53 protein-coding genes and 2 pseudogenes are annotated in these 56,850 nt (G+C 57.0%); 29 read left to right on the forward strand and 26 right to left on the reverse strand.

Going from position 1 to position 56,850, the window contains the following annotated elements; all coding sequences use genetic code 11:
- Positions 1-139: 139 nt before the first annotated feature.
- The 5 genes from JFU37_RS23850 to JFU37_RS23870 all read left to right on the forward strand — a co-directional run bounded on the left by JFU37_RS23850 (position 140) and on the right by JFU37_RS23870 (position 5,406).
- Positions 140-736, forward strand: a complete 597-nt coding sequence (locus JFU37_RS23850; RefSeq protein ID WP_201119517.1) for an eCIS core domain-containing protein — start codon at positions 140-142, stop codon at positions 734-736.
- Positions 737-1,194: 458 nt separating this feature from the next.
- Positions 1,195-2,622 carry an APC family permease gene (locus JFU37_RS23855; RefSeq protein ID WP_201119518.1) on the forward strand — a complete coding sequence of 476 codons (1,428 nt, stop codon included), beginning with the start codon at positions 1,195-1,197 and terminating at the stop codon, positions 2,620-2,622.
- A gap of 94 nt (positions 2,623-2,716) precedes the next feature.
- A complete protein-coding gene (locus tag JFU37_RS23860) occupies positions 2,717-3,451 on the forward strand; it encodes an SDR family NAD(P)-dependent oxidoreductase (protein WP_201119519.1) in 735 nt (244 codons plus the stop codon).
- Positions 3,452-3,541: 90 nt separating this feature from the next.
- The gene (locus JFU37_RS23865; protein WP_201119520.1) at positions 3,542-4,450 is read left to right on the forward strand and encodes an NAD-dependent epimerase/dehydratase family protein; all 909 of its coding nucleotides are present in this window, start codon (positions 3,542-3,544) and stop codon (positions 4,448-4,450) included.
- Positions 4,451-4,512: 62 nt separating this feature from the next.
- The gene (locus JFU37_RS23870; RefSeq protein ID WP_201119521.1) at positions 4,513-5,406 is read left to right on the forward strand and encodes a polysaccharide deacetylase family protein; all 894 of its coding nucleotides are present in this window, start codon (positions 4,513-4,515) and stop codon (positions 5,404-5,406) included.
- Between the two features lie 164 nt (positions 5,407-5,570).
- Here the strand turns inward: JFU37_RS23870 and JFU37_RS23875 are convergent, their stop codons facing one another.
- The 5 genes from JFU37_RS23875 to JFU37_RS23895 all read right to left on the reverse strand — a co-directional run bounded on the left by JFU37_RS23875 (position 5,571) and on the right by JFU37_RS23895 (position 10,971).
- Entirely contained in the window at positions 5,571-5,954 is a 384-nt protein-coding gene (locus tag JFU37_RS23875; RefSeq protein WP_201119522.1) for a hypothetical protein, read from the reverse strand.
- 177 nt (positions 5,955-6,131) lie between these two features.
- On the reverse strand, positions 6,132-7,592 hold the full coding sequence (locus JFU37_RS23880) for an efflux transporter outer membrane subunit (RefSeq protein WP_201119523.1): 1,461 nt from the start codon (positions 7,590-7,592) through the stop codon (positions 6,132-6,134).
- Positions 7,589-9,646, reverse strand: a complete 2,058-nt coding sequence (locus JFU37_RS23885) for an FUSC family protein (protein ID WP_201119524.1) — start codon at positions 9,644-9,646, stop codon at positions 7,589-7,591. The genes JFU37_RS23880 and JFU37_RS23885 overlap by 4 nt, the downstream gene beginning before the upstream one ends.
- A complete protein-coding gene (gene mdtN, locus JFU37_RS23890) occupies positions 9,643-10,695 on the reverse strand; it encodes a multidrug transporter subunit MdtN (RefSeq protein WP_201119525.1) in 1,053 nt (350 codons plus the stop codon). Before mdtN ends, JFU37_RS23885 begins: the two co-directional genes overlap by 4 nt.
- Positions 10,696-10,707: 12 nt before the next feature.
- On the reverse strand, positions 10,708-10,971 hold the full coding sequence (locus tag JFU37_RS23895; protein ID WP_201119526.1) for a YtcA family lipoprotein: 264 nt from the start codon (positions 10,969-10,971) through the stop codon (positions 10,708-10,710).
- A 434-nt stretch (positions 10,972-11,405) separates the two neighbouring features.
- On the opposite strand from JFU37_RS23895, the gene JFU37_RS23900 reads away from it, so the two are divergent.
- The 4 genes from JFU37_RS23900 to JFU37_RS23915 all read left to right on the forward strand — a co-directional run bounded on the left by JFU37_RS23900 (position 11,406) and on the right by JFU37_RS23915 (position 14,173).
- Positions 11,406-11,735: a DHCW motif cupin fold protein gene (locus JFU37_RS23900; protein ID WP_201119527.1), complete on the forward strand. Its 330-nt coding sequence runs from the start codon at positions 11,406-11,408 to the stop codon at positions 11,733-11,735.
- Positions 11,736-12,031: 296 nt separating this feature from the next.
- Positions 12,032-12,244 (forward strand): DUF1059 domain-containing protein, encoded by a 213-nt coding sequence (locus tag JFU37_RS23905; RefSeq protein ID WP_201119528.1) that lies wholly within the window; start codon positions 12,032-12,034, stop codon positions 12,242-12,244.
- Positions 12,245-12,500: 256 nt separating this feature from the next.
- Complete coding sequence (locus tag JFU37_RS23910; protein WP_201119529.1) at positions 12,501-12,899, forward strand: DUF5329 domain-containing protein; 399 nt, start codon at positions 12,501-12,503, stop codon at positions 12,897-12,899.
- Positions 12,900-12,982: 83 nt separating this feature from the next.
- A complete protein-coding gene (locus tag JFU37_RS23915; protein WP_201119530.1) occupies positions 12,983-14,173 on the forward strand; it encodes an MFS transporter in 1,191 nt (396 codons plus the stop codon).
- Between the two features lie 128 nt (positions 14,174-14,301).
- Here the strand turns inward: JFU37_RS23915 and JFU37_RS23920 are convergent, their stop codons facing one another.
- The 4 genes from JFU37_RS23920 to JFU37_RS23935 form a co-directional block, all read right to left on the reverse strand.
- A complete protein-coding gene (locus tag JFU37_RS23920) occupies positions 14,302-15,609 on the reverse strand; it encodes a Xaa-Pro dipeptidase (protein ID WP_242485810.1) in 1,308 nt (435 codons plus the stop codon).
- Positions 15,610-15,646: 37 nt separating this feature from the next.
- The gene (locus JFU37_RS23925; protein WP_201119531.1) at positions 15,647-15,928 is read right to left on the reverse strand and encodes an OprD family outer membrane porin; all 282 of its coding nucleotides are present in this window, start codon (positions 15,926-15,928) and stop codon (positions 15,647-15,649) included.
- 137 nt (positions 15,929-16,065) lie between these two features.
- Positions 16,066-16,449 carry a VOC family protein gene (locus tag JFU37_RS23930; protein WP_201119532.1) on the reverse strand — a complete coding sequence of 128 codons (384 nt, stop codon included), beginning with the start codon at positions 16,447-16,449 and terminating at the stop codon, positions 16,066-16,068.
- 319 nt (positions 16,450-16,768) lie between these two features.
- Positions 16,769-17,686, reverse strand: a complete 918-nt coding sequence (locus JFU37_RS23935; protein WP_201120067.1) for a LysR family transcriptional regulator — start codon at positions 17,684-17,686, stop codon at positions 16,769-16,771.
- A gap of 222 nt (positions 17,687-17,908) precedes the next feature.
- Between JFU37_RS23935 and JFU37_RS23940 the strand changes: the two genes are divergently transcribed.
- The 5 genes and pseudogenes from JFU37_RS23940 to JFU37_RS23960 form a co-directional block, all read left to right on the forward strand.
- Positions 17,909-18,349 carry a DoxX family protein gene (locus JFU37_RS23940; RefSeq protein WP_201119533.1) on the forward strand — a complete coding sequence of 147 codons (441 nt, stop codon included), beginning with the start codon at positions 17,909-17,911 and terminating at the stop codon, positions 18,347-18,349.
- A 75-nt stretch (positions 18,350-18,424) separates the two neighbouring features.
- On the forward strand, positions 18,425-19,348 hold the full coding sequence (locus JFU37_RS23945; RefSeq protein WP_201119534.1) for an NADP-dependent oxidoreductase: 924 nt from the start codon (positions 18,425-18,427) through the stop codon (positions 19,346-19,348).
- Positions 19,349-19,383: 35 nt separating this feature from the next.
- Positions 19,384-20,298 carry a pirin family protein gene (locus JFU37_RS23950; protein WP_201119535.1) on the forward strand — a complete coding sequence of 305 codons (915 nt, stop codon included), beginning with the start codon at positions 19,384-19,386 and terminating at the stop codon, positions 20,296-20,298.
- 339 nt (positions 20,299-20,637) lie between these two features.
- Entirely contained in the window at positions 20,638-20,943 is a 306-nt protein-coding gene (locus JFU37_RS23955) for a panthothenate synthetase (RefSeq protein WP_201119536.1), read from the forward strand.
- 48 nt (positions 20,944-20,991) lie between these two features.
- Positions 20,992-21,177, forward strand: a pseudogene (locus JFU37_RS23960) (DUF6124 family protein); the annotation flags it as partial.
- Between the two features lie 90 nt (positions 21,178-21,267).
- Here JFU37_RS23960 and JFU37_RS23965 read toward each other — a convergent pair.
- The 5 genes from JFU37_RS23965 to JFU37_RS23985 form a co-directional block, all read right to left on the reverse strand.
- The gene (locus tag JFU37_RS23965; protein ID WP_201119537.1) at positions 21,268-22,830 is read right to left on the reverse strand and encodes an amino acid permease; all 1,563 of its coding nucleotides are present in this window, start codon (positions 22,828-22,830) and stop codon (positions 21,268-21,270) included.
- A gap of 166 nt (positions 22,831-22,996) precedes the next feature.
- Positions 22,997-24,157: an iron-containing alcohol dehydrogenase gene (locus JFU37_RS23970; protein ID WP_201119538.1), complete on the reverse strand. Its 1,161-nt coding sequence runs from the start codon at positions 24,155-24,157 to the stop codon at positions 22,997-22,999.
- A gap of 3 nt (positions 24,158-24,160) precedes the next feature.
- A complete protein-coding gene (locus JFU37_RS23975; RefSeq protein ID WP_201119539.1) occupies positions 24,161-25,552 on the reverse strand; it encodes an aldehyde dehydrogenase family protein in 1,392 nt (463 codons plus the stop codon).
- A gap of 22 nt (positions 25,553-25,574) precedes the next feature.
- Positions 25,575-26,948 (reverse strand): glutamine synthetase family protein, encoded by a 1,374-nt coding sequence (locus tag JFU37_RS23980; protein ID WP_201119540.1) that lies wholly within the window; start codon positions 26,946-26,948, stop codon positions 25,575-25,577.
- Between the two features lie 288 nt (positions 26,949-27,236).
- A complete protein-coding gene (locus tag JFU37_RS23985; RefSeq protein ID WP_201119541.1) occupies positions 27,237-28,004 on the reverse strand; it encodes a metallophosphoesterase in 768 nt (255 codons plus the stop codon).
- A 212-nt stretch (positions 28,005-28,216) separates the two neighbouring features.
- Here JFU37_RS23985 and JFU37_RS23990 point away from each other — a divergent pair, with 212 nt between their 5' ends.
- Positions 28,217-29,260, forward strand: coding sequence for a metallophosphoesterase (locus JFU37_RS23990; protein ID WP_242485812.1), 1,044 nt, complete (start codon positions 28,217-28,219; stop codon positions 29,258-29,260).
- Positions 29,261-29,280: 20 nt separating this feature from the next.
- Here the strand turns inward: JFU37_RS23990 and JFU37_RS23995 are convergent, their stop codons facing one another.
- The gene (locus JFU37_RS23995; RefSeq protein ID WP_201119542.1) at positions 29,281-30,888 is read right to left on the reverse strand and encodes an ArnT family glycosyltransferase; all 1,608 of its coding nucleotides are present in this window, start codon (positions 30,886-30,888) and stop codon (positions 29,281-29,283) included.
- 328 nt (positions 30,889-31,216) lie between these two features.
- On the opposite strand from JFU37_RS23995, the gene JFU37_RS24000 reads away from it, so the two are divergent.
- The 6 genes from JFU37_RS24000 (at position 31,217) to JFU37_RS24025 (ending at position 36,932) form a co-directional block, all read left to right on the forward strand.
- Positions 31,217-31,579 (forward strand): metalloregulator ArsR/SmtB family transcription factor, encoded by a 363-nt coding sequence (locus JFU37_RS24000; RefSeq protein WP_201119543.1) that lies wholly within the window; start codon positions 31,217-31,219, stop codon positions 31,577-31,579.
- Between the two features lie 74 nt (positions 31,580-31,653).
- On the forward strand, positions 31,654-32,658 hold the full coding sequence (locus JFU37_RS24005; protein WP_201119544.1) for an ArsJ-associated glyceraldehyde-3-phosphate dehydrogenase: 1,005 nt from the start codon (positions 31,654-31,656) through the stop codon (positions 32,656-32,658).
- A gap of 9 nt (positions 32,659-32,667) precedes the next feature.
- A complete protein-coding gene (gene arsJ, locus JFU37_RS24010; RefSeq protein WP_201119545.1) occupies positions 32,668-33,882 on the forward strand; it encodes an organoarsenical effux MFS transporter ArsJ in 1,215 nt (404 codons plus the stop codon).
- 27 nt (positions 33,883-33,909) lie between these two features.
- Positions 33,910-34,302 carry a GFA family protein gene (locus JFU37_RS24015; RefSeq protein WP_201119546.1) on the forward strand — a complete coding sequence of 131 codons (393 nt, stop codon included), beginning with the start codon at positions 33,910-33,912 and terminating at the stop codon, positions 34,300-34,302.
- A gap of 321 nt (positions 34,303-34,623) precedes the next feature.
- On the forward strand, positions 34,624-36,282 hold the full coding sequence (mhpA, locus tag JFU37_RS24020) for a bifunctional 3-(3-hydroxy-phenyl)propionate/3-hydroxycinnamic acid hydroxylase MhpA (RefSeq protein ID WP_201119547.1): 1,659 nt from the start codon (positions 34,624-34,626) through the stop codon (positions 36,280-36,282).
- A 2-nt stretch (positions 36,283-36,284) separates the two neighbouring features.
- Positions 36,285-36,932, forward strand: coding sequence for a TetR/AcrR family transcriptional regulator (locus tag JFU37_RS24025; RefSeq protein WP_201119548.1), 648 nt, complete (start codon positions 36,285-36,287; stop codon positions 36,930-36,932).
- Between the two features lie 21 nt (positions 36,933-36,953).
- On the opposite strand, the gene JFU37_RS24030 is transcribed toward JFU37_RS24025, so the two are convergent.
- Complete coding sequence (locus JFU37_RS24030; protein ID WP_201119549.1) at positions 36,954-38,189, reverse strand: NADH:flavin oxidoreductase/NADH oxidase family protein; 1,236 nt, start codon at positions 38,187-38,189, stop codon at positions 36,954-36,956.
- A gap of 353 nt (positions 38,190-38,542) precedes the next feature.
- Between JFU37_RS24030 and JFU37_RS24035 the strand changes: the two genes are divergently transcribed.
- The 5 genes from JFU37_RS24035 (at position 38,543) to JFU37_RS24055 (ending at position 44,849) form a co-directional block, all read left to right on the forward strand.
- Positions 38,543-39,157 carry a TetR family transcriptional regulator gene (locus JFU37_RS24035; protein WP_201119550.1) on the forward strand — a complete coding sequence of 205 codons (615 nt, stop codon included), beginning with the start codon at positions 38,543-38,545 and terminating at the stop codon, positions 39,155-39,157.
- An 86-nt stretch (positions 39,158-39,243) separates the two neighbouring features.
- Positions 39,244-40,335, forward strand: coding sequence for a VOC family protein (locus JFU37_RS24040; RefSeq protein WP_201119551.1), 1,092 nt, complete (start codon positions 39,244-39,246; stop codon positions 40,333-40,335).
- 175 nt (positions 40,336-40,510) lie between these two features.
- Complete coding sequence (locus JFU37_RS24045) at positions 40,511-41,467, forward strand: fumarylacetoacetate hydrolase family protein (RefSeq protein WP_201120069.1); 957 nt, start codon at positions 40,511-40,513, stop codon at positions 41,465-41,467.
- On the forward strand, positions 41,467-43,368 hold the full coding sequence (locus tag JFU37_RS24050; RefSeq protein WP_201119552.1) for an acyl-CoA synthetase: 1,902 nt from the start codon (positions 41,467-41,469) through the stop codon (positions 43,366-43,368). Before JFU37_RS24045 ends, JFU37_RS24050 begins: the two co-directional genes overlap by 1 nt.
- A gap of 161 nt (positions 43,369-43,529) precedes the next feature.
- A complete protein-coding gene (locus tag JFU37_RS24055; RefSeq protein WP_201119553.1) occupies positions 43,530-44,849 on the forward strand; it encodes an outer membrane protein transport protein in 1,320 nt (439 codons plus the stop codon).
- Between the two features lie 135 nt (positions 44,850-44,984).
- Here JFU37_RS24055 and JFU37_RS24060 read toward each other — a convergent pair whose 3' ends face one another.
- The 7 genes from JFU37_RS24060 to JFU37_RS24090 all read right to left on the reverse strand — a co-directional run bounded on the left by JFU37_RS24060 (position 44,985) and on the right by JFU37_RS24090 (position 51,048).
- Positions 44,985-46,340, reverse strand: a complete 1,356-nt coding sequence (locus tag JFU37_RS24060; RefSeq protein WP_201119554.1) for an ATP-binding protein — start codon at positions 46,338-46,340, stop codon at positions 44,985-44,987.
- On the reverse strand, positions 46,316-46,981 hold the full coding sequence (locus tag JFU37_RS24065; protein WP_201119555.1) for a response regulator: 666 nt from the start codon (positions 46,979-46,981) through the stop codon (positions 46,316-46,318). Before JFU37_RS24065 ends, JFU37_RS24060 begins: the two co-directional genes overlap by 25 nt.
- Before the next feature lie 99 nt (positions 46,982-47,080).
- On the reverse strand, positions 47,081-47,518 hold the full coding sequence (locus tag JFU37_RS24070; RefSeq protein ID WP_201119556.1) for a hypothetical protein: 438 nt from the start codon (positions 47,516-47,518) through the stop codon (positions 47,081-47,083).
- A gap of 28 nt (positions 47,519-47,546) precedes the next feature.
- Positions 47,547-48,311 carry a COG4705 family protein gene (locus JFU37_RS24075; protein WP_201119557.1) on the reverse strand — a complete coding sequence of 255 codons (765 nt, stop codon included), beginning with the start codon at positions 48,309-48,311 and terminating at the stop codon, positions 47,547-47,549.
- A 149-nt stretch (positions 48,312-48,460) separates the two neighbouring features.
- Entirely contained in the window at positions 48,461-49,132 is a 672-nt protein-coding gene (locus JFU37_RS24080; RefSeq protein WP_201119558.1) for a class I SAM-dependent methyltransferase, read from the reverse strand.
- A 77-nt stretch (positions 49,133-49,209) separates the two neighbouring features.
- Positions 49,210-49,812 carry an NAD(P)H:quinone oxidoreductase gene (gene wrbA, locus JFU37_RS24085; RefSeq protein WP_201119559.1) on the reverse strand — a complete coding sequence of 201 codons (603 nt, stop codon included), beginning with the start codon at positions 49,810-49,812 and terminating at the stop codon, positions 49,210-49,212.
- 309 nt (positions 49,813-50,121) lie between these two features.
- Positions 50,122-51,048: a universal stress protein gene (locus JFU37_RS24090; protein ID WP_201119560.1), complete on the reverse strand. Its 927-nt coding sequence runs from the start codon at positions 51,046-51,048 to the stop codon at positions 50,122-50,124.
- 194 nt (positions 51,049-51,242) lie between these two features.
- On the opposite strand from JFU37_RS24090, the gene JFU37_RS24095 reads away from it, so the two are divergent.
- Positions 51,243-51,587 (forward strand): cupin domain-containing protein, encoded by a 345-nt coding sequence (locus JFU37_RS24095; RefSeq protein WP_201119561.1) that lies wholly within the window; start codon positions 51,243-51,245, stop codon positions 51,585-51,587.
- A 154-nt stretch (positions 51,588-51,741) separates the two neighbouring features.
- On the opposite strand, the gene JFU37_RS31345 is transcribed toward JFU37_RS24095, so the two are convergent.
- From JFU37_RS31345 to JFU37_RS24110, 3 genes and pseudogenes are all read right to left on the reverse strand, one after another.
- Complete coding sequence (locus tag JFU37_RS31345; RefSeq protein WP_446739609.1) at positions 51,742-52,605, reverse strand: methyl-accepting chemotaxis protein; 864 nt, start codon at positions 52,603-52,605, stop codon at positions 51,742-51,744.
- Positions 52,600-53,511 (reverse strand): annotated as a pseudogene (locus tag JFU37_RS31350) (MCP four helix bundle domain-containing protein); the annotation flags it as partial. The pseudogene JFU37_RS31350 and the gene JFU37_RS31345, both read right to left, overlap by 6 nt.
- Before the next feature lie 264 nt (positions 53,512-53,775).
- Positions 53,776-54,672, reverse strand: coding sequence for a LysR family transcriptional regulator (locus JFU37_RS24110; RefSeq protein ID WP_242485813.1), 897 nt, complete (start codon positions 54,670-54,672; stop codon positions 53,776-53,778).
- A 136-nt stretch (positions 54,673-54,808) separates the two neighbouring features.
- On the opposite strand from JFU37_RS24110, the gene JFU37_RS24115 reads away from it, so the two are divergent.
- On the forward strand, positions 54,809-55,648 hold the full coding sequence (locus JFU37_RS24115) for a HalD/BesD family halogenase (RefSeq protein WP_201119564.1): 840 nt from the start codon (positions 54,809-54,811) through the stop codon (positions 55,646-55,648).
- A 150-nt stretch (positions 55,649-55,798) separates the two neighbouring features.
- Positions 55,799-56,767 (forward strand): ABC transporter substrate-binding protein, encoded by a 969-nt coding sequence (locus JFU37_RS24120; protein ID WP_201119565.1) that lies wholly within the window; start codon positions 55,799-55,801, stop codon positions 56,765-56,767.
- Positions 56,768-56,850 lie beyond the last annotated feature (83 nt).

The raw sequence follows: 56,850 nt of genomic DNA on the forward strand, positions 1-56,850 counted from the left end.
AAAAAAACATTCGGAGACTGGGTACGGAGTACCGTATGCACAATCCTGGTGGTGCTGAGTTCGGGTCTACGCTAACGCTATGCGTTTCGTCGATCAATGTGACCCACTGTTTGTGCTGCGTCCGCCCCTGGAGCGCCCAATGTCACCCATCACCACGCGCCTGGTGGCGCTGTTTGTTCTTTGCCTGCCTCTTGAAGTGCCAGCCCAGACCAACGCCTGCCCAGCTGGCGAGAAACAAGTGTGCCTGGACGGCTGCGTCTGCCTGCCAGACGTGGGACAGGTGCTCGGCCCCGTGCCTGAGGGCATCTACCAGATCGCGGCACCGGCCCTGGCGCTGTGGCTGACCCAAGCCCGCGCTGACGCGGCCAGCGCCGGCATCCAACCCATTCCGCCGCACATCCGGGAGCAGTTGCTGCGCTGGTACGACCCCAGCGTCCTCGATACCGCGCGCTACAAAGTTAGCGACAACGGCCAATTCAACGCCGCCACTGCCATGCTGCAAAACCCCGATGTCGGTGCCGTGACGTTGATCGACATCATCGTCTTCCGGGACGCTCAAACTGCAGAACAGAACATCGCGCTCTGGGCTCATGAATTAAAGCATGTGCAGCAGTATCAGGAATGGGGGGTAGAAGGATTTGCTCAGCGCTATACACAAGATTTCAATGCTGTGGAGGCGCCGGCTTATGCCATACAGGCTGAGGTCAGACGGTCGGTCCGGGAAGGGACTGACTGAAGGGTAACGGGCTGCCAGTCATTACAGGCAGAAAGCAGTCGTTTTATTGAATTGTGTCGCTCAAGTTTCAATGGCGGTGGGTGGGTTTACCCCCAGCGACTTACTTCGCTAATTCAGATTCAAATATCGGAAATTTCTGATGGTAGGTATTTTTTGGCTGTTCCTATACTGGCCCCCCCATTCAGAGGTTTAAGCGTCACAACGGGTCACGCACGTAGCTACGCAGTTGAGGTGACTGCTGGCGGCTGAAAAAATCATTCTCGGCTGGAGGGTGTTCCTGGAGGGCGATAAAGAACAAGAAAGCTGTAAGTCAAATCTGAATAGGCTGTTGGTATTTGGCTTGTTCGGGTTTTGAGTATCTGCATTTTGCTTAGTTGAATAATAAGAGCAGCGTTCAAATCAACTCAGATGGTTTGACGCTACAACATCTTCTATAGCTATTAATCAGAGCCTGAAAAATGAACTTCTATGAAATCATCGGTTATGACCGTGACGGAACTGTTCGTGATCTGGATACGGCGCTAAACAAGGGAACTCTAACCACCAGGGATGTGACGTTTTCGGCGCTGGGCTTCAATGCGCCTGGCTGGATTGCGGCCTCTTCGATGTCGATTCTTTACTCAATATCGGGCCACCGCGCTCCGCTGGCCATTTTGATTGCGTACTTCTTTCCGATGTTGGTCATGGCTTTCTGCATGATCTCACTCACTCGCCAAGCACCGTCGGCGGGTGGAGTCTTCACTTTCACCTCGCGATTTCTGCATACCCGTGTAGGGACCATTCTCGGTTGGGCGTACTCCGTTGCCTGCATGGCAGTAATGGCAATGTGCGCAATCATCGGAACCGAATATATACAGGCGCTGTTCCCGGTGTTGGCAGGTCCGCTTAATGCAAAATTGATCGGGACGGGTATGGTTCTGATCTTCCTGGCGATTTCCTGCAACGGCGTCAATGCCACAGCCAAAGTAGCCAGCGTATTTCTGATTTTCGAGATCAGCGTTGTAGCCGGGCTCGGGTTGATGGGAATCATCAATCCTCAGGTTCCAGATTTGTCAGTCATTTCCATGTACACGCTGGAAGGGTCTGGTGGTTGGTCCGCGATCGGGCCGGGGGTGCTGTTCGGTGTATGGATGCTCGCCAACTTCGATTCGGCGATCAACTATATCGAGGAGTCGCGTATTCCGGTTCGGACTGTACAACGCTCCATGCTACTCGTTCTGACTTCGGCATTTGTCATTTACAGTCTCGCGGCGATTGGCTGGCAGTACGCGGTGCCTGTAGAGAAATTGGCGGCAATTATCGAAGACGGCAACGGTGGGCCGATCGCCGCTGTGGCGAATGTCTACTTGCCACCCGCCATGGCCTGGATCGCTTTATTTGTCGTGGTCACTTCGGCATGTGCCGGATTGCAAATTTCTTCGAGTGCGGCTGCGCGTACGCTCTATCGAATGAGTGAGGAAGGGCATCTGCCAACAGCGCTTCGCTCAGTGAACAAATCGAGATCGCCATGGCTGGCCAGCGTTATCGTCTCGACCGTCGCTATTACACTGCTTTGGTGGAAGCCACTGGACAAGATCTCGTGGTACTACGATGTCGTGACCATCACGCTGGTGATGTCCTACATGGCCGCTATCGCAGCATTTATTGTCATGACCTTCCGCCGTCAACGTTTCGGTATGGCATTGACACTGTCGATCCCGGCTGCGCTGGCAATCCTTGTGCTGGGATACATCGGTTACACCGCCGGGGCCAATCCCGTTTCGCCCGAGGATCAATACACCGCCTGGTACCTTGGCGCACTGACCATCCTTTCTGGCGCGATGATTCTGGTATGGCAGTCGCGAGTTTCCAAGCAAGCCGTACTCACTCCAATGCAAGAGTCCTGATTCCGAAGTTAACGCATGCGGTCAATGTTGCAGCCTGCGTAAGCTGGGCATTGGCGCCTGCGTGCTGTGTTCATTTAAAACCATGGGTGAACTTATGAAGCGTGTTGTCGTAATTACAGGAGCAGGAAGGGGCATTGGGCTAGCAATTGCCAAGCGTTTTGCTGCAAGTGGCGATCATTTGGTACTCAACTACTTCGACGTCAAGGATCAACTGGATGCAGTGATACGTATTGCCCAAGACAACGGTGGCGATGGGATTACTGTTCAAGCTGATGTCAGTCATCCCGAAGCGGCAGCCGGAATCATCCGGGAGGCGGAGAACCGCTTTGGGCGGGTCGATATTCTTGTCAACAATGCCGGGAGGCTGGTTTCGGCGACTGTCGCGCAGACGACCTGGGCACAGTGGGAACAGATGATCAGTACCAATCTCGGGGGGACCTGGGCCTGCATGCAGGCCGTGTTGCCGGGCATGCTGGCACGCGGTCAGGGGCGGATTATCAATATCAGTTCCGAGCTGGGGTTGATTGGCTTTCCGACCTACGCCGCGTACTGCGCCTCCAAGGGCGGGGTGATCGCGCTGACAAAAGCGGTTGCGAAAGAAGTTGCCCCACAAGGCGTATTGGTGAATTCGGTGGCACCGGGGCCGATCGAAACAGACATGCTGATCAACGACACCATTGAATACAACGACGAGACACGCGCGACAATTCCATTGAAGCGCTTCGGAACGCCGGACGAGATTGCGGCCATGGTTGAAGCCCTGGCCGGACCCGCGGGAAATTATATGGTTGGACAGGTCGTTAGCCCCAATGGCGGGGCTGCGATCTAGTTGGGTGTCGTGTAATTAAACTTCACTGAGTCATTAATTTCCCAGTCAAATAAGTGGCTCTGATTTTTCTAATAACAAGAAGGATACAAAATGAGCGCTGTGATGATTACCGGTGGTTTGGGCTATGTTGGCAGGTACCTGACTAAAAAGCTCAGCGAGCAGGGCGTTAAGGTGGTTAGTTACAATCGTGACTACTCAGAGGCCAAGTCGGAGTTCATGACCCCTGTACAGGGTGAGTTGTACGATATTCCCAGGATCGTCAGAACCATCCAGGACTTTGGGGTCGATCGTATTATTCATACGGCGGCGATGTCACATCCCGACTTGTCCATAGATCTGCCGATTACGACGGTGGCCGCCAATATCGATGGCACCATTCATTTGCTTGAGGCAATGCGCTTGGCGGGCATTAAAAGGCTGGTCAATTTTTCTTCTGAAACGGTGTACGGTCACTTCGAGGGCGTGATCAATGAAAAAACACCGACTAATCCAACGACACCCTATGGTGTAACCAAAGTCGCCACCGAGCATTTTGGCCGAGTCTACAATGATCTCTATGGTATGGAAGTGACCTCGCTGCGGATTGCGGAAGTGTATGGCCCTGAAAATAAAATGCCGCAGGTTCTCAGGGATATACTTAAAACGGTTCATCGGGGTGAAACATTTATCTTGCCTACCGGCGGCGATCATCGGTTCCATTATATTCATGTGGAAGACGTTGTGCGTGCTGTACTGATGGCGGCTGAAACCAGAGATATGAAGGGCGGTATATTTAATATTGCCGGTGATCGCTCCTGGACGCTGCATGAGGCCGTCGAAATGATCAGGAAAATAATTCCTGATGCCCGCATCGAAATCGGCGATGGCTACTGGCACCTCGATCGGCATGGGGAGTGGGATCTGAGTGCGGCGGAGCGGGAGTTGGGGTATCGAGCGCAATGGTCGCTGGAAAAAGGACTGACGCATTATTCCAATTGGCTGCTCGATCACGAGTATTGATATCGGGATTGCTCGCTGTTCTTGGTGAATCAATGATATTCAGCAGCCATTGGTGATTAAGCATGATTGAAAACCCTATTGTCTGGCCAAATGGCGCACGCTGTGCCGTCTCCTTCACCTTTGATATGGATGCAGACAGCATTCTGCATGTGGCACACCCAAAGGATTCAGCAACGCGAGTTGCCAGTATTTCAATGTTGCACTACGGACCGAAGGTGGCGATTCCAAGGATCCTGGAAACCTATCGACGTTTCGAGATAAAACAAACGTTCTTCATTCCGGCCTGGTGCATCGAGCAATATCCCGAGGCCATTGAGGCAATCGTCGAAAATGGACACGAAATTGCTCATCATGGCTACATACATGAACATCCAAACGAGTTGACCCGAGAAGAAGAAGCTTATTGGCTCGATCGTGGTTGCGACACTATCAAGCGCTTCACGGGCCAGGCACCGCGAGGCTGGCGGGCTCCCCTCTACAACATGTCAGAGCACTCGGCTGACTTGCTGATCGAGCGCGGCTTCAGTTATGACGCCTCATTGATGGGGGATGATGTTCCTTATCTGTTGCGCACAAGTGCTGGAGAGCTGGTGGAGCTTCCCTCCAGCTGGGCGTTGGATGACTGGCCTCAGTACATGCACAGTATCGACATTGATTTTCAGATGCCGATTCAGTCGCCGCAACGCGCCGTAGAAGTTTTCAAGGCCGAGTTTGATGCAGCATGGGAATATGGCGGCCTTTTCATACCTGTCTGGCATCCTTTCCTTTCCGGTCGCTTGGCACGATGGCATGAAGTTTCGAAATTGATCGAATACATGATGGTAAAAGGCGATGTCTGGTTTGCACGTATGGATGAGATCGCGGCGCATGTTCAGCGTAGTGTCAGCACTGGCGTCTATAAACCACGAATTGACAGCCTGCCTTACTATCAGGGACCGGTTAAAGCCAATAAATAGCCGTTCTGATGGGAATGTATCGTGCGTATTGGGTTCTTGTTGTAATTGATGTGGGGAGGCGACCCTCGATGGAGGGTCGCTACTTTGCCTGAATGATGCTTTTTTTTTACTTCATTGAGCGCGGATCAGTGCGCTCAATGAAGCTGCAAGGCAGCGGCTGCTCACTAGCGACGATAGTAGCGGTGATCGTCCTCGTAGCGGTGCTGCATGGCCCGATCATGATGGCGCTCCCAATCATGACGGCGTTCGGCTTCCCGGCGGTCTTGCTCTCTACGCCAGTTTTCTCGGCGCCAATCGTCTCTACGGTCGTGCCAACGGCCGTCATGCCAGTACCGGTCGTCATGGGCAAGCAACGGCCCTGGCTGCTTGCCGGCCATACTGGCCAAGGTCGGCCAAGGGTTGCCGGAAGCCTGGACCGGAGCCTGAACGGCTGTGACTTCAGTTGCGAAAACAGGGTTTGAGGTCTTCATCTGTGTTGCTGATGCCGAGCCCACTGCCGCGAACGCGAACAGGCCGAGGAGCACCATCCGTGGGACATGAAATTTCATGAGCGAGGACAACCTCTGATTGACAATTGGACGTGTGGCCATCTGGCTGCGGCAAACCTTGGGGGCGCGCTTACCGAGCTTTATGTGCTTATCCACATAGACCGATAAAGAGGGAAAAGTTCTAGGAAGCCGCCATATAAATAGTCAACGGCCCTAACGCTTGGACACACTGCGCAGTCAATCTTCCTGCAATGCAGTTGTATTACTGGAGTGATAGCCACCCCCCAGCGCCTTGATCAGGGCTATTTCGCTTTCCAGCCGCTGCCCCTGCAATAGGGCAAGGCCACTATGCTCGGCCAGCAGCGGCAGGTTTGACTCAAGCGCTGTAACCCGGTCTAGCAGACCGCGCTGGTAATGCGCCGTGGCACTGTCGCGATTGAAACGCATATTGCCGATGCGCGATTGTTGCAGTTGTTCCTGCGTTTCCAACCCCTGTTGCTTGCTGCCGGCCACGGCGACATCGCGCACGGCGTCGAGCACAGCCTGGTTGTACTGATACACCAAGCCATTACTCACGCTACGGGCGGTGGCCAACTCGGCATTGAGGTGACCGCCGTCGAAAATCGGCAGGGTCAGCCCCGGGATCAGGTTGATCTGCCGGCTGCCATGGGCCCACAAATCTCCCATGTGCAGGGCGTCGGCGCCGTAAAAGGCTTTGATATCGAAGCTAGGGTAGAAGGCCGCCTTGGCCGCGTCGATGTTCGAATAGGAGGCCTGCACCAGCCATCGCAGGGCTTGCAGGTCAGGTCGCCTTGCCAACAGCTCGTAACCCAGGCTGTCGGGCACCCCATAAACGTGCTCCGGTAACGAACGCGGTGCCAGCGGCAAAGTGACGTCTGCCCCCACGCCGAGCAGCGCGCGCATGGCCTCGCGCAGTTGCCATACCTGGCTGCGCAGGGAGACAACCTGGCGATCGATCAGTGCCTGATTGCTCAACGCCTGCTGTTTCAGCGGCTGTGACTCCAGGCCACGTTCAATGCGTGCCTGGTGCGCGGCCACCACCTCGGTTGTGATAGCCGACATGTGTTGCAAGTCGTCGAGTAGCTGCTGTGCTGTCTGGATCTGGAAATACAGCATGGCCACATTGCTCGAGACCTCCAGCTCGACCCAGGCCGCTTCAGCTTGACGCGCATTGTGAACCCCCAAGGCAGCGTCGACCTGGGCTCGTTGGCGTCCCCAGAGATCCAGTTGGTAGACTCCGCCGAGACCCACCACCCCCTCGGTGTACCAAGGGCCGGTGAGCCCGAGGGCAGGCTCATTTTGGGCGAATGGTCCGAGGAAACCGTTGGCGGAGACGTGCTGGCGGTTGACCAGTGCGATCAACTGGACTTGCACGCCCGTCAAGGATTTCACGGTGTCGGCCTGGGCCCGAGCCTGGTCGATATGGCTGCGAGCGATCGCGATGCCGGGTGCCTGGGCGAAAGCCATTTCAATCAATTGGTTCAGTTGGGGATCTTCGTATCGCCTCCACCAGCTCGCCTCGGGCCAACCCTCACGGGCCAGGTGCAGGTCGTCAGCCAGACGTAGTTCCGCCGGGTCCCGTTGCGGTGCCAGGCTGCCTTCTTCGCGGATCAGTGCACAGCCACCCAGTAACAGGCCCAGGCCGAGCAGCCATGCACAATGAGCGTGTCTGTTCATGGGCTCGGTTCCGAGAGAGCACCTTGCTCATAGCATCGCCAGTCCGGTAGCGAATCCAGCAGGTGGTGCAACGTCTGCAGGTCATGCCGCAGGGTTTCGGCATTCACGCCAACTCCCGCCGTCATAACGTCGAGCGCAGGCAAGGCCTGTAACGCTGTGCCCTGGGTTTGCAGGTGTAGGGCATATTGCTCCAGCCAGTCACTCATTCCCTGTTGCTGCTCGTCCAGCCAGCGCTGCGTTGACGCCGGGAGCTGTGCTTGGAGCACCGCCCGATTGCGCTGCAATTGGTCAGTCAGCAGGAGGACCTCCCGCGCCTTGGCGAGCAGCGTCTGGGTGAACAGTGTCTGCTCCTCATGCTCGCCCTGATGCCAGCCGGGCTCCAGGGCTACCCGCGCAAGCATGGCCTCGCACTCGGCGAGCTGGCGCCAACTGCGCAGGCTCTGCCCCTGCAGGCGCTCAGATGTATCTCCCGGTTCCAATACCGGTGAGCGCAACAGCGCGGCAATCTCGTGCAGGGCATCAGCCAAGCGTCGACGCAGGCTATTGCCTTCGCTTTCCGGCCAGAGCACACCGTGCACCAGGGTGCTGACCAGCACGCCGATCAGGATGCCCACCAACCGGTCGCGGACTTCTGTGAGGTCGATGCTCGGGCCAAACTGTTCGAGCAGGGCCAGAGCGAAGCAAAACATGATCTGCATGCCGGCATAGCTGATGCGCTCGGAGCCCGCGGCCACCCATGCACCGAGGGCGATTACCGGCAGGCTCATCGCCAGCAGGCCGACCAGTGTGTCGATGTGCGGGACAACGAAGACGATACACAGCAGTGCCAGCGCGCTACCCACCAGGCAGCCGCCGATCCGCAGCAAACCCTTCTGGGTCGAGGCGCCGAGGCTGGGCAAGGCAACGATGACGCAGGTCAGCATCACCGTATGGATACCCGGCCAGTCCACGCCGTTGTAGAACACGTAACAGATCAGCGTGGCCAGCCAGGTCTTGAAGGCGAAGCGCAGGTAATTAGGGTTGCTGAAAGCATCTCGCACCAGCAACGGGTCCTTGGGTGTCGGAGCACCGGAGGGCGTGGCATGTTCAGCAGCGGTCAAGGCGCGCAAGGCGTCGCGCATTTCTTCCAGCGCTGGGGGGGCCAGAATCCGTTGCAAGGCTTCACTGCTCAGTACTGGCGGTTGCGACAGGTTATCGGCATCGATGGCTGCGGCCAGGGCCGCGCAATCCTGGCGCAGCGCCAAAAGGGCCTCGGTGTCGTCGCAATGGGACTTCAGTGCAGCCGCCGCCGCGTACAAACGAGAAACACAGGTGATCAACGCCAGTTGTTCGATTTCCCGGGTTTCTTTCCCAGGGGAGCGCATGCTGGCGAACTTCAGGAGTTTGTGCAGGCTAAGCATTCCCTGCTGGACTTCTACCGCGCCGATCCGCGCTGTTTCCAAATGTCCCTCACCCAGCGCCGCCAGGCGCGCATCGACCTGTGCCAGTTGCTTGCGCATCGTCTCGCGCAATTGTCGCTGAGGCTCTTTGGGCAACAACACGGTGTTCACCAGTAAGGTCACCAGGGTGGGGTAGACCACCGCCATCCACACCCATAGGCAGGCACGCAGTAGCAATTCCGGTTGTGCTATGAGGTCCACCAGGCTCTGCACGTAAATGGTGACGATGGCCACCACGAAGAACAGCGGGCCGAGGCGCGTTGCGCGCATGGCGAACACACTGGCGAGAAACACCGCACTCGCGCAGAGGATGCGCAGCAACGGGTAGCCGTAGGTGAACTTGAGCAGGAGGATGGCGATGCCGATGGCGATGGTCGCGCTGACGATGAACAGGATGCCGGCCATGCGCGTCAGCACCACGTTACTTTGGCTGACGAAAAACACCAGGATCAGCGACAGCGCCAGCAACGGCAATTCCAGACTCAAGGAGAGGATGATCACCAGAGCGCAGGCCAGCACGTTGCGCAACAGTGCGTTGCCACGCCCCGGAAAGGGCGAAAGCTCTGCGTCAAGGAAGCGCCAGAAGCGCCGCTCCGATGTTAGCGCAGCGTTCATTGCGGCGAGTCCCCATCCTGACCGGCATGAATCAACGCCACGGCCGATGCGCCGATGCGGAACAGGTTCGGATCGGGTTTATCGACGCGGATGCGTACCGGAAAGCGCTGTGCCACTCGCACCCAGTTGATGGTCCGCGCGACCTTCGGCAGCCCAGCGGCCTGGGCGCCGCCGTCATCAGGGAACACGCCGAAACCAATCGAATCGACTGTGCCGCTGAAGGTGCGGCCACTGTCGCTCATCAGGTAGAGGGTACTGGGGCTGCCAATGTGGATCTTGTCCAGTTCAGTCTCCCGGAAGTTCGCCACCACGTACCAGCGACGTGTATCGATCAGGCTGAAAAGGGGGTGGCCGGCGGCAGCGAACTGACCGTTGGAGGTGGTCAAACCGACAATGAGCCCGTCGAAGGGCGCGCGTACCACGCTGTGCTCCAGGTCCAGTTCGGCGCGGGCTATCTCCGCCTGTATGACCGCGCGTTTGCTCACCAGCGCATCGACCCCGCTGACCGCGGCAGCAGCTTGTTTGACCTGTAGCAGCGCCGCGTTCAATTCGGCACGGGCGCTCTTGGCGGCGGTGCGGGCCTGGTCCACCTGTTCCTCGGAAACATAGCCAGGTGACAGCAAGGGCTCCATGCGCCGCAGTGTGTCGGCGCTCTGCGCAGCGGCAGCTTTGGCACGTTCGACACTGGCTTTCACCGCTTCGGAGTTAAACTGTTGGGCATCAACCTGACGCTGGCTCAGAATGATTTCCTGGTTCAGCGCTTGCATCGAGGCTTGAGCCTGGTCCAGTACGTCCTGATACACCCGCGCGTCGATACGCAGGAGTACGTCTCCCTGTTTCACCTGTTGGTTCTCACGCACGGGCAGTTCTTCGATGCTGCCGCTCACCTCGGGGGTGACGTTTATGGTGTCGGCATACACGTAGGCATCATCGGTACGTGGGTTGGTGTCCAACCGCCATACCACCCACAGCAGCATCACCAGCGTCAACCCGAGCAATATGAGAACGATCAAGCGCCGAGGCAGTTTGTTCACAGCGGATTCGCTCATGCAAGTCCCCGGTCAATTCTGGAAAAACAGCAGCCAAGTGCTCATCGACAACAACGCGGTCAAAACCGGATAGGTCAGAACTGACGGCACCAGCCAGGCTGCGTAGCCTAACCGTGCAAGTAGTACCTGAAGCAGAAAGGCCAGCAGCATGCCGGCGAGGATGCAGAACAGCCAGTCGGGGAAGTAGGCACCCAGAACGGGAATCGAAGGGGCATTGGAGCAGCCCGATAGCGGAACAATCAGCAGTAGCGCCAACACGTTGTGTTTACGGCTCATTTGAGCTTCCACCCCAGTGCAAAACGGCAATTGGCCGATGCTATCTACATTGGCCCCGTGGAAATGTAGCTAATTTTGGACCGTCACATCAGACGGCGCATCGGATGATCCACTCATTCGGGATGGTTGCCTCTATTAGATCTGATATTCGGAATAATCGCGACTTGGTGGTTTTCACCCCTCAATGGGTCCTTTGAGGGAATGAGTCATGAATGCATCCATGGTCCTGGGGCAACAGCAACAGGGTGAGTACGCGCGAAAATTTCCCGAACTCTCTGGGGATGTACTTTTCGGCGATATCTGGGAGCGCACGCCATTGTAGCCTTCGGGTTTTGCACCTGACCCTGTATCCCATAAATGCGGACCATCTGTGTCTATCGGTAGTATCGACGGGTTGATACGGTCCGCAATCACTGTATTTCGATGAGGCAACAATGGATCTCAATGCTATCCCGTTTGGTACTACCGACTGGTCGACTATCGAACCGGTAGAGCATCCCGGACAAACAGGCACAGCCTATTGGCGAACCTGCCAGTTTGGTTCGACGCGTGTGCGGATGGTTGAATACAGTCCCGGATATCTGGCCGATCATTGGTGTTGGAGAGGTCATATCCTGCTGTGCCTGGAAGGTCAGTTGCACACTGAACTGGAGGATGGCCGTCAATTCACGCTGACTGCCGGGATGAGCTATCAGGTGGGCAATAATGCTGAAGGGCACCGGTCGTTCACCACCACCGGCGCGAAGCTGTTCGTTGTGGATTAGCACCGTGGGTCTATCACTACATTCCGCGGCACCTGAACCTTTTTTGCGGCCTCTGCGGCCACCGCTTTGGGGCTTAGGTCAGAGCTACGCGAGTGTCTGCTATTGGGCTGTGGATTCAACCAGCCAATAGCGGACGTTCCGCCCAGTGCCGCAGAGGCATTGCGCCTTGTTGCGGGCCTATACTCTAAAAGTCGGCACACTCGATGCGACATGTAGTCGCGTTTAATGCAGGGGGGCGCGTCGAGTGATCGTTCACGCAGGCTACGGCCTGCCTTCGTCGTAGAGAGGAGAAGATCATGGCGCGTAAATACATCGACTGCCGCGAGTTTCCAAGCGATACCAAATGCTCGGTCGCGCTCTCCGCAGACTCTGAAAACGAATTGCTCGAGGCTGCCGCACAGCATGCGGTCAGTGTTCACAAACACACCGACTCACCGGAACTGCGAGCTCAACTGAAGACGATGTTTCACGAAGGTACCCCACCTGTTGAAACACCGCGCCCCGCTTAGCATAAAAAGGGACAGACCACGATTTAAGGCAAATGCCGACCCATCGTGGTCTGTCCCTGTTTTTCGTCCATTTCCCTGTATCACGCGGCTAGAGGCGTGTTTGTGCTCTACTCAAATTTAACGGTGTTGCGCCTGCGTTTGAGGCTGGGGGTATTTTGCCGGGCTGGCTCTTTTAAGTCCGTGCTTGTCCTGGAACATAGGTGGTATCTGTTGGAGGTAGCTACATTCATTCAACTTTACAGGACGAGGATAAATCATGCGGATGTGGATAGGAGCAGCGGCTCGGCCCATCAGCCAATGGATGATGGCAGCTGGTATTAGCCTTATCGCAATCGTAACCAATGCGCAGGCTCAAGCCACACCTCAAGCCACTCAAGAGATCAGGGGCTTGCTGGACTTTGTCGAACACAGTGAATGCCAGTTTGTGCGTAACGGAAGCGAATACCCAGGTCCCCGGGCTCGGGCGCATCTGGAGACGAAACTGAATTATCTCGAAGGCAAGAACATGGTGAACAGCGCAGAGGACTTCATCGATCTTGCTGCCACTAAAAGCAGTATGAGTGGCCGCGCCTATGAGGTGCGATGTCCAGAGGGCACACAACCGGCAAGCACCTGGCTGAAGAGGGAGCTACAGAGGCAACGGCAGCTTCATTGATTTTGTCTCAATTCGCATAACACTCAGGATGGCGTTGGACTTTCTCAGTCTCTCCTTGATGCCGATGAGTACAGGAAGAAAATATGAGTGGCGAATGTTCAAACACCAAAGCTGAGTCTTTTCGCATTCCGCGCACGATTTGGGCGCTTGGCTTTGTCAGTTTGTTCATGGATCTGTCATCCGAGCTGGTACACAGTTTACTGCCTGTGTTTTTGGTCACGACATTGGGGGCGAGTGCATTGGCCGTCGGAGTGATCGAGGGTATTGCCGAGTCGACCGCGATGCTCGTCAAGATATTCTCTGGTGCTCTCAGCGACTTTATGGGGCGGCGCAAAGGATTGCTGCTGCTTGGATATGGTTTGGCCGCTCTGACCAAACCACTTTTTCCTCTGGCTCACTCGGTTGAAGTGGTCTTTACTGCACGCTTTCTGGATCGAATTGGCAAAGGCATTCGTGGGGCGCCACGAGATGCTCTGATCGCAGATGTGTCGCCACCAGAAATCCGTGGCGCCTGCTTTGGACTGCGGCAGTCGATGGATACTGTAGGGGCTGTTTTTGGCCCTGCGCTGGCCATCGTGCTCATGTTATGGCTCGCCGATATACAGCTTGTCCTGTGGTTTGCAGTTATTCCGGCGGCAGTGGCGGTGGCTCTCATTGTCGCAGGCGTAAAAGAGCCCACACACCTCCCCAGCGAACACACCTTTCGCTCTCCCATTCATTGGAGAGTCCTTCACGATTTCTCCTCTGGGTATTGGTGGGTCGTCATCGTGGGAGGGGTGTTTACGCTTGCCCGTTTCAGCGAGGCGTTTCTGATATTGCGGGCGCAACAGATAGGCCTGTCGATCACCTGGACTCCGCTGGTGATGGTGGTAATGGCACTTTTTTATGCGCTGTCCGCTTATCCTGCCGGCTGGCTATCCGATCGCATCAGTCGCACCAAACTGCTCTGCTCAGGTATGGGGTTGCTCGTCTTGGCGGATCTGGTACTCGCTCAATCCAGTTCTGTCATGACAATGATGTTGGGCGTTGTCTTGTGGGGGCTTCATATGGGATTTAGCCAAGGCATTCTTGCCTCGCTGGTCGCCGATAAAGCGCCCGCGGAACTCAAGGGCACGGCCTTTGGTATTTTCAATGTTGTCAGTGGTCTATGCATGCTGATCGCTAGCGTTCTTGCGGGCTGGCTTTGGCAAAGCATTGGGTCAGACAGCACCTTCCTCACGGGTGCACTGCTTGCCACAACAGCTCTGTTGTTACTGTTATTCAAAAAGCAGTAAGCGCAACTAAAAAGCAAAACAAATGGTCCTGAACCTAAAAAGGGACAGACCACGATTTAAGGCAAATGCCGACCCATCATGGTCTGTCCCTGTTTTTCCCAAGGGCGGTTCAGTGTGACCTGCAACGCTTACAGGCCGGGCAGCACATCAGGAGGCACCATTACTCCGCCCTTCATCACCACGGGGAGAGTCTCAAGAATCGAAATATCAGCCACCGGATCCCCGTCGACCGCGATCATGTCGGCGAAGCGACCCGCACTGATAGCACCTACATCCTGCTGCCAATTGAGCAAGTCCGCGGCGACCACAGTGGCAGACTGGATCGCCTGCATCGGCGTCATTCCGAACTTCACCATGTAGGCGAATTGCCGGGCATTTGTGCCAATTGGATAGACACCCGCGTCGGTACCATAGGCAATCTTCACTCCAGCCTTGACCGCTTTGCGAAATGCCTGGCGCTGTACGTCAGTGGTTTCGGTGTTCTTGCGCAAGTAACTCTCCGGCCAGTTCTCCTTGCGCCCGACTTCATCGATGTAGTCACCGTTGTAGATGTCCATCACCAGGTAGGTGCCATTGTCTTTTGCCAATTTGATGCCTTCGTCATCCAGCAGTGAAGCATGTTCAACCGATTTAACGCCGGCACGGATAGCGGCCTTGATCCCTTCCGCACCATGGGCATGCACGGTGGCATAGCTTTTGTGAACCTTGGCCTCCTGTACCACCGCGCGCATTTCTTCTTCAGTCATTTCCATTTGACCTGGTTCAGTCCCTTCGGCCAGTACTGAGCCAGTTCCCATCATCTTGATGGTGTCTACGCCGTGCTGGAACAGGTAACGGGTCTTCAATTTCGCATCGTTGGCATCACGATAAACCCCGACTCGCATATCCGCCGGGATCTCCACGCCTGGCGCAAATCCCGTCACCTCCCCACCACCGCCCGCAACGGTGATGTACGCGCCCACCACGTTCATTCTTGGCCCCAGCACTCGGTTGGCATTGATCGCATCACGAAGCGCGACATCGGTAAAAGCGCGGTAGGTACCCAGGTCATGCACGGTTGTGAAACCCGCGCGCAAAGTTTGATAGGCGTGTTTAGCGCCCATCAGCGCGACATCCTGGGGTGAATGCAGGAGTGGCTCTGCCACATTGTTGGTCATGTCCCAATCGGAGATGTGCGTGTGCATATCAATAAGGCCGGGGAGGACTGTCTTGGCTGACCAATCGATCACCTTGCTATCGGCCGGTGGAGCACTCCACGGCTCGACGGCAACGATGCGTTCACCTTCGATCTTGACGCGTTGATCGGTCAGCACCTTACCTTTCTCGACATCCACTAAATGACCTGCATGGACATACACCGTTTCTGCGTGCACGGACAACGCCATCGAGGAGAGTGTTACAGCCAAGGCGATACACTTGATCGGACTATTACTCATGTGAAACTTCCTGTTTTTTTGGACTTGGATGTGCACGTCAAAAAAAATCGAACGGGTATTCGGTTATCACTCGGAGTTGCTGAACACTGTCGCCGGTAAATGAATGCTCGGCATAGCGCACGCGTACGGACAGGTTTTTCAGGACGCCACTTTCTACAAGGGTCTTCAGATCAATATCTCGCTCGATCTGTTTGTCTGAGTGGGCGAAGTAGGCGTACAGGCCATCCGGATCGACGTGCTCATTATCGATATCGAATCCATAGACATAACGAAGCCCGAGTGTTGTCCGTAAATAGCCATTGCTACCAAAGTCATACACATAACCCAGTCCTATTGGAGGCCTCTGGACTTTGATTATTATTATTTTATGGGGACGCCTGTACAGCTCAGTGGTCATCAGTAGAAGCGAAAAAAGAGGGGGAGGCCGGCCCGACCAAGGCTGGCCTTGTGCCGGGTTTAAACCGGTTTGAAGCAATAGGCGGCCAGTTTGTTGCCGTCCAGATCACGGGCATACGCGGCGTAGGCGTTCGGTGCCCAGCCACGTGGCCCAGGGAGGCCTTCACAGGTACCGCCAGCGGCCAATGCTGCGGCATGAAAGGCGTCGATTGCGGCGCGCGTCGGGGCCTCGAAACTGACGGTCACCCCATTGCCGACGCTGGCAGGTGCGCCGTCAGCCGGTTTTAGAACGAAGAAAGACGGTGCATCCTCGCCCCAGATAGAACCATTGTCTCCGAGGTCTGCAATACGCTTTTGGCCAAGTTTGCCCAGTACGGTGTCGTAGAAACTGCGGGCTTTGTTCAAGTCATTGGTGCCGACTGTAACGTGAGTAAAGACACTCATTTTTTAGCTCTCGTTGGTAGAAAGGAGGTGGGGTTGGGTGGCCGTTTCGCCTTCGCGATTCATCGCCAGATCTGCTGAAGATGACGCATTGCGCCATCCCGGGTCGGTCTGCAGTTCGGGAATCGCCAAGTTGAAAATGACCCGTGGCACCGCGTCGATGTGTCGACTAAGGATGTGCCCCGATCAGCGGGAATTACAGTGATGTCTCTGCATTAATCCCATGCGAGGAGCGCATAAAAAACATGAACCGTCATTTGCCTTCATTGAGCTGTTGCAGGCATTCCTGACCATTGCGAAGATCACGTCACAAGTAACCCCCTCAAGCGGATGTCTCCTGCGCCGAGCTTTGTTGAACGAAGCGGTCAATCAACCACCTCGCGGCGGGGCCCGGCGGCGAGTCCGTGCGGTAGATGACGTCGAAGGAATATTGTCCGCTTTTGTATTCCGGTATGTTCAGCTGCACGAGTCGACCGCTATGCAGATCTTCCTGGACCATCGGGGCTGGCATGTTCCCCCAACCAATGCCTTCACGCAGCAACATGTGTTTGGCGCCCAGATCCGCCAGCCGCCAGGTGCGGTTACTGAGAACGGCGAAATCCTTGTTCTTGGTCAGGAGTGAGCGATCGGACAGCACCAGTTGCGTGAACTCCCGCCCGGCGCCCGGAACATTCGAGTCGCTTGAAGCCAGCGGATGATTCGGGGCTGCCACCGGAATCAATTCGACACTGCCAACGCCCACTCTTTCGATACCGCTGATGCCCTCATTCATGGGTCCGCTCACACCGACTATCGCCCCGCGGTTGATCACCAACTCAGTGACGGCGCCGAGCGCTTCCATGTGTAGGTGAAGGGCAACCGTAGGAAATTCTTCTCGAAAGGATTTGAGTGCGTCCACGACACGTTCGGCGGGAAGCATCACATCGAGCACGACGTGAACTTCGGCTTCGAGCCCCTGTAGCAGGCCTTTGACCTTGGCGCGCAATCCATGGACGCCATTGGCGATGGTTCTGGCTTCGGCCAAAACGGTGCGGCCCGCATCGGTGAGCTGGGGTTTGCGTGTCGTCTGGCGGTCAAACAGCGATACGCCGAGCTGCATTTCCAGGTTGGCAATCGAGTAGCTGATGACCGAGGTGGCCCGGTGCAGTTTTCTGGCAGCGGCTGCAAAACTGCCGACTTCCACCACCGTCAGGAACACGCGCAGTTGGTCCAGTGTCGGTGTTCCGGGGTCAGAGATCATGCCTATTTCCTCGAACGTAATGGTCAATATTACCCCGGTATGACTAAAAGCCCTGAGGTGAATACCCTGGAGCGTCGAGGAGTGGTGCCTCGGGCGAGCTTGTCTATTTTATCGAATCTAATGATCTAAATTAGCCAGCTATTCAGATTAGCTGGCGAGGCGCAAGATTTCCTCACTGCAGCGATTCATGGCGAATCGCGCAAACTTTGAAGGAAATATCTCATGACCACTTCTGCCAACATCGCTCAAGCAACCACCTCTGAAGAGAGCCGTAATGACGTCACCCAGGCCTCGGCCTCATTGATCGGCCGCGTGCTGCTCAGTGCAATTTTCATCCTGTCCGGTTTTTCCAAACTCGCGGCTCCCGCGATGATGGTCGGCTACATCAGCTCCGTAGGCCTTCCGCTTCCGCAGTTGGCGCTGGCGGTGGCGGTCATCGTCGAAATCGGTGGTGGCCTGGCACTGATCGCCGGTTACCGCACCCGCACTGTCGCCGCAGTCCTGGCGCTGTTCAGCGTGTTTACTGCACTGGCTTTCCATAGCGCACTGGGCGATCAAAACCAGTTCATCCACTTCTTCAAGAACATCGCGATGGCCGGTGGCCTGTTGCAGGTCGTGGCCTTCGGCGCCGGTCGCTTCAGCCTCGATGCTCGCCGTCGTTGATACCCCTGCGCTGCGAACGCCGGTTCCCTCGCAGCGCAGTGTTTGTCTCCCGTTCTTTCAATAGTCGAGGCCTCCATGAAAGCTATTCGCGTGTACGAATACGGCAGCCCTGAAATTTTACGCCTGGAACAAATTGCAGACCCGGTTGCCGGCGAAGGTGAAGTTCTGATCGATGTCGCCGGAGCAGGGGTCAACCCGATTGACTGGAAAATCCTTTCCGGGGCCATGAAAGCGTTCATCCCATTACCGCTGCCTTTTACACCGGGAGTTGAAGTGGCCGGTACCGTCGTCGCGGTGGGGAAGGGCGTCACTGAGTTCAGCATCGGCGATGAAGTGTTCGGCTTCATCAATATCGTCGGTGGTTATGCGACCAAAGCGGTTGCCCAGGTGTCAAAACTGGCCTTGAAGCCGCACTCTCTCAGTGCGCTACAGGCCAGTGCTGTGCCTGCAACCGCTTTGACGGCATGGCAAGCGCTGACTGAACATGCCGGTGTGCAGCGGCGACAGAAGGTATTGATCCACGCCGCCGCCGGTGGCGTGGGCAGCATGGCCGTGCAGATTGCCAAGTACCTGGGCGCTGAAGTCTACGCAACGGCCTCTGCACAGAATCATGCCTACCTGAAAGACCTCGGTGCGGATTACACCATCGACTATACGACTCAGGCCTTCGAGGAGCTGGTGTCCGGCGTCGATGTCGTACTGGATCTAGTGGGCGGCGAAACACAAACCCGTTCGTTTGCGGTACTGAAAAGAAACGGTGTGTTGGTATCGCCTGTGAGCCTGCCGAACATGTCGCTGGCCAACGATTTTGGCGTGACCCCGGCCAACTTTGCCACCCGTTCGGATGGCCGGCAGCTCTCGCTGATTGCCGAACTGTTCGACAAGGGACACCTCACGGTCGATGTTGAGGCGTACCCTTTGAGTGAGGCGAAAGTGGCGATCGAGAAAAGCATGGGCCGTCATTTACGGGGCAGGCTTGTCCTCGATACAGCGAAGTAAGTTAAGCGCTGCCAACTCTCCTGTGAGTAATCATCATGACCCTTCAGCAACAACCACACATCGGTATCGACCTCGGCTATACACGCGAAACCGATACCCATCGCGCAATCGGCTATCGCACCACAGGCAGCGGGCATGGCTCTATTGTCCGACTGATGAGTCCTTCCGATTTTGGCCACCTGATCAAGCCTTTCGTTTTTCTTGACCTGTTTGAAGGCGAGAGTTCATTCATCGGTGGGATGCCAATGCACCCTCACTCGGGAATCGCCACCGTCACCGTCATTACCGAAGGTAATTTGCGCTTCGAGGATGCTGAATCGGGCACGGGGACCCTTGATTATGGTGGTGTTGAATGGATGAGGGCGGGAGGCGGGGTCTGGCACGGGAAGGAGATGTCGGTAGGGACATCGAAGCGGATACAAGGTTTTCAACTGTGGGTTGCACTCCCACCCGCGTTGGAAAACGCGAGTGTCGACAGCCAATACCTGGAGTCGAATGTGATGCCTGAAGTGGGGCCTGCACGTGTGATTCTTGGCACGTACCAGGGTGTCAAAAGCCCGGTCCGCGCTCCCGCTGGAATGAACTACTTATTGGTCACGCTACGTGCCGGGGAATCCTGGACTTATGTTCCACCCAATGGGCATGAGTCATTGTGGTTGAGTGTCAGCCGGGGATCTCTCTTCGCACCCGGCCTGGTCAGTGCGGGAGAAATGGTCATCTTCGAACCCGGTAGCGGTGCGGTTACGCTGAAGGCCATGCAAAAAGACACGGTCTTCGTGATCGGTTCAGCGGCACCTCATCCCTATGAACTTGCGCTGGGAAATTACTCCGTGCACACCAACCCGCAAGCCTTGCGTGCGGGAGAGGCAAAAATTGCAGAGATTGGCGTTCGACTGCGTGAGTACCTGCAAACGCCAAACAGGTCAGCTAGCGTGCCCGTATTCATGTAACCCGGCCGACCCCGCTGTTCATTTAAGCGATGTGATCCACTAATGTAGGAGCGAGCTTGCTCGCGATGGTCGTGAACGATAACGCGTGTTGTCTGGCTAAACGCGGCGCTCTTAAGTCCATCGCGAGCAAGCTCGCTCCTACAACAGCATTACCCATGGTCGGTCATTCCTGGCGCAGGTGGACGGGCTCAGCCGTTCGCCTTCATGACCGCTCGTAACCCTGCACGAGGGTTAGTTCACGCTTGGCTATTCTTGACAACACGAATGTATGGCCGACGCCGGCAGAGCCAGAAGCAAAGGTCTGGCTACAGGGTTACACGTTGAACAGAGGATTGAATGATGAAGATGTTACTTATGGTTGAGTGCCCTAATGAACCCTTCAACTCCCTTGTCAAAGCCGGGAAGGTGGGCGAGGTTATTAAGCGTATCCTGGAAAGCATCAAGCCGGAGGCGGCGTACTTTACTGAGCAAGATGGAATGCGCGGTGGGATTTTTCTGGTCGACGTACAAGACTCAGCCGACATCCCCGCTTATGCGGAACCGTTTTTTCTCAACTTCAACGCTACCTGCAAATTCCGTATTGTGATGAGCGCGCAGGATCTGCAAAAGGCCGGCCTGGAGGCGCTCGGGCAAAAGTGGGCGTGATGAGTTCGTCCGTTTACCCTTCGTCATAAGACGCGTATCGAGGTCCTGGTCACTACCGAAACCTTGATGGTTTACCTGGTCGAAACGCTGGCCTCGGTCGATGTGATGGTCCATCACTTGGTGGATCTTCTAGAGGGTGGGTCGCGCAATGCCCTGCTGGGTATTTCAAACAGCATCATGCTGGCGGAGATCACGGCGAACCGGGTGCTGGATCAAATCGACCCGCCTGAGTAACCGCTGTCTTGTGGCGAGGGAGCAAGCTCCCTCGCCACAGGTTGCTCATCGTTCGTTCTATCTCTTAACTGACGGGCTTGGAGGTGGCAATCATCTACCCGCCGATTTATTCAACGCCGCTTCCGCCGCAGCAATTTCAGCCTGACGCTTGACGATCACGTCGCCCACCGGCGGACCCTGGAAGCGTCGAGCTTCAAAACCGAACCAGACGATGGCCGTCAGCACCAGGAAGCCGATGGTGATGTACAGCGCCCAATCGTTCGGTGGCTGGATGCCGATGACGAAAATGATCACCATCGAGATGACGGAGAGGATGGCGAACACCGAGTACCAAAAGCGTCCCATGTTCCAGGGGCCCATGGTCGGCCATTTCGAGGTCCCGTAGGTAAACAGGCCCAGTACGATGGGAATGATGAAAGAGAAGAACAGGAAGATCACCGTGCAGGAAACCACGATCGTATAGACCGGCGTTGCCCCGACCGATATCACGGACGATCCCCAGTCGAACAATACCGCGAGGGTGGAACCGGTCCAGATCGCCGCCACCGGGCTGCGATAGGTCGGCGAGACCGAGGCCAGCGCTTTGGAGCAGGGCAGGCCACCGTCACGTGAGAACGCGAAGATCATGCGTGAAACCGAGGTCACGGTTGCCAACCCGCAGAGGAACTGCGAGATGAAAATCGCCACGTAAAGCGCGAGCTTCACCGTCGGGTTGACTTGAGTGTTCATCGCCCAGAAGAACACGTTCCATCCTTGCTTCGCCGCCTCATCCATGTTCGGCAGCATCAGGACAAACGAGCACAACATGACCCAGCCGAACAGCAACGACCAGACCACCGACATGACCATGCCGCGGGGCACCGACATGGCCGCATTGCGGGTCTCCTCGGAGGTGTGCGCGGAGGCGTCATAGCCGGTGATGGTGTAGATCGGCAGCAACAACCCGAGTATGAACACCCAGCCGTTCGAGACCTGTGGCCAGACGGCGCCGCCGGCATCGCCGGAATAGTTGCCGAAGGTCCACAACCGGACGAACTCATAGCTGGGGGCCGAGATCAGGCAGACGATGGTCAGCGCGAGCGCGGTGGCGAAGATCAGATAGCCCGAGAAGTCGGTGAGTTTCGCGGTGAGGCCGATCCCCAGGTGGTTACACAAGGCCTGGATACCCGTCAGGATCGCCAGAAAAATCACCCTGACCGTGGTGGTGTCTTCCATGCCCAGGGCAGGTCCGAAGGCACCGAAAAAGAAGTAATAGGTGCCCACATTGATCGCGCCGAGTACGGTCACCAGCCCGAGCAGATTGAACCAGGCGGTCAGCCAGCCGGTGAAGCGGTTACCGAGAATCGAGCCCCAGTGATAGAGCCCGCCAGCGGTCGGGTAGGCCGAGGAGATCTGGGCCATGGCCATGGCGAACACCCCAGAGATCAGGCAACCGATCGGCCAGCCGATGCCGATAGACGCGCCGCCCGCACCCGAGGTGCCCTGGGCCAGCGAGTTGATGCCACCCGAGAGGATGCAGATGATCGAAAAGGAGATGGCAAAGTTGGAGAAAACGCCCATTCGTCGCGAGAGCTGCTGGGCATAGCCCATGCTGTGCAGCACCTTGACGTCATCGTCGTGCGCGTCGGTACCGGGCTGGCTTGCTGGGTTCATTGTGTGTGCCCCTTGTCAGGTTTTGGTACAGGCAGAACTGAGCCGCCGTAGGCTGCGACCTTGGTTTTTTGTAGGAGCCGAGCTTGCTCGCGATGGACTCAAGGGCGACGCGTTTATTCAGAAAGCACGCGTTATCGTTAACGTCCATCGCGAGCAAGCTCGGCTCCTACAGACGGCCGTGGTAAGCCGCTTCGAAAATTTCTGCTGCGCCGGGGCGTGTCAATGGCAGCGGGTTGCCGCCGGCCGAGGGATCGACGATCGCCATGTCCGCGATCAGATCGGCTTGCCGATCATCCACCCCCAGTTCAAACAGCGTATGGGGCACGGCGATGTCCTTGCGCAATTTGAGGACGAAGGCCAGGAAGCTGTCGAAGCCCGGAGAGGGCAGGCGTAAATAGGCTGCCAGGCGTGTGATGCGTTCTTCAATGGCCGGGCGATTGAATTTCAGTACATAGGGCATCAAGGTGGCGTTAGTCATGCCGTGATGGGTGTCGTACAGCGCGCCGATCGGATGGGCGAGGGCGTGCATCCCGCCCAGGCCTTTCTGGAAGGCGGTGGCGCCCATCGCGGCCGCTGCCAGCATTTGCCCTCGCGCATCCAGGTCGGAAGGGGTGTGTACGGCCCGCACCAACGCATTGGCCACCAGGCGCATCCCTTCCACGGCGATGCCATCGGCCATCGGGTGAAAACCCGGCGCGCAGTACGACTCCAGGCAGTGCGCCAACGCATCCATACCCGTGCCCGCGGTGATTTTTGCCGGCATGCCGACGGTAAGGGCCGGGTCGCTGATCACCACGCGCGGCATCATCTTCGGGTGGAAGATGATGCGTTTGGTGTGCGTACGTTCGTCGATGATCACGGCCGCACGGCCGACTTCGGAACCCGTTCCCGCGGTGGTCGGTACCGCAATGATCGGGGCGATACTGCCTTCGTCGGCACGGGTCCAATAATCGCCGATGTCTTCGAAATCCCATACCGGTCGGGTCTGGCCGCTCATGAACGCGATGAGCTTGCCCATGTCCAGGCCGCTGCCGCCACCGAAGGCAATCACGCCATCGTGCTTGCCGGCGCGCCAGGCATCGAGCCCGCCTGCCAGGTTGGCCTCAATCGGATTGGGCTTGAGGTCACAAAACAACGCTACGCCAAGGCCGGCAGCGCGCAAGGCGTCCAGCGCCGCCGTGGTGATCGGGGCACGCGCCAGGCCACTGTCGGTGACCAGCAACGGTCGCTGGATACCCTGGCTGCGACAGACCTCGGCCAGTTCGCTGATGCGACCGACACCGAAACGAATGCTCGTGGGGTAGTTCCAGTTTCCCGTCAGGCTCATGGTCTAAACCTCGTGGCGCAGATGAAAGGATTTGGCTCGGGTCAGGTTCTCGTAACCCAGGCGCGATAGCGTGACGCCGCGCCCGCTGTTCTTCACCCCGGTCCAGGCTAATGCCGGGTCCAGGTAATCACAGCGGTTCATGAACACGGTGCCGGTGTCGATCTCATTGCCCAAGCGTTCGGCAGCGGCGAGGTCTTGCGTCCAAATGGACGCGCTGAGCCCGAACTCACTGTCGTTCATCAGGGCGATGGCTTCATCGTCGCTGGCCACCGGCATGATGCCGACCACCGGACCAAAGCTTTCATCGCGCATGACCGACATTTGATGGGTGACGTCGACTAACACTTGCGGTGCCAAGTACGCGCTGCCCGGCGCGTCAGCGGGAAAGGTCGTTGGGTCGATCAGCGCTTTGGCCCCCTTCGACAGTGCCTCGGCGATCTGCCCGCGAACGAATTCAGCTGCGCTCGGTGAAACCAGCGGGCCCAGCGTGGTGGCTTGGTCCAGCGGGTTGCCCAGCACGTATTGGCGGGTCAGGGCGGCGAAGCGCTCGACAAAGACCGGGTAAATTTTTTCATCGACATAAATGCGTTCGACGGCACAGCAGCTTTGCCCGGAGTTGAAGAAGCTGCCATCCACCAGATTTTCCACCGCATGTTCGAGGTTGGCGTCTGCCCGCACGTAGGCCGGGTCCTTGCCGCCGAGTTCCAGCCCCATGCCGAGGAAGTGTCCCGTGGCAGCGTTTTCCATGGCCCGGCCGGCCTCCACCGAACCGGTGAAGTTCACCTGTTGCACCCGCCCAGAGGTGATGATCGCCGCGGTATAGGTATGACTGAGCAGCAGGTTTTGGAACAACCCTTCCGGCAGCTTGGCGCGGCGAAAAGCCTCGGCGAAACGCTCGCCGACCAGCAATGTTTGCGAGGCGTGTTTGAGGATGACGCTGTTGCCGGCCATCAGCGCCGGAATGATCGTATTCACTGCCGTCAGATAGGGATAATTCCAAGGCGCGACGACCAGCACCGTTCCCAGCGGCTCGCGTTTGATCTGGCGCCGAAAACCCGCGACAGGCGCGGGTTCTATCGCGGCCAACGCTTCAGGCGCAATGGCGATCATATGACGGGCCCGTTCTTCGAAACCGCGCAGCTCGCCGGCGCCAAAGCGTACTGGGCGGCCCATCTGCCAGGCCAGTTCCGGCACGATGTCGTCTTTCATCGCCAGCATCGCGTCCACGGCGGCGCTGCATAAGGCGGCACGTTCGCTCAGCGGGCGGCGTTTCCATAATTCCTGGGCGGTTGCGGCAGCCGTCAGCGCCTGCTCGACCTGCGCAGCGTTGGCACGCTGGCGTTCGACGTAGACCTGGCCATCGACCGGGGAGATGAGTTGAATCATCGCAGTCACGCTCTTCTCGATAATGAAGGTCTCAATAGCGCTCGAAGCCGCGCTGCAGTTCCCAATCGGTGATTCGTCGGTCGTACTCTTTCTGCTCCCATTCGGCGGTGTGCACGTAGTGATCGATCACGTCATCACCGAACGCCTCGCGCAACATGGCCGAGCCCTTGAGTGCGGAGCAGGCATCGCGCAGTGTCTTCGACACTTCAGGCAGATGCTCATCCAGATAGGCATCGCCTTCAAAGGGCGGCGCCAGGCTGAGCTTTTCGTCGATGCCGGCCAGGCCTGCGGCGATCAACGCAGCGAAGGCCAGGTAAGGGTTAAGGTCAGCGCCGCCGATGCGACATTCGATACGGATGGCTTTGCTGCCTTCTGCACACAAACGAAAGCCCGCCGTGCGATTGTCCAGACTCCACACCGCCCGTGTCGGGGCGAAGGTGCCGGCCTGAAAACGCTTGTAGGAGTTGATGTAAGGCGCGAGAAAACAGGTGATGTCGTTCGCGTATTTGAGCTGCCCGGCCACCCAGGAGCGCATCAGCGCCGACATGCCGAATTCTGCTTTTGCGTCAAAGAACAGCGGCTTTTTGGCGTTCTTGTCCCACAGCGAATTATGGATATGGCTGCTGGAACCGGCGGCGTCATAGCGCCACTTGGCCATGAACGTGATTGCCTTGCCCTGCAATTGCGCGATCTCTTTGCAGGCGTGTTTGATGATGACGTGATGGTCGGCCATGGTCAGGGCATCGGCATAACGGATGTTGATTTCTTCCTGGCCCGGCCCCCATTCACCCTTGGAATTTTCCACGGGAATGCCCGAGGCCTGCAAATGCTTGCGAATCGCCCGCAGGACCGGTTCCTCGCGGGTGGTCTGCAGGATGTTGTAGTCCTCGATGTAATGACCGGCCGTTTTCGGTTTGTGGTAGTTGCGCTTGTGGATGGCCTCGTAGCTCTCATCGAACAGATAGAACTCCAGTTCCGAGGCAAACATGCCGGTGTAGCCGCGCGCGCGCAGTCGCTCAATCTGTTTTTTCAGAATCGCCCGCGGGCTGTGCGGCAAATCCTGCCGATGGTGATGGTCGAGCACGTCGCACAGCACCAGCGCCGTGCACTCCAGCCAGGGCACGCGGCGCAGCGTGGACATGTCCGGCTTGAGCACAAAATCGCCATAGCCTTTGCTCCAACTGGCCGCGGCATAACCCGGCACCGGTTCCATGTCGATGTCGTCGGCCAGCAGGTAATTGCAGCAGTGGGTTTCTTCATGACCGCTGTCGATGAAAAATTCGACCTGGAATCGTTTGCCGACCAGTCGCCCCTGCATATCGACCATGCAGACCAACACGGTATCGATTTCGCCAGAGGCAGCGGCGCGCTTGAGTGCTTCGAAACTGAGAAGGGGCTCGGTCATCACGTCAATCCTGCGTGAATGATTTGGGACTGCCTGAAATAGCTGTTGCAGACGCTCTTCAGAAAAACCCAAAACCTGCAGGAGCGAGCATCGTGAGCAATAAGCTGCTCAAAGCTTAGCTTACTGTCGCTTTTCGCAAGTCCCGGTAATAAAAAACTGATCAACCGGGCTGGGCATTGCGCAGGTTCACCGCGTGTAGCCGATCTGCCGTCACACGTTTTTGCGCCACGGGATGACTTCGTCACCTTCAAATCATGGGTGATACGGAGGGATTTGCAGTGTGTCGCCTCAGGTATTCAGGTCAATCACGTAGGCGCCACTAAATTCAGGATTTTCATTAATGCCATTTTTTGCGTACCCCCGGGCGTTGCAAATGACCCGGGTATTGCCCACCCGATAGTCAAAGCTCCCATGCGTATGGCCATGCAGCCACAGTGCCGGTTGCCAGTCTTTGATCCGCTCTTCCAGGTCTGAAACAAAACTCGCGTTAATGGGCGAGCGCTCAAAAAGCGGGCTGATGCTTAACCGTGTCGGTGCGAAATGGGAAATCACCACAGTGGGCGTGGTGCTGTCTTTGGCGAAGCAGTCTTCCAGCCAGGCGACTGTCTGTAAAAAAATATGTTGGGACATGGCCGGACTGAACAGGTCTGGAAAGTCGGGCGCGATTTTTATGTGGGTGAAGTCCCGGATGAGTTGCGTAGCCAGGTCAATACCGTATGCCCGAGCCTCGGCGGCCTCGAAAAGACGATAGTCAGACCACAGGGTACAACCCAGGAATCGCACGCCGTCGTGGACATACTCCGAACGTTCCAATACGTGGATCTGTGTGCCTTGCGACAACCTGTTCAAGTGTTCGTAGGTCGAGATCAAGTCACTGCCATAAAACTCGTGATTCCCTGCCACGTACACGACCGGAGTCGGGCATGATTTCGCCCACTCAATGGCCGCAGCCGGTCGGGAGATGTCTCCAGCGAGGACAACAATATCGGCATCCACATCGGGAAAAGGCAACGCGTCGACCGACAAGTGGATATCCGACAGCAAGGCGATGCGCATAGATCAACTCCAGCCTGTTTTGAAGGACAGCCCATTCAACATAAGCCTGGTTGCTCCCTCTCGTCGCAAGGGTGGCGACGAGAGGGAGCATAACTCGTATGCCACTGATTTTTTAACAAAGCGTGAACAACTAATATGATCTATTGGAAGTGAAACTGACCTTTATGTCCCTGCCTGACCGGCCATCTCCAGTGAGTTCCTGATTGAAGCCCATGACTACCCCATCGCGGTTTGCAAAACGGTTGGTACTCCGAAGGATTGTGCGCGGCTCAGGCATCGCCATCGTTCTTCTGTTGATGTCCGGTGGTTATTGGCTGTACACGCCGCCATCGCCCTTTGTTCCGCTGCGTGGTCTGGACCCTTCCTCGGTGTCGATGATCGCTTTGGGCGATCAAGGCAGCGGCAATATGCAGCAGTGGCGGGTAGGGCAAGCCATGGAACGGGTCGCGGCCAGAGAGGGGCGATTGGACATGGTTGTGTTGTTGGGCGACAACTTCTACGGCAAGCCATTGACCAGTACCCACGACCTGAGCTGGCAAACCAGATTCGAGCGTGTCTATTGGGGCCACTGGCTCAGTCATGTGCCGTTCTACGCGGTGCTGGGCAATAACGATTACCCGGTGTCGCAGAAGATTGAGATCGAGTACGGCCAACAACACACGGGTTCGGGCCGCTGGCAGATGCCGACGAACTTCTACAGCAAGGATTTCGGTAACGTCGATGGGCGTCCATTGGTGCGAATGGTGTTCCTGGACACGTCGGCGCCACGTGAAAGTTTGCAACAGCAAATCGACTTTATCGATCAGGCGTTCCAGGCATCGGGCCCGGCTCCGGTGTGGCGAATCGTTGCGTCCCATCACCCGGTTCGCAATCAGGGTCAGCAGGGTAATGAGTCAGATCTGGTGGTCCGGCTCCTGCCTGTGTTGCAACGCAACAACGTTGACTTGCTCTTGTCGGGACATGAACACAATCAGCAATTGTTGTTGCGTGCCGGGGAGCCCGCGTGGGTCATCTCCGGTGCGGGGGGCCAGAAACTCGACACCCTGGACACCTCCACACCGCAGAGTGTATTCGCCGTATCACGGGCGGGCTTTGCCAAACTCGACCTGAACGCCAATCAGCTACGGCTGGCGTATTACGACGATCAAGGTGATCTGGAAATCGGCTACCGCTGGGTCAGAAGCTGCCAGTGGATGGCCAAAGGGTGTTTGCTGCCCGAGCTCACGCAACACAACGTCGTGCAGTCAGATCGCTGACGGGTGTCCCCTTTTATTGTTCAATACTCCGTTTGCACCGAGGCTTGCGTTGCAGCTTGTCCGGCCACCGGGTTACCTGTCGCTCTTACGTTGGGTATGAACGCCGCACTGCCCGGTTCATGAGCGTGAAACAACCGGGAGCCGTTGTTTGGCTTGGTGGTGATCAGTTGATGGTCGTCAGTCAGATAAGCCAAGGGCAATTGATTGAGGTCTTTGTACTGTTCCACGATGATCGTGCGTTCAGGATTCCAGGCCTCGCCACTTTCTTTTTTCAACCACGCCATGAGTGCTGCACTGTCGCCTTTTTGCGGAATATCCGAATCCGGGCGAACGTAATAGAACGGTGAGCCATGATTTTGCAGGTACATGGGCAGCTTGTTGTCGACGTCCACCAGCACCATGCGCCATTCATTCCACGGCGCAATTTTGATGGCCTCTGCACGCACATCTTTGGTGAACTGTATGACGCCACCCCCACCACCGTTGGTCCAGGGATAGATAATGCCAAGGATCAAAAATAACAGTCCTGCTGTCCCGGCAATACCCTTTGTCCAACCGGGGCCGCTGATTTTACCGGCAGCATGACGCTCGGCCATTCGCCGTGTTACCCACCAGGCTGCCAGCAATTGGGCAAAGGGCACTAGAGGCAATACGTAGTAGCTGCGCCGGCTGCCACTGGCGGTGAAGAACAAGAACAGCAATCCCAGGCCGCTAATCAGCCAGCGAATGTTGGGTTCGGTGTGCTTCCAGTTGCGTACTGCCACCCACAGGCCGAGTATCCAGCAGGGTGCCCAGGGCAGGGTATAGATCGGCAGATAAAGCAGATAGGTATAGATCGGGCCTATGTTGTCGAAAGGCTGGAAGAATCGAACCACGTTTTCCCGAAATACCAGGCCAAGCCCGCTCGACCCATAACTCGGCGCGCCATAGCGGTGCGACAGCATGAACGGCACCATGTAGAACACGCCCCCCACCAGCATCGCCAGGCACAGGCGTGGGTTGAGATGGTTTTTCCAGCGTCCCTCGCCAAGCAGATGCGGCAGCAGCATCAGCCCTGGAAGGATGAATCCGATCAAGCCCTTGAAAAGCGAGGTCAGCGACAGAAGCAGGAAAAATACGAGGTAGCGACTCAGGCGCGTGTCGTCCGGACCGCGCCAATACCACCAGACAGCTGCCAGGACACCGCAAACAGTCAGGATGTCTGCCGTTGCTACCCGAGCCCAGAAAACGAAAAAGAACGTCGTCGCCAGAAACCAGCCGGCAATCAGGCCGGTGCCTTTGTTATATAGCTGCTCTCCGATCAGGTAGACCAGCCAGACACTCAGCCAGGCAGCCATGACCGAGGACAGGCGTAGCGACCAGTGTCCGAGGCCGCCCATCAGGTGGGCAGTGCCAGCAATCAACCAATAGGAAGGCAGAGGCTTGTCGTAATAGGGCGCGCCCTTGAGGTAAGGGTCGAAATAATCACCTGATTGCAACATTTGCAGGGTGATGTTTGCCCAGCGCGTTTCTGCGCCCCAAAGCTCTCTTGCCCCCAACCCGAATAGCAGCAGAATCGCGGATACGCTCAACAAAATTATTAGCGCACCCCGGTCACTTTTCGAAAACCTGACTAACGAATTTTTCATGACTATTTCGCATCTTGCGCTCGCCGTGGTGTCAGGGAAGCGGCTGGAGCATCAAGGCTATCTGGCGAAATGTGATGAGATTGTCAGTAGATTGCGAAGAAACCATTAGTTCTGATTTAAACGTGTTTGCCACATGACTTGACGCTAGAAAGCCTCCCGGGTCGACCTCCGTTCACCTGGTCTTTCGAAATTATTCCGTCGCTGAGTCTTTACCTTACATACGGATAAACATATATTCGCCAAATCGCATATGAGACTGAGGTCTCGCAATGACCAGCAAAGCCCGTGTCCTGTTCGTCTTGGTCAAAAACAAACACTGAGAACCGATATGGCTGACCCTCTGATACCGACCACTGTTTTCAAATGCCTGGCTGACGACACTCGGGTCCGCACGATGATGCTCATCACCCGTGAAGGCGAACTATGTGTTTGCGAGCTGACCTGCGCGCTGAATGAGAGTCAGCCAAAAGTCTCCAGGCACCTCGCGCAGTTGCGCAGTTGCGGTTTGCTGTCGGACCGTCGGCAAGGTCAATGGGTGTATTACCGACTGCACCCGAATCTCCCGGATTGGGTCCATCAACTACTGACCACTGTGCTCGAAAACAACAAGCATTGGTTGAGCCCAGACGCCAAGCGCCTTGATGAAATGGGCGACCGTCCCGAGCGGGCACTCGCCTGTTGTGAACGCTAAATCGCCTGATTCTGCCTTCAACTACGAGATCGCTCGATGAACATCCTCTTTCAGCAGATACAGAGCACAACAACATGACTATCAAAGTGGGTATCAATGGTTTTGGTCGGATCGGTCGCCTCGCTCTGCGAGCAGCCTGGAGCTGGCCAGAGTTCGAATTCGTGCAGATCAACGATCCAGCAGGGGACGCCGCGACTCATGCGCACCTGCTGAACTTCGACTCGGTACATGGCCGTTGGAATGACCAGGCCGATTCTGAGGGCGACAGCATCGTCATCGATGGCAAACGAATCAAGGTAACGGCCAACAAGGCGATTGCCGACACCGATTGGTCAGGCTGCGATCTGGTGATTGAAGCCAGCGGCAAAATGAAGACCGTCGCTGCGCTTCAGGCTTACCTTGACCAAGGCGTGAAGCGCGTAGTGGTCAGCGCCCCCGTGAAGGAAAAAGGCGCGCTGAACATCGTTATGGGCGTCAATCATCAGCTGTTCAATGCGGCGGAACATCGCATCGTCACGGCGGCGTCATGCACCACCAACTGCCTCGCTCCAGTAGTCAAAGTGATTCACGAAAAGCTGGGTATTCGTCACGGCTCGATTACCACTATTCACGACCTGACCAACACCCAAAGCATTCTCGATCAGCCGCACAAGGATCTGCGGCGTGCGCGCGCTTCAGGCATGAGCCTGATTCCAACCAGTACCGGATCGGCCACCGCCATCGCCGAAATCTTCCCGGAATTGCGCGGACGCCTGAATGGGCATGCCGTGCGTGTGCCGCTGGCCAACGCTTCGCTGACTGACTGTGTCTTTGAAGTCGAGCGGGCCACCACTGTCGAGGAGGTGAATCAGTTCCTGAAGGATGCTTCCGAGAACGAGCTGAAAGACATCCTCGGTTTCGAGGAGCGTCCACTGGTGTCCATCGACTATCGCACCGATGCGCGCTCATCGATCATCGATGCGCTGTCGACCATGGTCATCAACGGCACCCAGGTCAAACTCTATGCCTGGTACGACAACGAATGGGGCTATGCCAACCGCACTGTCGAACTGGCCAGAATGGTCGGGCTGGCAGTCTAAGGAGCGGTTATGAAAGCGTTGTCGGCCCTCGCGCCGGAAGTGCGGCAGTACCTGCTCGTCACGGGCAACTACTGGGCTTTCACCCTCACCGATGGCGCCTTGCGCATGTTGGTGGTGTTGCACTTTCACGCGTTGGGCTACAGCCCGCTTCAAATCGCGGCGTTGTTTCTGTTCTACGAACTCTTTGGCGTGATCACCAACCTGGTGGGTGGCTACCTCGGCGCTCGGCTGGGTCTGAACCGAACCATGAACATCGGGCTGGGCCTCCAGGTCGCGGCGCTGCTGATGCTGACGGTTCCTGTCGCCTGGCTAACCATCCCATGGGTGATGGGCGCTCAGGCTCTATCAGGAATTGCCAAAGACCTGAACAAGATGAGTGCCAAAAGCTCTATCAAGCTACTGGTTCCGGATGGGCAACAGGGAAAGCTCTACAAGTGGGTGGCGATCCTCACCGGCTCCAAGAACGCACTCAAGGGTGTCGGCTTCTTTCTGGGTGGAGCCTTGCTGGCGCTCATCGGCTTCAAAGGCGCCTTGCTGGCCATGGCGGGTGTCCTGGCGCTGATCTGGATCAGCAGCTTGATCCTGTTGAGGAAGGACCTGGGCAAGGCCAAAGCCAAGCCCAAGTTTCGCGACATCCTGTCCAAGAGCCGGGCGATCAATATCCTCTCGGCGGCGCGGATGTTCCTGTTCGGTGCCCGCGACGTCTGGTTTGTGGTGGCTTTGCCGGTGTACCTGAGCAGTGTCTTCGGCTGGGATTTCTGGAAGGTTGGCGGCTTTCTTGCGGCCTGGGTGATTGGCTACGGCATCGTGCAGTCCTTCGCGCCCAACATTACCGGAAAGAAACGTGGGCACATACCGGACGGTCGTGCGGCATTTCTGTGGGCACTTGCACTGGCGGGCCTGCCCGCGGCCATCGCACTCGGGCTGAACACTGGGCTGTCGCAACAGGTGGTGCTGCTCGGCGGACTCATGGTCTTTGGTGCGCTGTTTGCGGTGAATTCGTCGCTCCACAGTTACCTTATCGTGTCCTATGCCAAGGAAGACGGTGTGTCGCTGGATGTGGGTTTTTACTACATGTCCAACGCCATGGGCCGCCTGATCGGCACGGTGCTCTCCGGCTGGGTTTATCAGGTGTCTGGGCTGGGGGCGTGCTTATGGATATCGAGCGCCTTCGTGCTGCTCGCAGCCTTGATTTCTATCGGGCTGCCCAGGCATTCGGTGTAGCGAGCATGACTTTAGAGGAGGCACAGCATGGACCGATTCACGGGTGGTTGCCTGTGTGGCAACGTCAGAATTGAGGCGTCGGGACGTCCCTACCGGGTGGGTATTTGTCACTGTCTCGACTGCCGCAAGCATCATGGGGCTCTTTTCCACGCCTCCGCGATTTTCCCTCAGGATGCAGTGACGATCGATGGTGAAACACGCGACTATGCCGGGCGGTTTTTCTGTCCACGCTGCGGCTCGTCCATTTTCGCCCGCACCGCCGATGAAATCGAAGTGAGCCTGGGATCCCTGGATGCCCCTGACCAACTGATGCCAACCTACGAAAGCTGGATCGTCCGTCGTGAGTCCTGGTTGCCGCCGTTTCCGCTCACCCGACGATACGAGCGCGATCGCGAGGCCACGGGTCGCTTTGAGGAGTAGGTCGCAGTCAGCCACACGCTCTCGTCCTGGGGCCATTCTCCAATAACAACGCTGATCGGCGCTGAAGCCAAGCCTCATCGGTCGGAAACTGACGCACGCGTGACTTCACTCCTCGAGCTTGTGGCATTTATCGCTTGGGCCCGGACTCGATTCACAAGCCCCTGACACCTCGGTATTGCGCTGATCGTGGCCTTGCAATGATCCCGAAAAAATAATGACAAAAACATCAATATTGAAATCTGTCTCAATTTTACATATCTTGACCCTGCCTGACGATGAGACCTGAGTGCCTCACGACTTCAATCACAACAAGGGCTCGAGATGAACAACAACAAGAAAGTTTGCGAATTGCCTCCCGCCGCCGTCGACGTGCTGGTCATCGGTAACGGTCCGGTAGGTGCGACAATCGCGGCGCTGCTCGGCCGCTATGGGGTAACGACCCTGGTGCTGGACAAGACCCATGAGGTCCTACTGATGCCTCGTGCCATTGCTCTGGACAATGAGGCGCTGCGCATCCTGCAACTCGCCGGTTTGTCGGAAGACGCTTTCGAGAAGATCGTTATCCCTGAAGTGAAAATGCACTCCCCGGTGCTCGGGCAGTTCGGTCGAGCCAATACTGAGGGGTGCATCGATGGCCATCCGAAACTTGTGACGTTCTATCAACCCGACCTCGAACACGCGATGCGCAGCCAGGTCTCCCGGCTGAAGTCAGTGACCAGTCTTGGTGGCTTCGAGCTTGAGAGTCTGGTCGAGGAGTCGGATTGCGTTGTCGCCTCCGTACGGGATCAGAATGGGCAATCGCATTCCGTTCGCGCCCAGTACCTGATCGGAGCGGATGGCGCTAGCTCCAGGGTCAGAGGGCTGATTGGCGAGGAGTTCGAAGGGCAGACCTATGCGGAGGATTGGCTGATTGTCGATGTCAAGAACCGGCATAAGTCAGCGATTGATCACGTTGAGTTTCTCTGTAATCCGCGCCGCCCGACGCCGCACATGCCTGCACCCGGCGGCAGGGAACGTTGGGAGTTCATGCTGCAACCCGGCGAGTCCCGGGAAGAGCTGGAAAGCCCGGAAAGCATAGCCCGGTTGATCGCGCCGTGGATCAACCCGCAGGAGCTGGAAATCGAGCGCAAGGCGGTGTATCGATTCCACGCGCGGTGCTGCAACAGATTCAGCAAGGGACGCGTCTTTCTCGCCGGCGACGCAGCGCACATCACCCCTCCTTTTGTCGGGCAGGGCCTCGTAGCGGGACTTCGAGATGGCGCCAACCTTGCCTGGAAACTGGCCTGGGTCCTTCGCGGCCATGCCACGCCTGCGATACTCGATAGCTATGATGTAGAGCGCCGCCCCCATGCCCGGGCGATGATCAATCTGGCGAAACTCATGGGCCGCATGGTGATGCCCAAGAACAAGATCGCAGCGTTCTTTATCCACGGCTTGATGCGCACGCTGGCGTTGACTCCCGCCACCAGGAGGTACTTCGAACAGCTGGACATCAAGCCGAAGAACACCTTCAAACACGGCCTGTTCGTGCAGCATCGTCGGGGCGACAAGCTGGTACGTGGCAGCCTGTTTCCCCAGGCCTGGACTCGCAACCTGCAAAAGCAGATCAAACTGAGCGACGATGCTCTGGGAGATAGCCTGACCCTGGTTGGATTCGGTGTGGACCCGTTGTCACTGCTCACCCCTGATCAGATCGTTTCCTGGGAAAAAATGGGAGGCCACTTTTTAGAGATCAGAGCACGCGGCCAACGCTCCGGCGGCAGCTGTGACTTCATCGAAGACATGAACCATGAGATCCTGCCGCTGGCTGCCAAGGGAACGCTCGTCGCGGTTCGCCCCGACCGTATCATCATGCACCACGCCCCTGGCACAGAGGCGGACAGTCTCCTTCGTGCCTGCCAGGGCCTGTTGGCTAGCGAAGATGCCACTCCTGATAGCGTTTCCGTTACCATCAACGAGCCCATTAAATTACGAGCTTGATCATGCATTCCCCCATTCTTCCTTTAGAAGCGACTGCGTCACAACCTCTCACCAGAGGCCACAAGAAGCGTGAGCGCACCCGTCGCGGCCTGGTGGACGCGGCATTGCGTCTCATCGCACGCAAGGAGGTGGGGGAGATTGCACTGCTCGAGGTCGCCGCTGAGGCCGCGGTATCCAACGGCACCATCTACAACTATTTTCGAACGCGTGACGAAGTTCTAGAGGCGGTGGGCATCGCCATGGCCGCCGAGTTTTCTGATGCCATTTCCGTCTTGAGCTCGGACGTGCAGTGTGGTGCGCAGCGGCTTTCGATTGGCGTTCGCATGTTTGTATGTCGGGCCGCCGCCGACCACCAATGGGCGAATGCGCTGCTGCGCATCATCCATTTCGACCAGGCAATGCGCTCGCGCTTGGCGGCCCATATACTTGGCGATCTGCGTGAGGGGCTGCGTGCAGGTACTTTTGCTTACGAGGACGAAGGGGTCGCCCTGGACATCGTCTTATCATGCACAACCGGAGCAATGCGCTCAGTTGTCGAGGGGCGTGCAGTGGCGGAGCACGATCTGCGGGTCGCCGAAATGATTCTCCTGGCTCTGGGCGTAACAGCTGCCAGAGCCAGGAGGATCGCCGGCAAGCCGCTACCGGCCTGATCTGGTGTCATCCTTGATCGGTCAGGCTTGATCAATCCATTGCCGATAGCTCTTCGCCTGGCGACGAGACTTCAGCTGATTGCCGATCAATGCCAAGAGGGGCGACGTCCTGGGTTTTGTCCGTTTCCCTTGGCTCAGCAAGCCAAGCTGCTTCTTGATCACCGACGCCACTGCGAGCGATGCCAGCGCCTTGTTCTTCCAGCGAACGACGATGGGCTCCACTTTGATGTCCCGACCTGCCATCCACTGGCTCGGCAGGGCTGGCTCGATTGCCAGCGCCGTGGCAAGTCCGACCATCGACACCGAGCCGCTCACCACTCGCTCAGCGACCTCCTTTCTACGCACTCCGCCAGTGACCATCAGCGGCATGCGCGCTATTTCTCCTATTTTCTCCGCGAACTCCAGAAAGTAGGCTTCTCGAGCCAAGCGGCTGCCATCGCGGGTCTGCCCCTGCATCGCCGGGCTTTCGTAGCTACCACCCGACAACTCGACCAGGTCGACCGCCTTGGTGTTGAGCATTTCCACTACACGAGCCGCATCCTCGGCATCGAAACCACCCCGCTGAAAGTCTGCGGAATTGAGCTTCACAGCGACGCAAAAGATCGGTGCCACGCGCTGACGTATGGCGTCGATGGTTTGCAGCAGGATTTGCGCACGATTTTCCAGGCTGCCGCCCCAGCGGTCGTCACGTCGGTTGGTCAAGGGCGAAAGGAATTGGCTGAACAGGTAGCCATGCGCTGCGTGAATTTCCACGCCAGTGAATCCGGCTCGCTCTGCCAACACCGCCGCTTGGGTATAGCGCTCAATCAGTTCTTCGATCTCCTGCTCATCCAAGGCCCTGGGCGGCACAAATGCTTTTGAAAGTCCGGGGATATCGACCGCAACGGCGGAGGGGCCCCTTGCCGGTTGCCCCATTGAAGCCAATAGCTGCCGTCCGGGATGATTGATTTGCATCCAGGCCTGGGCCCCACGACTGCGGCAGGCATCGGCCCATAGCCGGAAATCCACCAGGTTCCGATCGTCCTCAAGCACGACGCCAGCCGGTCCGGTCAAGGCGTGGCGATCAACCATGACGTTGCCAGTGATGATCAGGCCGGCCCCACCCTCCGCCCAACGCCGATAGAGCTTAACCAGCGCTTCCCCTGGAGCGTGATCCTCATTGGCAAGGTTCTCCTCCATGGCAGCCTTGGCAATTCGGTTTGGAATCACCGTGCCGTTAGGCAATCGAAGCGGTTTGAAGAGCTTTGAGCCGGTCATGTTCTGTCCTTCAGCTAATGAAAATTCGGCCAGCCATCGCTAAGGGTCATACCGTTTGAGCACCGTCTGCGCAGTGCTTGCTCAGGTTGTTGAGGTCCTGGTTTGCATCGATGGGCCGGCTTAATGGCCTGCCGGGAAGGCGAGCCTCAAATACGATACGTAGCTGAACACGCGTGTTCATTTGTGTCAATGTGCAGAGCCCTCCATCGGTCTTGCCATATCAATCCAGCCATCCGGTTTTTCGGGCATATAACGGTTTTCATTGGGCTTTACGTACTTAATTCAAAAAACGTTGTTGACGTAATCTGAACACAGGTGTTCAATCAGGCCATAAGGTAATCCTGGAGAGAACCGTGGAATCCCTAAATCCAACACAGCGCCGCATTCATCAAGCCGCCTTTCGCCTGTTCGCCGAGAGAGGCACCTCACAAGTGAACATTCTCGACCTCGCACAAGAGGCAGGCGTGGCGCGCGGAACGGTCTATAGCAATATCGACAGCATGGAAAGCCTGTTCGAGGCAGTCGCTGGCCATCTTGCGAGGGAGATGCATGAGCGCGTCAACAAGAGCTTCAACTCCCTCTCCGATCCGGCTCAGCGCCTTGCCAATGGCATTCGATTTTTCATTCGTCGAGCGCACGAGGACTCCCAGTGGGGGGCATTCATCCATAAATTCGCCATGAGCAATTCTTCGTTGCGCGAAATGTTTAGCAGCCAAGCGGCTACGGATCTTCTGAGCGGGCTTTCCACTGGGCGCTACACGTTTGCGCAGGAGCAATTGCTCTCAGTACTGACGATGATTTCGAGCAGTGTCCTGGGCTCAATTTTCCTGGTACTGGAAGGTCACAGAACGTGGCGCGAATCCGGCTCTGACACCGCCGAGCTGGTACTGCGGGCGTTGGGTGTGCCGCCAGAGGAGGCTCGTGCGGTGGCGACCAAAGAGTTGCCGGCACTTCCGTCCCTCGACTGAGCCTGTAACTGACTTAACTAGATAACACCCCTGGTTTTTCAGGGGTTCGGGACAGCTTTGCCCTAAAAACCCGGAAAACAAGAACAATGAACAACAAAATCGAATTGCACCGGTTGGCGACACAACAGCCCGCCCGGCATCCGCAGCCGACGGTGAAGGCCCAGGATCTGACTCACCTGATCTTTCAAAGGCCAGACTTGAATGAGGCGGCGCGTTTCCTGACCGACTTCGGCCTGACGGTCAGTCGGCAGGACGCCGATACGCTCTATCTACGGGCGACCGATGCCACTTCCTATTGTTACCGTGTCCATCGTGCAGAACATGCACGTTTTATCGGGTTCGGACTTGCAGTGCAGTCTCTGGAAGATCTGGAAAAGCTCACTCGAATCCCAGGGGCTTCATCGGTTGAGAAGTCGGAACATCCTGGCAAAGGGTATTACGTCAGGCTGACTGATCCGTCCGGTTTCATTGTGGAAGCCGTTTGCGACCAGACTCCAGGTAAAACTCTTGAACATAGAGCTCCTCTTCCTTGGAATCTGGCGCAGGAGCAACCGCGAATCAACTCCACGCAGCGCCCACCGATTGCTCCGCCTGAAGTGCTCAGGCTTGGCCATATCGTGATTGAAGTGGCCGAATATCAAGCGACCTGTGCCTGGTATACGCAGCATTTCGGGTTTATTCCCAGCGATGTGCAAGTACTCCCCGACGGCACACCTATCGTCGCCTTCATGCGCCTTGATCTCGGTGACATTCCCGCGGCGCACCATACGCTCGCGATAGCGCAAGGGTTCATGGCGACCTATAGCCATAGCGCCTATGAAGTCGTCGATGCAGACGCGGTGGGTATGGGGCAGCGCGTCCTGCGCGAGCGGGGTTGGGAGCACTCATGGGGAATCGGCCGACACATTCTGGGCAGTCAGATCTTCGATTACTGGCAAGACCCATGGGGCGATAAGCACGAGCATTACTGCGACGGGGATATTTTCACGGCCGCTCGGCCGACGGGCATTCATCCGGTAAGCCCCGAGGCAATGGCCCAGTGGGGGCAGCGCATGCCCAAGAGTTTTACAAAACCCAAGATGAGCGTACCCAATCTGCTTTTGCTGATCCGCAACCTGCGACGCAGCCCGGATTTGACCCTCCGCAAGTTGATCACACTCATGCGGATGTTCGGGTAGAGCTGCCGCCATGTCGGGCAACTCAACCCAGTACGGCCGGCGGGACGTGCTTAAAGCCGGCGCCTTGATCGCCGGCGGCTCGTTGGTCTACAGCGTTGCCAGCCCCCCTTCAGAACAACACCACAGTTCCCACGCCACCGAACGCGGGACAAACGCCGCTCCAGGAGTACCTTCAATGTCTGCTGTACACGTAGTCCGCTTTGAATTTCAGAACGGTATCCACTGGGGCGTGCTTCGCCAGGGCCGTATCACGGTCATCCCCGGTGTTTTTGAAACCACCGGTGACTTCATTCGCCAGAACAGTATCGACGACCTCGCTCAACTGAAAGGCTCGGAGTTGGAGGAGGGCGAAGTGAAACTGCTGTCGCCGGTGACCCGTAACCAGCAGTTCGTCTGCCAGGGCGCCAATTACCGTCAGCACATGATCGAATCCGGCATGGACCCGGATGCGAAGAAATTCAACATGATCTTCACCAAGGCGACGAGTTGCCTGGTGGCGGCTGACAGCGACCTGATCAAGCCGCGCCACGTGCGCTTCCTTGACTACGAGATCGAACTGGGCCTTGTGATGAAGCGCTCGATCACCGGCGCCATTGGTGTCACCGACGCCAATCTGCATGAGTTCATTGCAGGCGTCGTCATTGTCAATGACTACTCGGCTCGTGACATTCAGATTCCCCAAATGCAGTTCTACAAGGGCAAGAGCTACCGTACTTTTGGTCCGGTCGGTCCCTACCTCTGTCTTCTGGGTGCCAAGGACATGCATTACCTGAAAGAACTGCAACTGCGCCTGACAGTCAACGACCAGGTGCGACAGAACGACAGCACGGCCAATCTGGTTTACGGCCCCGCTGAAACCCTCACCGAACTCTCCGCCTTGCAAGATCTCGCCGTTGGAGACCTGATCGCGACCGGTACTCCTGCCGGCTGCGCGCTAACGATCCCTTCGCCGGGCAAAATGCGCATTGCAGCGCTGTTGCCAGAAGCCACCAAGTGGAAACTTTTTCTCAAGGCGCAGGAGAGCCGGACGCAGTATCTCAAGCCCGGTGACGTGGTCGAGGCGCGCATTCGCAGCGCCGATGGTGTGATCGACCTCGGTGTGCAACGCAATCGAGTGGTGGGGGAAGCCTGATGGTTGTGCAGACCCTGAACGACATCGAAAGTCTCGAACGAGTCCCCTTGTCGGAGCGTGGCCTGGCTTCCAGCACTTATGAAGCGCTGCGACAGGCGGCCGAGCGCACCCCCCAGGCACCGGCGCTAAGCTTCTTCGCCGATGCCGCCGATTTCAAGCGCACCCACGAGTGGAACTACTCCCAGCTTTTTGCGGATATCACCCGCGCGGCAAACGCCTTCCACGACCTGGGCATCAAACCGGGTGAGGTGCTTGCCTTCATCCTGCCCAACCTGCCGGAAACCCACTTCACCATATGGGGCGGGGAGGCGGCGGGCATCGTCATGGCGATCAATCCTCTGCTCGAGGCCAAGCAGATGGCAGGTTTGCTGAATGCCGCGAAGGCATCCGTGGTGGTAACGCTTGCGCCGACTGCGGGCAGTGATCTGTGGCCCAAACTGGCTTCGCAGCTGGATCAGTTACCCGGGATCAGGTCAGTCGTTTGGGTCAGCATGGAGCCCTATGTCGACGAACCAGTGCGTGGGGCCCTGAAAGCCGTGGCAGTGAAGGAACGAGACTTACACCGCGGTATCGCGATCCACGATTGGCAATCGCTGATGAATACTCAGCCGCACACACACCTGAAAAGCGGTCGGCAAATCCGCCAGGATGAGTGCTCCTCTTATATCTGTACTGGCGGCACCACCGGACTCCCCAAGATCGCCGCGCGTACCCATGGCTCTGAAGTATTCAATGCATGGGCCATCGCCTCTCACATGCAGCCACGCAGTGGCGTCCAGGTTATGTTTTGTGGCCTGCCGCTATTTCATGTCAATGGACAACTGGTGACTGGACTGATGCCTTGGACTCAAGGCGACCATGTAATCCTCGGGACACCTCAAGGGTATCGTGGCGAGGGGGTGATCCCACGATTCTGGGAGATGGTCGAGCACTTCGGTATCAACCTCTTTTCCGGCGTGCCAACTGTCTATGCTGCACTTCTGCAAAATGAATGGCAGGGCCGCGACCTCTCCAGTCTTCGCTATGCAATCTGTGGCGCCGCGCCCATGCCGGCTGAGCTTTTCCGAGAGTTCGAGCGCCGGACCGGCCTAAAAATTCTTGAAGGTTACGGTCTTACTGAGGGCGCCTGCGTCTCCTCAATCAATCCGCCCCATGGCGAGCGCCGTATCGGCTCCATCGGGATACGGATCGCCTACCAGAATATGCGCGCGGTCTTGCTCAATGATTCTGGGGAGTACCTGCGCGATGCCAACGTGGATGAGATCGGCCTCATCACGATCAGTGGACCGAACCTCTTCAATGGCTATCTGGAGGAGCGTCATAACCAGGGGCTTTGGATCGATATCGACGGTCAACGCTGGCTGAATACGGGTGACTTGGGTCGCCAGGACGCACAGGGTTACTTCTGGCTGACCGGACGCAAGAAGGAGTTGATCATTCGAGGCGGCCACAACATCGATCCCAAGCAAATCGAAGAGGCTCTGCTGGCGCATCCCGCCGTCGCCTTGGCTGCTGCAATCGGCAGCCCCGATGCTTACTCGGGCGAGGTGCCGGTCGCCTACGTTCAGCTGCGCCCCGGGCAAGCCTGCAACGCCGAAGAACTTGAGGCATTCGCTCAGCTCAACATCAGCGAGCGGGCAGCCGTTCCCAAGCGCATTGAAATCCTCGAAGCGTTGCCACTGACGGCCGTGGGCAAGATATTCAAGCCCGCCTTGCAGCAGCGGGAGATTGCCAAAGTAGTCCAGCAGGAAGTGGGGCGACTGGGGCTTTCGGGTATTGCTGTTGAGGTCGTGCAGGACAATCGCCGTGGGCATGTCGCCTGCATCAAGGCCGGAGCTGACCAAGAAATCCTGGCGCCGCTCTTGGGGCGCTATAGCTTTCCAATCGAGTGGCTTAATTGAGTTTCTGATTCGCATCTGTAGTACAGCAATGATGCCCTGGTGCTGTTCAGCCAGGGCCTTTTACACAACTTCGATCAACTCCAACCGGCACTGAGAAGTGCACAGGACGGCGAAGCCTTGCCTGCGTGAAATCAACAAAAACAATAAACAAGAGGTGGAAAATGAAACTGAATAGCCGTGTGATCCCGTGTCTCTCTGTTCAGCGAAAGTGTGCTGTCTGGATCAAGTTCACCAGTGCCATGGCACTCCTCAGCGCCTCTACACTGGCAAGCGCCAATGGCATTGCCCTTAACGAACAAAGCGCCAGCAGTGCGGGGACTGCGTATGCGGGAAGGTCGTCATCCGCGCTGGACGCCAGCACCATCTTTGGAAATCCTGCAGGCTTGACCAAGTTGAAGCGTACTGAGATTTCCGGCGGCGCCGGGATCATCTCGGCGAGCGACGACATTAGTGATGCGCAGAGCAGTGTCGCAGGAACGAATAAGGGGGACTCGGTACCATTGGCGGTCGTGCCCTTCGCCTATATGTCGACGCCGCTTGACGATCGTTTTTCGATTGGTCTGGGCGTCTATGCTCCGAGTGGTCTGATCAATGATTACGAGGGCTCTTTTCAGGGCCGCTACCATGGTTCCTATAGCACGACCAAGGAAATAACCCTGCAGCCCACCATTGCCTATCGGATCAATGATTACGTGTCCATTGGTGGCGGACCGACCATAAACCATTTCGATGCAAAGCTTCAGAATTACCTGGCCACCGGCGCCCTGAACAACGGTCAGGACACACTGGTCACCATTAAAGGCGATGACACGGCACTTGGTTACAACGTCGGCGTCTTGTTTGACTTGAGTGATGCGACTAGTTGGGGGATTAACTATCACTCGAAGGTGGACTATGAACTCAAAGGGCATACTGAGGTTAGCGGCTCCCCGAGCGTTGTACCGCTGGACGGAAAGTATGACAACAAGTTAGACCTCACGATGCCCGAATCCGTGGATACGTCCATCACCCATCATTTCAATAGTCGCTGGACGGGATACCTGGGGACCACCTGGAAACGTTGGAGCCGGATCCAGAAGGTCGAGGCAGTCAACAGCGGTCTTTCCCCCGTGGGCCAGGCGGCTGGCCTGGGAACTGTGACCGAAGAAATGAACTGGCGCGACACTTGGTCCACCGCAGTTGGCGCATCCTATCAAGTGAACCAACAATGGCTGCTGCGCGCAGGCTACGCCTATGATCCGTCGCCCATTAGAAATGCCGATCGCAGCGTGCGCGTTCCGGTGGGGAATCGCCAAGTCGTGACCTTGGGTGGCGCTTATTCGCCGAGTTCCGATCTGACGATAGACTTTGCTTATGGTTATCTCTGGGATTCCAAGGTTTCCGTAAATCAATCGAACAACTCCGGTCTTCAACCGGAATACAGTGCCAATTATGAAAACAGTGCGAATGGACTTTCAGTGCAGGCAACTTATCGGTACTAATCGACACGACACCCCTTTTTGCCAATCATCACCGGCTGCTTTGGGCTGAGGCTGTGTGAAAACAATGTTGATCGATGCTTTTGGCCGACATCGCGTTGAGGGCTTTCGGCGTCGCGCTTCGCGACGCCGATCACTTCAAGGCGAGCCTGCTTTCAACCAGACCAAGACACAGAGTCCGCTTTTGTTCAGCTCGTCCGAGAAGCCCAATCGAACCTGTGCTCCCGTGCGATCTGCTATCGCCTTGACGATAGATAGTCCCAACCCGGACCCTGTTTCATCGGTACCCACGCTACGGTAAAACGCATCGAACACGCGCATCTGTTCGTCTTCGCTGACACCGGGTCCCGAGTCCTTGACCTGCAGGATGATGGCCCCCTGTGCCCGCTCAACCGAAAGGTCGATTCGTCCGCCAGGGGGGGTATAACGGATGGCGTTATCCACCAGATTCTTGACCAGGATGAACAGGTCCATTTCGTTGAGGGTGACCTGCGCGTCCTCAAGACTTTCAACGCCCATATCGATGCCTTTACGTTCGGCCAGCGGCAGTAAATCCTCCAATACACGTCGATAGACTTCACGGATTGAAACGGTTGTCTGTGGCCGGTCCGAGTTCGATTGTGCCGCCGCCAGGGTTAACAGTTGATCAATCAGTTTTCTGCCGCGCTCTATTCCCTGGGACAACGGCAGCAGGCGCTCACGGGCGGGCACCGGCATCTCTGTGGCCGTCAGCCGCTCGGCTTGCAGGGACAGGGCAGTCATGGGCGAACGCAGTTCGTGGGCGGCGTCGGCGACGAAGCGACGCTGGTTTTCCATGGACTGCGCGACGCGTGCAAGCAAGCGGTTGATGGCCACGACGAAAGGCCGGATCTCGGTCGGCAGGTGGTGTTCGTCGATCGGGTGCAATGCCAGTTCATCGCGTCGATCAATTTCAGCCGAGAGGGTCGCAATGGGGCGGAACAGTTTGCGCACCAGATCGCTCACCACCAGCAGCAGCACAGGAAACAGAATGAAAAATGGCAGCAGACTGCGCCAGGCGCTTTCGCGGGCCTCCTTGTCGCGTGCGCCGGTTTCCTGGGCGACGACGATGCGTTCGCCACTGGCAGTGGTTCTGACCAGCACACGAAAGTCTTCGCCAGTGACAGTCAAGGTCGATAAGCCATCGGTCAGCGTTGTGGGGAAGGGCAGCGGTATCAGGGCGTCATCGTTACCGATCGCTTTGCTGCCGTCGGCCAGGTATTGCACGATGATCCTGGATTCTTCGTTGTCGCCAGCGACCTCTTTACCGACGGGATAGTGCAGGGTCATCTGCTGTCGATCAAACAGGACGGCCACCCGGCGCAAGGTATCGTCCTGCATTTCGTGGGCCTCATCGAACGCCGAGACGAAAGCAAAAATCCCGGCCACCACTGCAACGATCAGGATGACTAGCGACAGCGTGACGGACAGCCGTAATTGCACCGAGTCCCTCAAACGCTTTTTGAAACCATCCATCCCATACCCCTGACGTTCTTGATGACATGGTTGCCTAACTTGCGCCGTAGGGCGTGAATCAGAAACTCCACCGCATTGCTTTCCACTTCATTGCCCCAACCGTAGATACGATCTTCGAGATCACTGCGCGAGAGAATGGCCCCCGGCCGAATCAACAGCGCCTGCAACAGGGCGAACTCGCGACTGGACAATTGGACGTCGCGATATCCAGCGGTGGTGGCTTGTTTGTATATCAGGTCCAGCGACACCACGCCGTTGTCCAGCACGGACAGGGCGCTGCCACCTTTGCGGCGTAGCACGGCGCGCATACGGGCCAGCAGCTCCGCCATGTTGAAGGGTTTGAGCAAGTAGTCGTCGGCGCCGCCGTCGAGGCCGCGCAGGCGATCATCGAGGTTGTCTCGTGCGGTGATGATCAGCAAGGGCACCGGGTTGTTGCGGCCGCGAATATTGTCGAGTACATCCAGCCCGTCCTTCCCGGGCAAACCGAGATCCAACAGCACCAAATCATAGTGTTGGGTTTCCAGCGTCGCGAGAGCGGTGAGACCGTTTTTTACCCAGTCAGTGGCGTAGCTCGCATCGTTCAGGGCGCCCTGGATGGCATCGCCAATCATCGGGTCGTCTTCGACTAACAATATCCGCATTTCCCGCTCCCAAAAAAAGCGCAACCGGCATGACCGTCGCGCCTGTATTGAAGCACCTGTGCAAGCGTTTGTCCGCCGTGGATCAGCGCTGCTCGGGGATCATGCGTTGCCCTTCATTGAATCGAAGGCCTTCAACAACTCACTCATCATGGCCTTGCAGTCGTTCTGTTGCGGGTTACTGGCGCGCAGGGCATCGAGTGCGCGGTCAATCGCCTTGTCCACCACATGCCAGTCGCTGGCGGCGCGTGGTTTGATGCCGGCTTCGGCGGAGTCCCAGGCGGTCTCCAGATCCTTGATGCGGGTTTTCGCGCCAGGCAGATCATTTTTGTCGACCAGGACGGCAACGTCGGCGGCAATGGTGCGGAACTCGGACAGGTCTCCCAGTTTTGAACCCGACTGGGTTTGAGTGCTCACCGAACCTGAGGTGGCACCTGCATTGGGCTTGTCGGCAGGTTTCGAACAGCCGGCGGCGACGCTAAGCAAAAAAATGGACGAGACGATGGCGACGTGACGAATGATGTTTTGAATCTGGCGCATGACGATTCCTTGAATGGCTTTTGAGCGTTTACTGAGTGACTGTTTTGCGATTGCCGACGCTGATTTGCGCGACCGCAACCAGCAGGACAATGACGCACAGGAAGATGGCACTGGTCCAGGCGGCGCCCATTCCAAGGCCCCCGTAGGTTTTGGCCTGGGTCAGCAAGTCGCCGAGGGAGGCGCCGAACGGACGCGTCAGGATGTAGGCGATCCAGAACGTCAGCACCATGTTGCAGCCCATGCGCCAGGCCACCAGGGTGGCAGCGATCAACGCACCGAAAATCACCGCACCGAGGGTGAAGCCAAGGCCCAGGGCTTCGGTCGCCAGGTCACCGGCCGCGGTGCCAAGGGCAAAGGTGCAGAGCACGGTGGCCCAATAGAACCACTCCCGCCGCGGTGTGACAATTTCGCGGATCGACACGTTGTGTTCCACCCGGTACCAGACCACAAAGTTGATGGCGAGCAGGGCGGAAAAAACGGCGGTGCTGGTGTACAGGCTGACGTCCAGCATGTCAGTGAGAATGTCGGTGATTTGTGTCCCGACGATGCTCACCAGTACGACGGTCAGCCAGTAGATCCAGGGCGTGTAGGCTTTAGTGCGCAGTTGGCAGAACAGTGCGATTGCCAGCAACGTCGCCATGCCGATGCTGGTCCAGCCAGCGCCGAAGCCGACATCGACGGCCAGAAAGTCAGCGCCGGTTTCACCCACGGTCGTGGACAAAATCTTGATTACCCAGAATGACAGCGTCACTTCAGGTACTTTGTTTAGCCAGCCGGCTATTGCGGGTTTCATAGGCGGATAGCCTCTCCTGAGCAGCGCCGAATGTGCGCAGCGGAGAAGGTACGTAACGAAACTTAGCTGGGCCTGAGGAAAGGTTGTTTTCCTTCGGCCAGGCCGCATTCGGCCAGGTGGTTCACCTTGCCCGAACCCATTGACTGAACTTATCCCCGCTGTTCGGCTACCAACAGCAACGACTGCGGCTCAGAACTTTGCGGGTGCTGCGGCTCCTGCAGGCTGGCCAGCCGAAAACCGGCCATGTCCAGCGCATTGAGCCAACTGGACAAGGTGCGGAAGTACCATGGCATGGGCTGCCACGGCCCCTTGAACCCCGCGAAGGTCTCTTCCCGCCAGCCATCCTGATAATCTCCCGCCGCCACGGTCCACGGATGCAACGTCTGGATCACCAGCGCGCCGCCAGGGGCGAGCAGGGCGTTCATGGCGGCTAGCAGAGGGATGATGTCCTGGTGCAGCAGGGCGAAGTTGGCGCAGATCAGATCGTAGCCGCTGCCGATGTCCACCTTCGCCTCCGTCAACGCTTCATAACTCGCCAAATGCACCTGCGAAGAGCCCCCAGCCCGCGCTGCCTCGACCAGCGTCGCATCGCCATCCACACCGACTGCCGTGATGGCCCGTTGAGCCAGCGCACGCAACAACCAGCCCTCGCCACAGCCCAGGTCAAGCACGCGTTCGGGCTGGCGGCCCAGCACCGCCAGCAGGATCGCCTGGTCGGTGACGTTGAGGCGGCTTTCAATGGCGCCGGTGCGAATGGCCTCGATCCAGGAGTGGGCGTTGTGGTGCCAGCTTTGGAGGAGGGTGGTTTCAGGGGTGGGCATTTTGGTGTCCGGGGTGGTGGATGGAAGCGATACCTGCAAATTCAGACTACGTGAACAGCTCGTACTACGTGATTGCGTCAACCGGCGAGCTTGGTTGCAAGTTCAGCGACGTGTTTACCCTGGAAGCGCGCAACGTCCAGTTCATTTTGCGATGGTTGGCGTTTCCCGTCGGCCCCGGCCAGAGTGGTCGCACCATAGGGCGTACCGCCCGTTATTTCGCTCATGTTGCTCAGCCCTGCGCAGGTGTAAGGCACACCCACGATGACCATGCCCTGATGCAGCAGTGTGCTGTGGAACGAGGTAATGGTGGTTTCCTGACCACCGTGCTGAGTGCCTGTCGAAGCGAAGACGCTGCCGATCTTGCCGACCAGCGCTCCGCTGGCCCATAGCCCTCCGGTCTGATCGAGAAAGGTGCGCATCTGGCCGGCCATATTGCCAAAGCGGGTCGGCGTGCCAAAGATGATCGCGTCGTAATCGGCCAACTCGGCAGGTGTCGCCACTGGCGCCTGCTGGTCGAGCTTGACGCCGATGGTGGCGGCCTGCGCAGCCGGAATGGTCTCGGCGACACGCTTGAGCGTTACTTGGGCGCCAGGCACGGCGCGTGCACCCTCGGCTACAGCGTTGGCCATGGTTTCGATGTGGCCGTACATTGAGTAATAGAGAACCAGTACTTTTGCCATGATTGCTTCCTCGATTTTTTGTTCATAACCCGCCGTGTGTTTTTATTGTCAGGAATACGCTAGCTCGATCTGAACACCTGTGCCGGCATTGAACGCGAGCGATCACCCCAAAGGACGTTTACGGCAGACGGGTACACACTCTTATAGCCACCCTAAAAGTAGTTGTGACCTTAGCCACTTGCATCCTTGCGCCCCAAAATATTGACCAGCGGCCCGATTCTGGATACGAGGGAAAGGCAGCTGCCCTGGCAGCGTCCGCGTTCACCGCATTCTCCAGTGGCGACAATTCGCGGAACACTGATATTTCTATCAGTCATCCAGTGTTTCTGGTGAGACCACCCACACACTGCACGGCATTTTATAAAGCAGGTGTTCCACCGTACTGCCGACCAATCGGCCCATGCCACGATGGCTGACCCGGCCCATGACTATGACGTCAATGTCATACGCATCGGCGTAACTGGAAAGTACCTTAGCCGGGTTGCCCATGATCATGTGCTGGCGCTCCGGCGGGATACCGTTGCGCTCGGCCAGCTCGCGGAAGGTATCGCCCTGTGCATCGAACAAGGTCTTGGCTGTGCCTGAAGTGAAAAACGCCGAAGCACTCTCAAAACCGAATTCGTCCGCGCTGATGGATGAAAGGTCATGGGCGTAGATCACATCGAGTTCCGCATTACAGATGCTCGCCAGTTTTGAGGCCTCGCGCAAAATCTTGTCGTTGAAACCTTCGTAGTGGCCATCACGGTGGAAGGGGTCGACGGCGGCGACGATTTTGCGCGGCAAGGCATGCCGCACATGGCTGACAAAATGCAGCGGCACCGGGCATTCGCGAAGGAGATGGATATCGAGGGGCGTGAACATCAAGCGTGACAGCAGCGATTCGTATTCCAGTGCCTTAATCAGAGCTGCCATCGGCTGTTCTTTGAGGTGAATGAGGATTTCCTGCAAGGGGCTTTCCACCCACACCACTTCAGTGGTGACGTGCACCCCGAGGTTGCGTAAGGGCCGGGCCTGTTCTTCGAGCCATTGGCGATGGCGCTCGACATAGCCCAGGCGCATCTCCTCCCGCGCTTGTTCATTGACCATGCCGGCTGTTGCCAGCCCCTCCAGGTAATCGAACGCTACGATGTGCAGTGCCGCACCCGAAGCCTTGGCCAACGCGGCGGCCTGGTCGAACGCGGGGCTGTGTTCCATCAGGGGCGAGACGACCAGCATGAAACGTGATTGCTCAGACATGACAACTCTCCCGTAGGTACGGATTTGATCTCGAGATTCATCTGATCGATGCCAGTCCTACTGGGAGGCTGCTCAGCAGGCGTCGACCCGATCCCTCATGATCTTCGCTCTGACCTACACTGACTTGGTCTGTCACTACAGATTTAGCTCGGCTTCATCAGGGTATGCCCGCTACGTACAACGAGGAAAGCGCGATGAGCAACGAACCGGTGGCACCCGAGACTAAAGGTGTTGCAGTGAAGCTACTTGCAACGGTTGACCTCGGCCCTGAGATCGAGGGCATGGCAGGGCGCCAACTTAGAATGCGGATGGTGACCATCGAGCCTGGGGGCGTCTTCGGGCCGATTCACAACCATATAGACAGACCCGGCACCGTCTACATACTGCAAGGAATGATCACTGACCATCGTAATGGAGTCGCCACGGACTATGGACCGGGAGTGGGCTGGCCCGAGGACAGGAACACCACACACTGGCTTGAGAACAGAGGAACGATTGCGGCGGTGGAGATCTCGGTTGATATTGTCAGGCAAGAGTAAAGTCAGGCCCGACATCTGACACGGACGGGCCTGATACGCGGCTCAACCGGACGATGCAGCACACAAAATACCCTTGTTAAGGAAGCGGTGATTTATTCGGTTTTCAGCCTCTGGAGCTCATCCATGAGCCACTGGATAGAATGCTCTCCCTGACTTAGAGTCTGAACTTGCCCACCAGATTATTGAACGAAATGGCCAGGCGCGACAGCTCCTGGCTCGAAGCGCTGGTCTGGTTCGCACCTGCGGCAGTCTGGGTTGACAGGGCCTGGATGTTCACCAGATTGCGATCAACCTCGCGTGCCACATGGGCCTGTTCCTCGGAAGCGGTGGCAATGACCATGTTGCGGTCATTAATCTGAGCGATGCTCTGCGCGATACGCTCAAGGGACTGACCTGTGGCCTGGACCAGCGACTGAGTACCGGTCGCCAGTGTACGGCTGCTGCCCATCGAGCGCACGGCCTGGTTGGCACTGTTCTGTACCGTACCAATCATCCCCTCGATCTCACCGGTGGAGGCTTGAGTGCGGGCGGCCAACGCTCGCACTTCATCCGCGACTACGGCAAAGCCTCGGCCTTGCTCGCCAGCGCGGGCAGCCTCAATGGCGGCATTCAGTGCCAACAGGTTGGTCTGTTCGGCGATCGCGCGGATGACGTCCAGCACCTTGCCAATGTCTTGCACCCGTCCCGCCAGCTCTTCGACAAAGGCGGTGGACGCGGTGATTTCGGTGCTGACACTGTTAATGGCATTCACCGCTTCAAGCGCCTGGTCTCGGCCGTTGGCAGTTTCTTCGCTGGTGCTTTTCGATGCGTCGGAAGTGGAAATGGCGTTGCGGGCGACTTCTTCCACCGCCGCGGTCATTTGCGTGACGGCGGTCGCGGCTTGCTGGATTTCATCGTTCTGGCGTGTCAGGCCGCGGCTGCTTTCCTCGGTCACTGCATTGAGTTCTTCGGCAGCGCAAGCGAGTTGTTCCGCTGCGCTGGCGATCTGTTGGATCGTAGCCTTGAGACTGCCCTGCATTTCGCCAAGAGCGGTCAGCAGTTGGCCCGTCTCATCACGGCCAGTACTGATGATCGTCTGGCTCAGGTCGCCGGCCGCCACGCGCCGAGCACTGGCAACGGCTGTGGCGATCGGCCGACTGATCACGCGACTGATGAACAAGCCCAACATCAGCGCGGCAATGAATGCGACGGCAATGCCGATGTAGAGAGCAGTATTGGCCGAGAGCGCCTGTTGCGAGGCATTCACGGCGCCTTTGTCAATCTGCCGGTTATTCGACTCCACCATGATCGTCAGTTCGTCCATCACCGTCTGGTAAGCTTTTTGCAGATCAGTCTCCAACAGTGTTCTCGCCCCCTCGATATCCCACTTGGCAATCAAACCGACAGCTCGGTCGACCAGTGCCTGATAGGCTGGCCAGTCCTTCGCCATTTTGTCACCGGCGGCGCGTTCATCGTCTTCCAGAGGGTTGGCACGGTATATGGCAAACGCTTTTTCACTGGCCGCCCGGTTGGCAGTCATACTGGCCAGAATCTCACTCTTCACGCTCTGAGGCCCATTGGCAGCGATCACCGCCATGAGTCGATACAAATCGCGGTTCTGAGAGACAGCGCTGGTCTTGGTTTCTCCGATTTTGGTGACAGACAGCAAGTTATTGGAGAAGACCACCTGGAGGGTGTTCGAAAGGGTGGTGATACCCCGACTTCCCAGTACCCCCACCCCTAAGGTAATGAATGCGCAAAGCGCGAATGAAAAAATGAGTTTGGTCGACAGCTTGGCGTCATGAAACCAGTTCATGCTGAGACATCCTATAGTGGGCAGCGGGGCATTAAATGCGATAGGTCGCAAGAGAAAGCAGGAATGAATCGTTCCCACACAGTGGTTATCGACCGCACTGCAAGGAAGTGAAGGGGTAATCCCTGTCATACAGCATTGCTTCGGTTTCTCCGACGAGGGTGGCCAATCTGATGTTGGCCAAGCGGTATTTGCAACGGGCGGCGGGATAAATCCGTCTGAAAGGCGAGGCTGGCCCGCAAATCAGCAAAATGAGGGCAGAAATCGGCCCCAGAAATGCAGAATAAGGCCGGCGGGTTGAAAAAACGGCTTGGAAATGGAGGGCGGGGCGAACGGGTTAATTGTTCAGCGCCTCCTTAACAGCTATCTGGTCGAGAATAAAACAACGTTTACTCACTAGCTAATTGGATTAGTTGTGTTCGGATTTCCTGCATGTTTAATCCAGTCATTCAGCTCTGTAACCATTTTATTGACCTCACTATCCTCTTGTTCCGAGGGGCGAATTAAAGCGTTCCACGCGATATCCAATCCGTCATTCAGCGCTGCCCACGCAAGCTCCCCGCGCTCAAGGCTGGGGGTTACCAAGTCTCGTTGCAATATGCTTATACCGTACCCTGAACGCACGAGTTCAACGATCGCTTCAATCAATTCAACCGTGATCATACGGCGCGGCAAGATACTGGCGGGAGCGAAAAACCGATCATATTCCCAGCCACTTGCGCGATCCGTTGAATAGGTCACCAGGTTATAAGTTTTGAAGTCTTCGGCGTAAATGTTTTTCCTCCCCGCCAGGGGATGATCGGTTGCCATGATCGCAATTAAATCGTCTCGAAAAAGCGGCAACTTTGCGACCCCGCTAGGCACCATGCCGTCATCAATAATTGATACATCAAGCCTTCCTTGCATCAGGCTCGCGTAAACGTCATTACGAGGCACAGTCACCAGGGTTATTTCGATATCCGGGCGAAGACTTGAGTAATGCTTGATAAATTTTGGAATCCAGCGAAATGGGCCGTAGGAGGTGACACCCATTCGGACGAAGGCTGTGACCCCGCCGGCCATGGACCTCGCCTCAGACTCCGCTTCGTTAAGAATCGCAATGATGTCTTTGGCGGCTCGCTCCAGGCGCACGCCAGCGGGGCTGAGTCTCAGCTTTCCTCCCGATCGTTCTGTCAGGCTCACACCTAGCCGGCGCTCCGCCTCTCGCATGCGATGACTGACGGCTGAAGGCGTTAGCCATAACCGCTCGGCAACGGCCGTTACAGAATCGACTTCCGACAGGGTGTGCAGCATCACAAGGTGATCCAGAGTGAGTCTCATAGCCTTCGACCTGAAAATAATTCACAAAATTGCGTAAAAATATGAGCGTGACTTGTTTTTAGCGCCGATGCAATCTGGTTCCAGCAAGAACTATCGGAGAACAACAATCATGACAAAGCTTGCGCTGACACCTGCAGATACTCTGGGCGATATCGTCGACCTTGAGCGTTATCCCATTACCGATCGAACCCATCCGGCGTATCTGGAGCTGGTCACTCGCAGTCAATCGTTGCTCGGCCAGGAAGGCGTTGCGATCTTCCCTGGGTTTGTCCGTGATGAAACGGTTAGCGCGATGGCGGATCAAACCCTTGCGCTGCACCCACGCATGTTCCATTTCCGAGAAAAGCACACGGTTTACTTCAAGCCTCAAGACGAAAGCGTCGATTCAGCGCATCCCCTGCGGCGGTTGATGGAAACTGAAAAAGATACGGTCGCCTACGCCGACATTCCTGCCGGGCATTCGATCAGACAAATTTACGAATCGGACGAAGTGCTTTCTTTTATTAGAGATGTATTGAATCTGGACACGCTCTATCGCCATGCAGATCCGTTAGCAGCACTTAACTTGCAGGGGTTTACGGCGGGACAGCAATTGGGGTGGCACTTTGATCGTTCCGACTTCAGCGTCACGCTGTCACTTCAGGCCGCGAGCGCCGGTGGGGATTTTGAGTATGTACGCATGCTTCGTAATGCGGACGACGATTGCTTTGACGTGGTCAGGCAATTCCTCGATGACCCCAAAACACAGCAGATAGAGGTTTTACCTCAAGTGGCCGGAACCCTGACATTATTCCGCGGACGCTATTCATTGCACCGTGTGACTCCGGTGGTAGGGGACAGGTTAAGGCTCAACGCTGTATTGGCTTACGTAGATCAGCCAAACGTCGAGTTCAGCGCCTACGCCCGTCAATTGTTTTACGGACGTACTTCCGTTGATCCAATGGCTTAAGTTTCGCCATTAACAATAAACAACTTCTTCATTCCTTCGCTTCACGTGTTTGCACAGGCACCCGTCCACGTTAGATCTGATGGCCTCGTTTACCTCGTGTGTGGCACGCAACAGTTCGCTATCTCCAATAATATTTCGGAGCGTCTGATCATGAAATACAGGAAGAATGTGCTGGCCTCATTACTCGCCCTTGGCGTGCTCGCTGGCAGTGCTTCCAGCCAGGCCTCAGGTTGGTGTGACTCGGGTAAAACGGTGAAATTTGCCGGTCTGAATTGGGAGAGCGGGATGCTCCTCACCGACATCATGATGATTGTGCTCAAGGATGGGTACGGCTGTGCAACCGATCAGTTGGTGGGTAACACCATCATTCTTGAGACTGCGTTGGCCAGTAACGACATTCAAGTATTTGGCGAAGAGTGGATGGAGCGCAGCGAAGTCTGGAAAAAAGCCGCGGCTGCCGGAAAGGTCGTCGGGGTTGGCGCTCCGATCATTGGTGCGACTCAAGGCTGGTATGTACCGCGCTACGTCGTTGAGGGCGACACCAAACGTAACCGGCCAGCACAAGCACCAGACCTCAAGACAGTCGCCGACCTGAGCAAGTACGCGAGTGTTTTTCACGATTCGGAGGAGCCGTCTAAAGGCCGCTTCTACAACTGTCCTGCTGGCTGGATTTGTGAGCAGGACAATACCGAGATGCTCAAAGAGTACGGTCTTGAAAACACCTTCACGAACTTCCGTCCAGGCACCGGTGCCGCACTGGATGCGGCTGTCCTGTCCAGTTATAAACGCGGTGAGCCGGTACTGTTCTACTACTGGTCACCGACGCCGCTGATGGGCCAGATCGATGCGATAAGACTGGAGGAAAAGACCGGGGCCAACAAAGACGTTATCACCATGGTTGGACTCTCCAAGGCGTTCCATGAACAGGCTCCCGAACTGGTCGCAGTACTTGAAAAGGTCAACATTCCCATCGATCTGCTGAATCAGAACCTGGCGAGAATGACCCGGGAACGCATCGAATCACCGAAACTGGCCAGAATATTCCTCAAGGAACACCCGGAAGTGTGGCACGCCTGGGTCAGTGAAGCCGTCGCGAAAAAAATCGACGCAACGCTTTGATCGACAAGGGGGGCAGGACGCTCTGATCGTTTAACGTCCCCCACGTGATCCGCACAAACACACGCTCATTAATGATTTTTCTT

The organism is Pseudomonas sp. TH41, assembly GCF_016650695.1.
GTDB lineage: Bacteria > Pseudomonadota > Gammaproteobacteria > Pseudomonadales > Pseudomonadaceae > Aquipseudomonas.

Coding starts and splice junctions, on each gene's coding strand:
- JFU37_RS23965 (WP_201119537.1), bottom strand. CDS start 22,830: ATGAACCCAGCAAGCCAGCCCGGTACCGACGCGCACGACGATGACGTC.
- JFU37_RS23895 (WP_201119526.1), bottom strand. CDS start 10,971: ATGAGCCGTAAACACAACGTGTTGGCGCTACTGCTGATTGTTCCGCTA.
- JFU37_RS23900 (WP_201119527.1), top strand. CDS start 11,406: ATGGATCTCAATGCTATCCCGTTTGGTACTACCGACTGGTCGACTATC.
- JFU37_RS23860 (WP_201119519.1), top strand. CDS start 2,717: ATGAAGCGTGTTGTCGTAATTACAGGAGCAGGAAGGGGCATTGGGCTA.
- JFU37_RS23915 (WP_201119530.1), top strand. CDS start 12,983: ATGAGTGGCGAATGTTCAAACACCAAAGCTGAGTCTTTTCGCATTCCG.
- JFU37_RS23850 (WP_201119517.1), top strand. CDS start 140: ATGTCACCCATCACCACGCGCCTGGTGGCGCTGTTTGTTCTTTGCCTG.
- JFU37_RS23940 (WP_201119533.1), top strand. CDS start 17,909: ATGACCACTTCTGCCAACATCGCTCAAGCAACCACCTCTGAAGAGAGC.
- JFU37_RS23995 (WP_201119542.1), bottom strand. CDS start 30,888: ATGAAAAATTCGTTAGTCAGGTTTTCGAAAAGTGACCGGGGTGCGCTA.
- JFU37_RS23990 (WP_242485812.1), top strand. CDS start 28,217: ATGACTACCCCATCGCGGTTTGCAAAACGGTTGGTACTCCGAAGGATT.
- JFU37_RS24120 (WP_201119565.1), top strand. CDS start 55,799: ATGAAATACAGGAAGAATGTGCTGGCCTCATTACTCGCCCTTGGCGTG.
- JFU37_RS23955 (WP_201119536.1), top strand. CDS start 20,638: ATGAAGATGTTACTTATGGTTGAGTGCCCTAATGAACCCTTCAACTCC.
- JFU37_RS23970 (WP_201119538.1), bottom strand. CDS start 24,157: ATGAGCCTGACGGGAAACTGGAACTACCCCACGAGCATTCGTTTCGGT.
- JFU37_RS24115 (WP_201119564.1), top strand. CDS start 54,809: ATGACAAAGCTTGCGCTGACACCTGCAGATACTCTGGGCGATATCGTC.
- JFU37_RS24000 (WP_201119543.1), top strand. CDS start 31,217: ATGGCTGACCCTCTGATACCGACCACTGTTTTCAAATGCCTGGCTGAC.
- mdtN (WP_201119525.1), bottom strand. CDS start 10,695: ATGAGCGAATCCGCTGTGAACAAACTGCCTCGGCGCTTGATCGTTCTC.
- JFU37_RS24040 (WP_201119551.1), top strand. CDS start 39,244: ATGAACAACAAAATCGAATTGCACCGGTTGGCGACACAACAGCCCGCC.
- JFU37_RS23905 (WP_201119528.1), top strand. CDS start 12,032: ATGGCGCGTAAATACATCGACTGCCGCGAGTTTCCAAGCGATACCAAA.
- JFU37_RS24090 (WP_201119560.1), bottom strand. CDS start 51,048: ATGTCTGAGCAATCACGTTTCATGCTGGTCGTCTCGCCCCTGATGGAA.
- wrbA (WP_201119559.1), bottom strand. CDS start 49,812: ATGGCAAAAGTACTGGTTCTCTATTACTCAATGTACGGCCACATCGAA.
- JFU37_RS31345 (WP_446739609.1), bottom strand. CDS start 52,605: ATGCAGGGCAGTCTCAAGGCTACGATCCAACAGATCGCCAGCGCAGCG.
- JFU37_RS24055 (WP_201119553.1), top strand. CDS start 43,530: ATGAAACTGAATAGCCGTGTGATCCCGTGTCTCTCTGTTCAGCGAAAG.
- JFU37_RS23945 (WP_201119534.1), top strand. CDS start 18,425: ATGAAAGCTATTCGCGTGTACGAATACGGCAGCCCTGAAATTTTACGC.
- JFU37_RS23980 (WP_201119540.1), bottom strand. CDS start 26,948: ATGACCGAGCCCCTTCTCAGTTTCGAAGCACTCAAGCGCGCCGCTGCC.
- JFU37_RS23910 (WP_201119529.1), top strand. CDS start 12,501: ATGCGGATGTGGATAGGAGCAGCGGCTCGGCCCATCAGCCAATGGATG.
- JFU37_RS24080 (WP_201119558.1), bottom strand. CDS start 49,132: ATGCCCACCCCTGAAACCACCCTCCTCCAAAGCTGGCACCACAACGCC.
- JFU37_RS24050 (WP_201119552.1), top strand. CDS start 41,467: ATGGTTGTGCAGACCCTGAACGACATCGAAAGTCTCGAACGAGTCCCC.
- JFU37_RS24025 (WP_201119548.1), top strand. CDS start 36,285: ATGCATTCCCCCATTCTTCCTTTAGAAGCGACTGCGTCACAACCTCTC.
- JFU37_RS24045 (WP_201120069.1), top strand. CDS start 40,511: ATGTCTGCTGTACACGTAGTCCGCTTTGAATTTCAGAACGGTATCCAC.
- JFU37_RS24075 (WP_201119557.1), bottom strand. CDS start 48,311: ATGAAACCCGCAATAGCCGGCTGGCTAAACAAAGTACCTGAAGTGACG.
- JFU37_RS23870 (WP_201119521.1), top strand. CDS start 4,513: ATGATTGAAAACCCTATTGTCTGGCCAAATGGCGCACGCTGTGCCGTC.
- JFU37_RS24110 (WP_242485813.1), bottom strand. CDS start 54,672: ATGCTGCACACCCTGTCGGAAGTCGATTCTGTAACGGCCGTTGCCGAG.
- JFU37_RS23950 (WP_201119535.1), top strand. CDS start 19,384: ATGACCCTTCAGCAACAACCACACATCGGTATCGACCTCGGCTATACA.
- JFU37_RS24070 (WP_201119556.1), bottom strand. CDS start 47,518: ATGCGCCAGATTCAAAACATCATTCGTCACGTCGCCATCGTCTCGTCC.
- JFU37_RS24065 (WP_201119555.1), bottom strand. CDS start 46,981: ATGCGGATATTGTTAGTCGAAGACGACCCGATGATTGGCGATGCCATC.
- JFU37_RS24095 (WP_201119561.1), top strand. CDS start 51,243: ATGAGCAACGAACCGGTGGCACCCGAGACTAAAGGTGTTGCAGTGAAG.
- JFU37_RS23880 (WP_201119523.1), bottom strand. CDS start 7,592: ATGAACAGACACGCTCATTGTGCATGGCTGCTCGGCCTGGGCCTGTTA.
- JFU37_RS23885 (WP_201119524.1), bottom strand. CDS start 9,646: ATGAACGCTGCGCTAACATCGGAGCGGCGCTTCTGGCGCTTCCTTGAC.
- JFU37_RS23865 (WP_201119520.1), top strand. CDS start 3,542: ATGAGCGCTGTGATGATTACCGGTGGTTTGGGCTATGTTGGCAGGTAC.
- JFU37_RS23855 (WP_201119518.1), top strand. CDS start 1,195: ATGAACTTCTATGAAATCATCGGTTATGACCGTGACGGAACTGTTCGT.
- JFU37_RS24015 (WP_201119546.1), top strand. CDS start 33,910: ATGGACCGATTCACGGGTGGTTGCCTGTGTGGCAACGTCAGAATTGAG.
- JFU37_RS23985 (WP_201119541.1), bottom strand. CDS start 28,004: ATGCGCATCGCCTTGCTGTCGGATATCCACTTGTCGGTCGACGCGTTG.
- arsJ (WP_201119545.1), top strand. CDS start 32,668: ATGAAAGCGTTGTCGGCCCTCGCGCCGGAAGTGCGGCAGTACCTGCTC.
- mhpA (WP_201119547.1), top strand. CDS start 34,624: ATGAACAACAACAAGAAAGTTTGCGAATTGCCTCCCGCCGCCGTCGAC.
- JFU37_RS24060 (WP_201119554.1), bottom strand. CDS start 46,340: ATGGATGGTTTCAAAAAGCGTTTGAGGGACTCGGTGCAATTACGGCTG.
- JFU37_RS23875 (WP_201119522.1), bottom strand. CDS start 5,954: ATGAAATTTCATGTCCCACGGATGGTGCTCCTCGGCCTGTTCGCGTTC.
- JFU37_RS24005 (WP_201119544.1), top strand. CDS start 31,654: ATGACTATCAAAGTGGGTATCAATGGTTTTGGTCGGATCGGTCGCCTC.
- JFU37_RS23920 (WP_242485810.1), bottom strand. CDS start 15,609: ATGAGTAATAGTCCGATCAAGTGTATCGCCTTGGCTGTAACACTCTCC.
- JFU37_RS23935 (WP_201120067.1), bottom strand. CDS start 17,686: ATGATCTCTGACCCCGGAACACCGACACTGGACCAACTGCGCGTGTTC.
- JFU37_RS23930 (WP_201119532.1), bottom strand. CDS start 16,449: ATGAGTGTCTTTACTCACGTTACAGTCGGCACCAATGACTTGAACAAA.
- JFU37_RS24030 (WP_201119549.1), bottom strand. CDS start 38,189: ATGACCGGCTCAAAGCTCTTCAAACCGCTTCGATTGCCTAACGGCACG.